Below are 57,533 nucleotides of genomic sequence, written 5' to 3'. Positions count from 1 at the left end.
ATAAGTCCTCCTGCGCGCTCAAGGCGCGTTCTGCAGGCTGTCGATCCGTTCACCTCGGCCAGCCTCTTTTGGGCAAGCTCTTATTTGACCATCCGATCAAAACTTTTGAATACTGTCAAACACTGTTTAGAATGATCTTTATTCGCACGGCCTTGCAAATGTTCGCCGCGCATCTGTGTAGGATACGATTAAACAATGCGAAAAGCACAAGAATTCGGCGGTTGGGTACAATCCTCAGCTGAGCGTGCCCACAGACGGCAATGTGCGCTCCAACCAAGCTCACGCACAGCCTGTGCTTCTTTGGTGAGAGAATACGCAGGACTCAAGGTGGACGAGAGTTCAAGCAGGGCTCGAAGTTCCCAGTGATCCGGGTATGTTCGCTCTGTGGGTGCGCAAAAGAGCGGAGCCGGCACTGTGATGCCGGCTCGGACACGCGCGATCTTGCTTGTCTATCTGTGGGCAGCTTCGAGGCGCGTCAGCGCAGCTGCCGCATGTCGGCCATGACGGCCCGCGCCGCGTTATGGCCGGGCGCCCCTGTCACACCACCACCCGGATGCGTCCCTGCGCCGCACATATAAAGACCTGTGATCGGGGCGCGATAATCGGCGTGGCCCAACATGGGTCGAGCACTGAAGATCTGGTCGAGCGTCAGGGCACCATGGAAGATATCGCCGCCGATCAGGCCGAAGGTGCGCTCGAGATCGAGCGGGCTCATGATCTGCCGCCCGACCACGCTCTCCTTGAAACCGGGAGCATAGCGGTCGACGGTGGCGATCATCAGGTCGGCTACCTCCTCGCGGTGATCGTCCCACGAACGACCATCCGTGAATGTCGGTTGGACATGCTGACAGAACAGGCTCGCCACATGCATGCCCTCGGGCGCAAGGCTGTCATCGAGCGTCGAGGGGATGAGCATCTCGACCACCGGCTCGCGGCTCCATCCGAAATGCTTTGCGTCGTCATAGGCCCGGTCCATATAGGCGAGCGACGGTGCGATGATGATGCCGGCGGTATGATGATCGGCCACCTCCCGTCCGGGAAGAGCCGTAAAGCTCGGCAAGGATGAGAGCGCCACATTCATCCGGAACGTGCCCGAGCCCGACTTCCAGCGCCGCATACGGCTCAGGAAGTCTGCCGGGAGGGCATCTTCCGGGACCAGCTTATCGAAGAGAAGCTTGGGGTGAACGTTGCCAGCCACGGCGCGCGAACGGATCGTACGGCCGTCCTTCAGGGCGACGCCAGCCGCCCTTCCCTTTTCGATAATGACCTCACGGACCGGGGCGCTGGTTTCAATCTCGACGCCGCGTTCGCGAGCCGCCTTTGCCATTGCCTGCGTGATCGCGCCCATGCCACCGATGGCATGCCCCCAAGCGCCCTTCTTTCCATTCACCTCGCCGAAGACATGGTGAAGCAGCACATAGGCCGTGTTCGGCGTATAGGGGCTCGCAAAATTGCCGACGATGGCATCGAAACCGAAGACTGCCTTCACGCAATCCGTCTCGAACCAGCCATCGAGATAATCGCCTGCTGATTTGGCAAAAAGATCGAGCAGAGCTCGTCGATTGGCCATAGAGAGCCCGCGCAGGCGGTTACCGGTCATTAAGGCGCGCCAGCCCTCTGAAAGCGCGACCCGCCAGCCGCTGGCTACGAGATTCGGAGGCTGTTGAAGAACGAGATCGCGCAGGACATCCGCGATGGCGTCGATTTCGCTGGAATAGGCATCGTAGCGCTCGGCATCCCTGGCGCTGAAGCGCGCGATCTCGGATCGGGTCACGCCCTCACCGATCTTCAGGTATTGGTCGTCAGGAAGGGGCAGGAAGTTCGACAGACGACGTTCGACAACCTTCAGGCCGTGGCGAGGCAGGTCCAGATCGCGAATGATCTTGGGGTTGAGCAGACTCACCGTGTACGAGGCCACGGAATTGCGGAAACCAGGATGGAATTCCTCAGTGACAGCCGCACCGCCCACGACGGAACGCTGCTCGAAGACCTTCACCTTGTATCCGGCGGATGCAAGATAAAAGGCGCAGACGAGACCGTTATGCCCTGCCCCGATGATGACGATGTCGCAATCGTGAGCCACGCTTCTTTCCTCTTAACCCAATGATTATAAATGGCTGTCGAGCCTAGATCAGTGAAGGATCTGGCTCAAGAAGGTACGAGCGCGCAGCTCCTTGGGATTCGAGAAGAACTCGGAGGGCGTGCCTTGCTCGACGATCTCGCCACGATCCATGAACACGACCCGGTCGGCCACCTGCCGGGCAAAGCCCATTTCATGGGTGACGACAGCCATGGTCATCCCCTCGCCAGCGAGCTGCGTCATGGTGTCGAGCACCTCCTTGACCATTTCGGGATCAAGCGCGGAGGTCGGCTCGTCGAACAGCATGATGTCGGGCTGCATGGAGAGAGCCCGCGCAATGGCGACACGCTGCTGCTGGCCACCGGAGAGTTGCGAAGCATATTTGTGAGCCTGGTCCGGAATACGTACCTTGCCAAGGTAATGCAGCGCTCTTTCTTCGGCCTCTTTCTGCGAGACGCCGCGCACGAGGCGCAGCGCCAGCGTGCAGTTTTCCAGCACCGTCAGGTGAGGAAACAGATTGAACTGCTGGAATACCATACCGACCCTTTTCCGCACGGCCTCCACGGCTTCGGGCTTTCGGGTCAGCTCGACGCCATCGACGAAGATCTGCCCCTCCTGAAAGCTTTCCAGCGCATTAATGGTGCGGATGAGTGTCGATTTTCCGGAACCTGACGGGCCGCAGATGACGAGTTTTTCCCCACGAGCAATGGTGAGGCTGACGTCCTTCAGGGCTTGAAAGGTGCCGTACCATTTCGACAGGTTCTTGATCTGGACGGAAGGGATTGCTCCCATGGGCTCAGGCGCCGTTTCCACGAGAGAGAGTTTTTTCTTCTGCATCACGAATAAATCTCCTCTCACACGCGCATGGTTTCGATAATGACATGCATTATCGCATCTGAGCCCTGTTGAAGCGCCGCTCGATGCGCACCTGGACGAGCTCCAGAACGATAGACAGTATCCAATAGATCAGCGAGGCGGTGATCATCATCTCCACATGACGGAACTCGGTCTGCCCCTGGGTGCGGGCGAGATACATGAGCTCCCACACGCCCACCACAGACACCAGCGAGCTGTCCTTCAGCATGGCGATGAACTGGTTTCCAGTCGGCGGGATGATGATGCGCATCGCCTGGGGAAGAATGATGCGGGTCAGCGTGTCTCTCGGCTTCAATCCGAGAGCGCGGGAGGCCTCCCATTGGCCTTTCGGAATGCTCTCGATGCCAGCGCGGAAGATCTCGGTCATATAGGCACCGTAGCAGAGCGACAGAGCCAGGATACCGGCGGGAACCGCGTTGATGACATATCCAAGCTGCGGCAGACCAAGATAAATCATATAGATCTGCATGAGCAGCGGCAGACCGCGAAAAAGTGAGGTGTAGAAATTCGCTATTCCTAACGCGATGCCGTTGGAGGACAGCTTTGCGATGGCACCGATCATCGCCAGGATCGATGCGACGACGATCGAGATGGCCGACACATAGAGGGTCGTCACCAGGCCCTGCGTGAGCAGGAAACCGATCTTGCGGCGGATAAACTCGAAGCTGAGATCGAACGAATAGAAGAACAGCAGAACCAGCAGTGCAAGCTCTACCCAGACTGCATACATCTGATGCTTGATGCTCAGACGCATCACGAAGGCGACGTTCAGCGCGACGATACCTGTGATGAGCAACGCGACGAGGAGATTTGCGGCGGAGGGAGAGCCTTCTGCCAGTCCGAAAAGTCCCGCAAGCATTTTGCCGAATGATGTGGCTCCGGCCTGCGCGTAGAGAAGAATGCCGAAGAGAAGCCCAAGACCCGGAATGAAGACGGACGGCCGGGACAGCAGCCTCGGGTAATCGACATTATCGGCGTAATGCATCAGGCCAATCCTCTCTCAAACCCATTTCAATGCAAATTAAGTCTATGCCGACTTCCGCTCCCGGAAGAGATCGGCCGCCTGATAAGCCCAGTATGTGAGCTGAGCGGCTGCGCGGCCTGCAACCCAGCCATTCCAGGCAAGGCCGAAGGGAGCAAACAACTTGTACCGATCCGTCTCGCCGAGGATCGCTTCAGCAATCACGCGCCCGCCGATGGCGGTGGTGTTCATGCCATGTCCGCCGAAGGCCGTGCAGTACCAGACGCCAGGCTGCAACCGTCCGACCTGAGGCATCATGTGACGCGCATAAGACATCAGACCCGACCAGACGATCTCGACATCGAGGTCTTTCAGCTGCGGATAGGTCGAGACCATGGTCTTATGCAGCAGACGACCCAGAAGGCGCGGCTCTGTGGTCCGTGTCGTGATCTTGCCGCCCCAGAGGATGCGCTCGCCGCCATCGACGACGCGATAATAATCACCGGCACGCCGGTCATCGCCGATAGCTGCATCGGTTCGAATCGCGCTCGCAATCAGCTCCCGGTCAGGCTTGGTCAGCATCACATAGGTCGCGATGGGCAGGTAGCTATGCTTGAGCTGCGGAATGAGATTTCCGGTATAGCCTCCCGATGCGATCACCAGATGATCAGCCTCGACAGCGCCATGCGCGGTCTTGGTGATCTTGGCCGCACGATTTAGGGCCACCGCAACGGCAGCCGATCCTTCGTAAATCTTGCCCCCTAACCGCTCGATTTCCGCGGCAACCGCCCGGGCATAGGTGAGAGGATTGAAATGGAAGGCATTCGGATCGTACAGCGCCTGGTAGTAGCGCGGCGAGGCGAGCAGCTGCTTCACCTCGTCGCGGCTCTTGAACTCGATCCTGTAACTGAATTCCTTTTCCAGCCAATCGCGATGTGCCTTGAGACCATCCGTCGCCTCGTAGCGTACAGCGCCCAGAATGCCATGAGTCGGCTTCGCGTCTTGAATGGCAAAGGCGTGGACATTCTTCAGAACATCCTCCATGCCTTCGATGGAAAGGCGGTGCAGCTCCTTGGCATGATCGGCACCGACCATACGCTGGATGTTCTTGTAGCGGGCCGCCCAACCGGGGCTCACGAAGCCACCATTGCGCCCCGAGGCGCCCCAGGCGACTCGGTTGGCTTCCAGCACACAGACCTTCCTGCCTTTCCGCGCCAGTTCGAGAGCGGCCGTCAGACCGGCCAATCCCCCGCCCACGACACAGACGTCAACCTTCACATGCCCTTCGAGCGCCGGTCTCTGGACAGCATCCGGGCCCAGCGCCCGGCGGTAATAGGTTTCGATGTAGGACATGATCGGTCGCGTCGTGTTGCGGGAGGGAGATTCAATCAGGTTACGGCACGCTTACTTGCTGTAGTCGGCGCCGTACCATTTCGTGGTCAGCTTGCTCAGAGTGCCATCATCCTTCATGCTCTGGATGATGCTGCCGAGCTTGGCGGTCCATTCCGGATCACCCTTATCTGTTACCACCACAAGCGGCTCCTTGAAGGCGGCATCGCCGGGCAGGATCTTCACCGGATACTTGTTCTTGATGGCGTTCTGGGCCGTCTGCTCCGGTGCGATCACCGCATGGATGCGCGTGCCGTCGCCTAGACGCAGATCATCGAACGGCAGCATCGAGTCGGCATAGGTCTTCACCTCGCCCGGCGTCAGCGTGTACTGGATCGGTGCAATGCCGGGGGCATCGATCTCGAGACGGCGATTGATGTAATCCTCCGAGGTCGTGCCGGTCTCGACACCAATCTTCTTGCCGTTCAGATCACTGCGCGAGGCGGCCTTGCTGTCTTTGTGCACCACGAAGACATAAGGGCTGTAGTAGTAGATCCCTGCGAAGTCGATCACCTGAGCCCGCGCCTTGGTGGGCGTCACGGAACCGACGGCCACATCGAAACGGCCATGCCAGCGACCGCCGGTCATCACGTTCCATTCGGGCGTCTCGAAGCTTACCTTCACACCGAGGCGCTTGGCGATTTCGTTGGCGACGTCCACGTCGAAACCAACGAGCTTATTGTTGTCATCGAGATAGCTCTGCGGAGGCCACCCGCTGTTGGTCGCGACCTTCATCTCACCGGCCTTCATAACCCGGTCCATGGTCGGGCCGGCCTGAGCCGTTGCATTCATGGCCGAGACGAATCCCAAGGCCGCCATTGTGCCAAGAAAGAGCTTACGCATCCTTCATCTTTCCTCTGGTTGTGGTTGGATAACAAGGCGATAGGTATTCCCTATTTCTTGGAGCCGCAGCTCACGCCCAGTGCGACTGAGCGTCAAAACAGGCTTCCACCACATCGGGAGATGGAAGCTTTGAAAATCTTTGAAGAGAGAAGAACAGACTCGAAACAAGAACACCCGGCAGCACTCTATGCTGACCAGACTTGGCTTCGCGCGGCTGGGCAGCACCCATCAGTGCCTGAAAGGCGGATAGACCACTCTAAGCCACTCCAGCCTGCGAGGCTCCTGTCTCGCAATCTGCTGACAGCGGTCAGCCTTCAGTATACGTGAATTGCCGCACAATCAGCCACTTAGCCATCCGAACTCTCCCTCATGGCGCTTTCGCCGATTTATGTTGTCTGACAGCAGACGACTAATCTTTTCTACTGTCAAGAGTGCTGACGCTGAGGAAGAGAAAGTTTCAACCGCTACAAGCCTGAGCGGTGAGCATGCCCTGCATACTGCCCAAATTGAGAGCCGGAACAAGAAGCCGAGAGAGATTTTATTTGCGGACGAAGCTGAATGAAAAACGGCTGCCGCGATGGTAGTCCTTCGCGAAGACGACAGGAGCTCCTGTAGGCGTGAACGCAGTTTCCGTGATCAAGAAAGCCGGACCGAAATCATGCAGGTCGTTTCTCTCGCTGACATCAGGCGGCAGCATGACAGAGGCGGCAATCGCTACGGACATCCGCGGACGCATGTCATGGCGCTCCAGCAAATCGAGCAAAGATCCACTCCAGTCGATGTCGTAGAGACGATCGGAAATGATGGAACGGGGAATATAGTCCAGGCAGTAGACCAAGACCTCTTCCCCCTGCATTCGCAGCCTCTCCAGCCGAATGACGCGAGAACCAGAAGAAAGATGCAAGGCCTCCTGCACTTCCTCTGATGCGACTTCCTCAGAAATCGACAGCACTTTGTTGGTCGGGCGATATCCCGACTTATGCATCATATCAGTGACGCTCTCGAAGCAGGTGATCGGTCGCTCGACTTGGAGAGCGGCCGCAGCCGAGACAAAGCGTCCCTTGCCATGCTTCACATAAATCGCGCCATCCTGCTCCAGAAGCTTTAATGCCTCTCGCAGAGCCGGCCTTGAGATCTGAAATTTCCGGGTGAGTTCGGCTTCCGTCGGCAACTGATCGCCTGGTTTAAGACCCTGCTCATCGATCAAGGCGCTAATCGCATCGCGCAGCTGCAGAACCAGAGTTCGCTCATCACGGAGCGGGGTAATCAGAGACATATCGGATTCAGCTCACTCGTGAGGCCAGTTGTCAGTCCACTCAGGATTGAACGATCTTTGACTTGGACGCAAGCATCTCAAGCTGCCTCTCCTTTATCGCCTTCATCAAGTCTCTTCCTTGCCAGAATCCCAGGCTCAACCTGCGGATAGCGAAGCTTGCATCAAATCCATCTTGACAGCATATCGCCCCTCGCACAAGTTGTCAGACGACTGTCATTAAGTTGATCTCAGCTCCAACATTCTTCGAGAGCCTACATGCTGAACTTCGATGAAAAGCGCTTCCTGCGTATCCAATCCGGCGCCGTGTCCCATGCCGGGGGTCTCTACCGTGCTGTTCAGGAGTGCCTTGAACAGGGTGCCCAGAACCTGTTCTTTTTAGGAACCGGCGGGGCTGCGATCTTGATGATGCCTGCCGCGCAGATGCTCCAGCGGCAATCCTCCTTTGCCACATTCCTGGAGATGTCGGCAGAACTTGTCCTGACCGGCCATCAGGCACTCGGGCCCAAGTCGATTGTTGTCATCCCTTCTCTCTCCGGAACAACCAGAGAGAGCGTCGCGGCCATGGAATACTGCAAGGCGAAGGGTGCGAAGATCATCAGTCTCATCGGCCACGCGGAGACCCCTCTTGCAAAAGGGGCAGACCATTCGTTCGTGAATTTCGCCGAGGACGACACCTCCTGTGAATCCTTCTATATCCAATCGCTTCTCATCGCTCTCGCTGTCATGCACCTGCGAGGCGAATATGCCAACTTCGACGAGACCGCTCAGGAACTGGCTCACCTGCCGCATGCTTTGCTGAGCGTCAAGAGAGGCTATGAAGCCCAGGCCGAGCGCATTGCCGAAGAGATCAAGAGCGAGCCCTATCACATCATCACGGGGGCCGGCTCGACCTGGCCCGAGGCCTTCTATTACGGCATGTGCATTCTCGAAGAGATGCAGTGGGTCCGGACCCGCCCGGTCCATGCCTCCGACTTCTTTCACGGCACGCTTGAGCTGGTGGAGAAAGGCGTCAGCGTACTCCTCTTCAAAGGTGAGGATGCATCACGTCCACTCGTCGAGCGTGTCGAACGCTTCCTGCCAGCCTATACGGACAAGGTCCGTGTCTTCGACACCGCTGAATTCATGCTTCCGGGAATCTCCGACAAGGTTCGCACCTTGATCTCTCCTGTCGTTCTTGCGACGATCTTCGAACGGATCAGCGCACACCTGGAAGTGAAGCGCAACCATCCGCTGACGACGCGCCGCTATTATAAGCGTGTCACATATTGAGAAGACATGCCTGAGAGAGGTCGCCGATGAGTTCGTTCGAGTTCGCAACCGTCGGCGACAATTGCATTGATCGTTTCATGCCTCCGATAGGCGTGTCGCTGGTCGGAGGCAATGCCGTGAATGTGGCCGTGCAGCTCAGCCAGATCGGTCTCAAGACAGGCTATTTCGGCGCGGTCGGTCCAGATGAAGATGGCCGTCGCCTGCTTGCCTGTTTCAAGGATAACAGTCTTTCAATTGATCACGTGCATATCCTGCCGGGGATTACGGCATACACCAATATCGACGTCGATGAAGCTGGAGAGAGGACGCTCGCTTTCGAGGAATTTGGAGTCTGCAGAGGCTATCGCCCGAATGATTTCGACCTTCAGACTCTGTTGCAGATGAGGCACGTCCATATCGGGTGGCTCGACGATGGAGGCGCATTGCGCCGTACGTTGAGCGCCTCCGGCGTCAGTGTCTCACAGGACATCTCTGTCAACACTGATGCTCATCATCTCGGCATCGAAGGACTCGATATCGCCTTTGCCTCCGCTGGAGAGGATCTGGATCAGGCGGAGCAGGTCCTGAACAACCTTCTCTCGAGAGGCCCGAGGCTCGCGGTCGTCACATGCGGGTCTCGCGGCAGTATGGCTTCCGATGGCACCTGCATCAGACGGACGGGCATCAAACCCGTGAAGGTCGTGGATACGACTGGAGCTGGTGACAGCTTCATTGCAGGCTTCATTGCCGGGTTCTCCACCGGACAGGATCTCCAAAGCTGCCTGGAGTTGGGGCGCGACACAGCGGCCGAGGCATGCTGTCATGTCGGCGGCTTTCCGCAACCGGCGCTCCCTCTCTGAGGCTTGATAGGTGGAAGGCCAATCTTGAACCACCCAACGAAGTTGGGGACATGCACACCGAGCCACTTTTCACTATATTGACGAGAGACATCTCACATGTACTACGTATTGTAGTCATGGGTCTTCGGATTCGCATCCGAAGCTAAGAGGGAATCCGGTGAGCCTAAAAGGCAAATCCGGGGCTGCCCCCGCAACTGTGAGCGACGAGTCTCCTGCCCTTATATGTCACTGGTGAGCAATCACCGGGAAGACCGGCAGAAGGCGATGACCCGCAAGCCAGGAGACCTGCCCAGGACTGACGATCTTGTCCTCGGGCGGGGTGCCCCGAAGGATCGCTCCGCTACCGCGTATGATATGCGCGGCCTGCCTCGCGTTCCTCGGCCCATGCCCCCAACATTTTGGGGTTGCCGAATGTCAAACTCTCTCTCCACAACACAAACCGCCACGGCGGTCCCTTTCGCTTCTTTCGCTGAACCGCCTGCTGGATCTGAATCCGGTTACCACATCATCCGGCGTAACGGCAGTGTCACGCCTTTCGATGATTCGAAGATCGGGTTGGCACTGACCAAGGCTTTTCTCAGTGTCGAGGGATCGACGGCTGCTGCCTCCCGTCGCGTTCATGAAACGGTTTCATCTCTCACCACAGAGATCGTTACCGCCCTCACCCGCCGGGCTGAAGCAGGGCGTATCTTCCATATCGAGGAGGTGCAGGATCAGGTCGAGCTTGCTCTCATGCGTGGTGGGCATCACAAGGTGACGCGCGCCTATGTGCTCTATCGGGAGCAGCGCGCCACCGAGCGGGCCAAGGCTGCGCCAGTGCCCGAGTCTGAAGAGCCGCGCTTGCACATGACACTGACAGACGGCATGAGAACTCCTCTGGATATGACGCGTTTGCAAGCGCTTGTGACGGAATCCTGCCAGGATTTGGCCGACGTTGCAGCAGATGACATCCTGGCTGAAACCCGGCGCAATCTTTACGACGGCATCAGAGAGACCGAGCTGGCGCTCGCACCCGTTCTCGCCGCGCGCACCTTGGTCGAGCAGGAGCCGAATTACTCCTATGTGAGCGCTCGCCTGCTGCTCGACAACCTCCGCAGAGAAGCTCTGAGCACCATCCATGGCGAGCGGCAACAGGCCACGCAGGCCGAGATGGATCAACGCTATGCCGAGTATTTTCTAAAATATGTGAAAAAGGGCGTCGAGGCAGAGTTGCTCGACGCCGAGCTCGGCCGCTTCGACCTTCATCGTCTGGCAGCAGCGCTGAAGCCTGAGCGCGATCTGAACTTCCAGTATCTCGGCCTGCAGACACTCTATGACCGGTACTTCCTGCACATTGCGGGAACCCGGTTTGAATTGCCTCAGGCCTTTTTCATGCGCGTGGCAATGGGCTTGGCCTTGCGTGAGATCAACAGAGAGGAGAAGGCGATCGAGTTCTACGATCTCCTGTCATCCTTCGACTTCATGGCCTCGACGCCGACCTTGTTCAATGCCGGCACGACGCGCCCGCAACTCTCCTCCTGCTTTTTGACGACCGTACCGGACGACCTTGACGGCATCTTCAAGGCCGTGAAGGACAATGCTCTCCTGGCGAAATACTCAGGCGGCCTCGGCAATGACTGGACGCCGGTGCGCGGTCTGGGCGCCCATATCAAGGGCACCAATGGAGAAAGTCAGGGCGTCGTTCCATTTCTGAAGGTTGCCAACGACACGGCCATCGCTGTGAACCAAGGCGGCAAACGCAAGGGCGCCGTCTGTGCCTATCTCGAGACATGGCACATCGATATCGAGGAATTCCTGGATCTCCGGAAAAACACCGGAGACGACCGCCGCCGCACTCATGACATGAATACGGCCAACTGGATCCCGGATCTGTTCATGCAGCGCGTCGCCGAGGACGGTGTGTGGACCCTGTTCTCCCCGGACGAGACGCCGGATCTGCACGATCTCTACGGCCCGGCTTTCAAAGAAGCCTATGAGGCCTATGAGGCCAAGGCTGCACAGGGCGGGATCAAGATCTTTCGTCAGGTTCGGGCGCTGGATCTTTGGCGCCGCATGCTCACCATGCTGTTCGAGACAGGACATCCCTGGCTCACCTTCAAGGACCCTTGCAACATCCGCTCCCCTCAAGGGCATATGGGTGTCGTACATTCATCCAACCTCTGCACGGAAATTACCCTCAATACATCGTTTGATGAAGTCGCCGTCTGCAATCTCGGCTCCATTAATCTCGCCCATCACGTGACGCCACAGGGGATTGACCACGAGCATCTAGCGCGCACGGTAAAGACCGCCATGCGGATGCTCGACAACGTGATCGACATCAATTTCTACACGGTCCCGGAGGCTCGCCGTTCCAACCTGCGTCACCGCCCCGTAGGTCTTGGGCTCATGGGCTACCAGGATGCCCTCCACACTCTTCGCCTGCCGGTCGCATCCGAAGGTGCCGTTGCTTTCGCTGACGAGAGCATGGAAATCATCAGCTTCCATGCCATCTCGGCCTCCTGTGACCTCGCGGCGGAGCGCGGACGTTATCCAAGCTTCGAGGGTTCGCTCTGGTCGAAGGGAATTCTCCCTATCGACTCTCTTGAGCGGCTTGCCGAAGCTCGCGGAGAACTGGAACTCGACCGCTCGGCGGCCCTCGATTGGGCATCCCTGCGCGAGCGCGTCATGCAGGTCGGCATGCGCAACTCCAATGTCATGGCCATCGCACCGACAGCGACCATCTCGAACATCTGCGGGGTTTCGCAATCCATCGAACCGACCTTCCGCAACCTCTATGTGAAGGCCAACATGTCGGGCGATTTCACGGTGGTAAACCCCGCTCTTGTGCATGACCTGAAGGCGCGCGGCCTGTGGGACGAGGTGATGATTGCGGACCTGAAATACTTCGACGGAAGTCTGGCTCCCATTGACCGTGTTCCGGACGACCTCAAAGCACTTTATGCCACGGCCTTCGAGATCGAACCGTTCTGGCTGATCGAAGCGGCGGCGCGCCGTCAGAAGTGGATCGATCAGGCGCAGTCGCTTAATCTCTACATCGCCAATCCGAATGGACGGAAGCTCGACGGCATGTATCGCCTCGCCTGGGAGCGTGGGCTCAAAACGACCTATTATTTACGTGCCACGGCTGCGACCCACGTGGAAAAATCGACCCTCAAGGGAACGGACGGCAAGCTGAATGCCGTGCAGATTGCTCCGGCCGCGGCAAGCCATGCGCCTGAGGTCAGAGCCTGCTCCATCGACGATCCGACCTGCGAAGCGTGCCAATAGGCCGCTTCAGTCACCTCTCTTTCCTGTTTACGGCCACACGGCGCATGCGCGCGGCCGACCTCCATCATTCAAGGACCTTTTCCATGCTCGACTGGGATGCTTCTCACAACGCGGCTCAACGCGCCTCCATTCCTCCTGCCCCTCTCGCCGATACCATGGGCCTTGGCTCCATCGACCGCAGCGGCGGGCGTGTCAGTGTGGATGAGAAGGCCATGATCAATTGTCGTGCCGATGTGAACCAGCTGCTGCCACTCAAATACAAGTGGGCCTGGGAGAAGTACCTCTCCGCATGCAACAATCACTGGATGCCGACTGAAGTCTCCATGCAAGCGGATATCGCGCTCTGGAAATCGCGCGATGGGCTGACAGAAGACGAGCGGCGCATGATCAAGCGCAATCTCGGCTTCTTCGCGGCCTCGGAGAGTCTTGTTGCTAACAACATCGTTCTCGCGATTTATCGGCACCTCACCAATCCGGAATGTCGCCAATATCTGCTCCGCCAGGCGTTTGAGGAGGCGGTTCACACGCACACTTTCCAATACATTGTCGAAAGCCTCGGCCTTGATGAGGGCGAACTGTTCAACATGTACCGCGAGGTTCCTTCGATTACCGACAAGGCCGCCTGGGCGCTCAAGCACACGCATGGAATCGAGAAGCCCTCATTCGCTACGGGAACTCCGGAAGCCGACCAGGCCTTTCTGCGCGATCTCATCGCCTTTTACGTCGTTTTCGAGGGCATGTGGTTCTATACGGGCTTCGCGCAGATCCTGGCGCTGGGCCGCCGCAACAAGATGGTCGGGATAGCGGAACAGTACCAATACATTCTGCGCGACGAGAGCATTCACCTGAATTTTGGGATCGACGTCATCAACCAGATCAGGATTGAGAACCCGCATCTCTGGACGCCGGCCTTCCAGGAAGAGGTTCGCCAGATGCTGCGCGAAGCAGCCGAGCTTGAAACGGCCTATGGCCGGGACACGATGCCCCGCGGCTTCCTTGGTCTGAATGCGGCGCTGTGCGAGCAATACATGCACTTCATCGCCAATCGCCGCTGTGCTCAGCTTGGCTTAGGCTCAGTCTTCGCCGATGTCGACAATCCCTTTCCATGGATGTCCGAGGCGATGGACTTGAAGAAGGAAAAGAACTTCTTCGAGACTCGCGTCATCGACTACCAGAGCGGCGGTGCTCTGGCTTGGGACTAAACGCAAAATAACGCGGGGCGCCCGACAATGCCCCGCATGCCTGACCTTAGTGCCGTAGACCGGGGGCTTCCTGGCCAGTGCGCGCCACATATTCGGTGTAGCCGCCGCCATACTGATGGATGCCGTCTGGCGTGAGCTCAAGAACCCGGTTTGACAGGGCAGCCAGGAAGTGACGATCGTGCGAGACGAAGAGCATGGTGCCCTCGTAGCGCGAGAGCGCCTCGATCAGCATCTCCTTGGTCGCCATGTCCAGGTGGTTCGTGGGTTCGTCGAGCACTAGGAGGTTCGGCGGATCGTAAAGCATCTTGGCCATCACGAGACGCGCCTTCTCGCCGCCTGAGAGCACACGACATTTCTTCTCCGCATCGTCGCCCGAGAAGCCGAAGCATCCGGCAAGCGTGCGCAGCGAACCCTGCCCCGCCTGCGGGAATGAATCCTCCAGGAACTCGAACACCGTGCGGTCGCCGTCGAGCACTTCCATGGCGTGCTGTGCGAAATAGCCCATCTTCACGCTGGCGCCGATGGTGACAGTGCCTTGGTCGGGCTTGGCACCGCCTGCAACCAGCTTCAGCAGTGTGGACTTCCCGGCACCGTTGACGCCCATGACACACCAGCGCTCCTTTCGGCGCACCGCGAAATCGAGCCCCTCATAAATGCTGCGGCTGCCATAGCCCTTATGGACATTCTTGAGGGTAATCACATCATCGCCCGAGCGCGGCGCGGGAAGGAACTCGAATGCCACGGATTGGCGCCGCTTGGGCGGCTCCACGCGTTCGATCTTCTCCAGCTTCTTCACCCGGCTCTGCACCTGCGCGGCGTGCGAGGCGCGCGCCTTGAAGCGCTCGATGAACTTGATTTCCTTGGCGAGCATCGCCTGCTGGCGCTCGAACTGCGCCTGCTGCTGCTTCTCGTTTAGCGCGCGCTGCTGCTCGTAGAACTCGTAATCGCCGGAATAGGTGGTGAGCGATCCGCCATCGATCTCGATGATCTTGTTGACGATACGATTCATGAAGGCGCGGTCGTGCGAGGTCATGAGCAGAGCGCCCTCATAGCCCTTGAGGAATTCCTCAAGCCAGATGAGGCTCTCAAGATCGAGATGGTTGCTCGGCTCGTCGAGGAGCATGGCATCAGGGCGCATGAGAAGGATACGAGCGAGCGCCACGCGCGTCTTCCAACCGCCGGACAAGGCGCCCACGTCACCATCCATCATTTCCTGGCTGAAGCCGAGGCCATCCAGCACCTCGCGGGCGCGGCCTTCGAGGGAATAGCCGTCGAGCTCCTCGTAGCGCGCCTGCACCTCGCCATAGCGCGCGATGATGGCATCGAAATTTCCCGCCTGATCCGGGTCCGCCATCACGGCTTCGAGCCCCTTCAGCTCAGCAGCCACCTCGCTGACGGGGCCAGCCCCGTCCATCACCTCGGCGACTGCGCTGCGACCCGCCATTTCGCCCACATCCTGGCTGAAATAGCCGATGGTCACGCCTCGATCGACGGAGATCTGGCCCTCGTCCGGCTGCTCCTCCTTGGTGATCATCCGAAAGAGCGTCGTCTTGCCCGCGCCGTTGGGGCCCACAAGACCAACCTTTTCGCCCTTCTGGAGGGTCGCAGAGGCTTCAATGAAAAGAATCCGGTGGCTGTTCTGTTTACTGACGTTCTCGACGCGAATCATAATCCTCAAGCCTAAAGCGGTTGCGGCGGCCTTATGGCATGGGTCGCATCTGGGGACGAGGGCCTCCAGGCGGACAAAATGTCAGCCTCTCCCCCTCGCCTCTTCGGTCTCCAGATCTGTCTGCTAAATAGCTTCCCAGGCCGCAGAAGCCTCCGAGCGCCGGAGCGCATCGAGAATCCGCAGATTCTGGATCGCATCGTCCAGTCCATAGGCCAACGGCTCAGCCCCTCGAACAGCTCGGCTGAAGGCCTCGCCCTGGAGCTGGTACTGGTCCACCATACGAAATTCAGTAGCCCGAGCCGACCCTCCACCATGGACGGTACCGTCGTCCACAAAGATCCGAACCGGCTTGTCCGCGGGAGCATTAAAGGGAATTTCGATTTCGATCCGCCCTCTCGTGCCAAGAGCCTGAAGCCGCTGGAAGGGGACCGTCTGGGTTGAAACCGTAAAGGTCAGCTGCCGACCCGCACCGAAATCCATGAGCGCACTCGCCATGCGATCGGTTCCGAACGCAGGATCTCGATCGACCAAAGCGATCACCCGGAGAGGTTCTGCATCGAAAAAGTAGCGTCCCGCCACCACGGCATAACAGCCGATGTCCAGAAGACCGCCACCGCCGATATCGGCCTTGTTGCGAATATTGAGGGGATCGACATTAAAATATGAAAAGGCCACCTGCAGGGCTCGCAGCTCGCCGATCTCATCGCCTCTGATCAAGTTTCTGACATGCTGCCACTGCGGATGGTGCCGCACCATGAAGGCCTCGCCGATCAGCACCTGAGATGAGGCTTCTTTCAGCTTCTCGGCCTCAGCGGAGGTGATGGCGATGGGCTTCTCGCACAGGACATGCTTGCCGGCAGCAGCAGCCGCCAAGGTCATCGGAACATGCAGATGATTGGGAAGCGGATTATAGATCGCCTCGATGTCCGGATCAGCCAGCAAGGCTTCATAGGAACCATAGGCTTTCCTGATTCCAAGCTCGCCAGCCATCTCCCGAGCGGAAGCCTCATTGCGAGAGGAAACCGCCACGATGTCGCATAAAGAGCTCTTCATCATTCCCGGCACGACCTTCGTCCGGCCGATCTTTGCCGTACTCAGAATTCCCCAGCGAACAGGCTGCATAACGTCCTCCCATGGAAAGTGTTATTGAGATAGAACCCGCGTGCGGACCCGGCTCTGCCGGGATACCTTTGTTGAATCCTGCAAGAATGGACCGGTCGTGTCACGTTCCAGCAGTGTCAACGGCAACCGGATGTTCCAATCCTCCGTGCTCATTTCCTGACGGATCATTTTGAGCAGCACATCCGCGCCTCTTCGCCCAAGTTCATGCAGCGGCTGCCGAAATGTGGTCAGTGTCGGCTCGACATAATCGGCAAACTCGATGCCATCAAATCCGATCACGGAAACATCCTCAGGAACGCGAACGCCAGCCGCCCGAACGACCTTGATGAAGCCGATCGCACTCTCGTCGGAAGAGGCGTATATGCCTGTTGGTCTGTTCCTAAGACGCAGGAAGGCTTCTGCAGCAGCGACACCGGCTGAAAAAACAAACCGTCCCTCCCAACACACGAAGTCCTGGCTCGACAATCCTGCCGCAGCGACGCCTTCGAGAAAACCTGCAAGACGCTCAGCCGCAATGACGTTAGGAGGCGGTCCGGCGATGTATCCCAGCCTTCTGTGTCCAAGCCGAACCAGATATTCGACAGCGGCGCGAGATGCCTCTCGATCCTGAACGACGACATTCGGGATCTTTTCCTCATGAATGGCCGCGCACATGGCCACCATGGGAAGCCCGGCCTCCCTCATCGTTCGCTTGTCGCTTTCAGGAATACGACCATTCATGAGAATGATGCCATCGACCTGTCGGGACAAGGCAAGCTCGACATAGCGCGCCTCCCTCTCGGCGCAATTGTCGAGATTGCCGATGACAAGGCCATAGCCCGATTGTGTGAGCTCATCATCGATCCCGCGCAGGATTTGAGCGAAAACGGGGTTCGCAAGGTTGGGCACCACAACCAAGGCTGTCATGGTACGGCGCTTGCGAAGATTTCTTGCCACGCTGTTCGGTGTGTAGCCGCTGCGTCGGACGGCCTCGGTCACGAGATCGCGCGTCTTTGGCCTGACCTTGTTCGGATCGGCCAGAACACGGCTGACCGTGGCCGTCGAGACACCGGCAAGCCGGGCTACATCAGCGATGCGCACTTCCTTTGCAGAACGCCAGCCTTTCCGGCTCATGGAGAATACTCCAGGGACTCCAACAAGATATCATCCCTCTCGTTATAGACCACGTTCACGATTTCCGTAGTGTCTTGACTTCTGGAAAAAGTGCTTACAACTTATCACACAAGATGTAATCGATTACAAAAGTCGATACAACGCTTCTGGGAGGAAGCCATGCGCCTGAAAAAACGCGTTTCCGCGTATACCCTTGCTTTTGCCTTGATCTCAAGCTCTGGAGCACTTGCGCAGCAAAAGGCTGAGGTGATTCATTGGTGGACATCGGCGGGTGAATCTGCCTCTGTCAAAGTCTTTGCCGATCAGTTCACGAAAGCCGGCGGCACCTGGGTCGACAATGCGATTGCAGGTGGCGCGAACGCTCGCACGGCCGGCATCAACCGTATCGTGGGCGGCAATCCTCCGACCATGATGCAGTTCAACACCGGCAAGCAGTTCGACGAGCTGGTCAGCAACGACCTCGTCCGGGATGTCGAAAAGCAGGCGCAGGCTGGAAAATGGCGTGAGATCATGCCAAAGCCGATCGTCGACGCCACAGTTCGTAACGGCAAGTTCTACGCGGTTCCCATCAACATCCATGGTCAAAACTGGATGTTCTACAATACGAAAGTCTTCGCCGATGCCGGGCTCGAGCCGCCGAAAACCTTCCCTGAACTAGTCGAGACCGGAGAGAAGCTGAAGGCGAAGGGTGTCATTCCAATCGCCCTGGGCGGACAGCCGAACTGGGAACACAATCTGTTCCGGGCAGTTCTCGTCGGCCACGGCGGTGCGGACATGTTCCGCAAACTCTATGGGGCGCGGGACCAGAAGATCGCGAAGGATCCGAAGTTCAAGGAGACGGTCGAGCTCTTCGGCAAGATGCGCGCATTGGTCGATCCGGGCAGCCCGGGGCGGAACTGGAACGATGCCACCGCACTCGTGATCACCAACAAGGCCGCCATGCACTTCAATGGCGACTGGGCTAAGGGCGAGTTCATCGCCGCAGGCCAGACCGCCGGCAAGGAATATGGCTGCACCGTCGTCGGCCAGGAGCCGAAGCTCCAGATCGGCGGCGACGTGTTCGTCTTCCCGACAACAAAGGACAAGACGGTTCTTGCAACGCAGGACAAGCTGATCGACATTCTGCTCGATCCGACCACCCAGATTGAGTTCAACAAGAAGAAGGGCTCGATCCCGGTCCGCATGGATGTGGACGTGTCGTCCATGGATGTCTGCGCCCAGAAGTCCCACGCAATCCTGAAAGACCCGGCCAACCAGGTGGAAAGCATGGAGATCATCAGCACGCCGAACTTCTCCGGCGCCATGCAGGACGCGGTCACGCAGTACTGGAACAATCCGAACATGTCGGCCGACGCTTTCATGGAGAAGGTCGTCAGCGCCATGCGCGACGCAAGCTAGTGACCATGCGGCTCGCCCCTGGGGGGCTGGGGCGAGCCGTCCTTCGCTGGATCCGACATCTTCGACAGGGTACTCTCGATGGCGACCATTTCGATCCGCGCCCCTAGCATCAGTTCTTCATCTTCGCCTCCAAAGCGCCGCCTTCTCACTCGTCTTCCCGCAGCCTTTGCGCTTTTGCCGACCGCGCTTATCGTCCTTGTCGTCTACATCGGCTGCATGCTGTGGACGGTGCGACTGTCGTTTACCAGTTCCACGCTCCTTCCAAAGCTCGACTGGGTTGGTCTCGCGCAATATAGCCGCCTGTTCGCCAACGACCGCTTCCTGATATCGGCCGAGAACATCGTCATCTTCGGCGCCCTCTTCATTTCCGGCTGCCTCATCCTCGGCTTTCTTCTTGCTGTCTTCATCGACCAGAACGTTCGCGGCGAGGGTATTTTCCGCACGTTGTTTCTCTATCCCTATGCCATGTCCTTCGTCGTGACCGGCGTAGCCTGGCAATGGTTTCTCAACCCTGGCCTTGGCCTGCAAAAGCTCGTACGCGACATGGGCTTTCCGAGCTTCACCTTCGACTGGATCGTCAATCAGGATATGGCGATCTACACCATCGTCATCGCCGGCCTCTGGCATGGCTCCGGACTGACGATGGCGATTCTCCTTGCAGGCCTTCGCGGTATCGACAACGATCTCTGGAAAGCCGCGCGCGTCGATGGCGTCCCCACATGGCGAGTCTATACCTCGATCATCCTGCCCCTGCTCCGGCCCATGATCGTGACGGCCACCGTGCTGCTCACCACCGGCGTCGTGAAACTCTACGATCTCGTCGTCGCCATGACCCTGGGAGGTCCCGGCATTGCGACTGAGGTTCCGGCCAAGTTCGTGATGGACCACCTCTTCGAGCGCAACAACATCGCGCTTGGAACGGCAGCCGCGACGATCATGCTGATCGCCGTCGTCTCTGTCCTGGCACCGTGGGTCTACGCGAAGTACATCCGCCAGCAAGGGAGGCAGGCATGAGCCATGCGGTTCCTCAGGGCCGCCGCCCGCGGCACCTCACTCCCGGACGCATCGGCGTCTACGTTTTCCTGATCACGGCGGCGCTCTTCTTCCTCCTGCCGCTCTGGATCATGGTCGTGACCTCGCTCAAGCCCATGGATGAGATCCGTCTCGGCAACATTCTGGCTTGGCCCCAGACTCTGACTTTCGAGGCGTGGCTCAAGGCCTGGTCGTCCGCCTGCACTGGCCTTGAATGCAATGGCATCAGCGTGGGTTTCTGGAACTCGGTGCGCATCCTGATTCCGTCGGTGATCTGCTCCATCATCGTCGGCGCGATCAACGGATACGCCCTTTCCTTCTGGCGGGTCAAAGGAGCGAATGTGCTGTTCGGCGTCCTGCTCCTCGGCGCCTTTATTCCATACCAGGTCTTCCTCTATCCCCTGGTGCGCATCTTCTCGATGACGGGCGTCTACAACTCGCTGCTCTGCATCGTGGTGGTGCATGTGATCTTCGGCCTGCCGACCATGACGCTCCTGTTCCGCAACTATTATGCAGGCCTTCCCATCGAACTGTTCAAGGCGGCCCGCATCGACGGCGGTGGATTCTGGGCCATCTTCTTCCGCGTGATGCTGCCCATGTCGACGCCGATGCTGGTCGTCGCCACCATCCTGCAGGTCACAGGCATCTGGAACGATTTCATCTTCGGGCTCACCTTCGCCGGCCGTGAAAACCTGCCGATGACGGTGCAGCTCAATAATATCGTTCACTCGACTCAAGGCGAGCGCGCCTACAACGTCGACATGGCCGCTACCATGCTCGCAGCGTTGGTGCCTCTCGTTGTCTACTTCGTTTCAGGACGCTGGTTCGTTCGCGGCATCGCTGCCGGCGCGGTGAAGGGATAAGGCATGTCTGCTGTTTCGGTTCGTGATGTCACCGTTGCCTTCGAGGCTTTCCGCGTTTTTGACGGCCTTTCGCTCGATATTGAGGAAGGCGAGTTCATCGTCCTCCTCGGCCCGTCCGGTTGTGGCAAGTCGACTCTCCTCAATGCCATCGCCGGCCTTCTCGACGTCGCCTCGGGCCAGATCTGGATCGGCGGCAAGAATGTCACCTGGGAGGAGCCCAAGGACCGCGGCATTGCCATGGTCTTCCAGTCCTACGCCCTCTATCCGCGGATGAGCGTCCGCGAGAACATGTCCTTCGGTCTCAAGATGGCAAAGACGCCGAAGCCTGAGATCGAGCGGCGCGTCAATCAGGCGGCAGAACTCCTGCAGATCACGCACCTTTTGGATCGCAGGCCCGATCAGTTGTCCGGAGGCCAGCGCCAGCGCGTCGCCATCGGTCGCGCCCTGGTACGCGATGCGGCGGTGTTCCTGTTCGACGAGCCGCTTTCCAATCTCGATGCCAAGCTCAGGAACGAGCTGCGCGTGGAAATCAAGCGCCTCCACGCGAGGCTCGGTAAAACCACGATGGTTTATGTGACGCACGATCAGATCGAGGCCATGACCCTGGCCGATCGGATCGTGGTGCTGAAGGAGCAGAAGGTCCAGCAGATCGGAAGCCCGGATGAAATCTATCGCCGTCCCGCCAACCTCTTTGTGGCGGGCTTCGTGGGTTCTCCGCAGATGAACTTCGTCAAAGGCCACATCGAAGGTAACGGCGCCGGCCCGGAGTTCGTCTCCGGCAAGCGTCGCCTGTCGCTTGCAGGATATCAATTCACTGACACGCCGCAGCCTGGACAGGACGTTGTCCTTGGCGTCAGGCCCGAGCACCTCGACATTCTCGAAGCAGGCACCTGGCCGGGTTTCAAGATCGATATCGTCGAGCCTATGGGCGCCGACACGGTGATCTGGTGCAGCGACGGCGAGGGCTCCATCCAGGTCCGCATGAGCGGAAGCAAGCGAGCCGCGCGTGGTGAAGCCCTCTCCATTGGCGTCGACCCCGCACAGATCTCTCTGTTTGCCGCAGATACCGGCGACCGCCTTTAACCCGAAATCTCTCTCAATCCGCGAAACGACACCCCTCGTCTGCTCGCCCTACCGTCGAACCTTGAGGACCCGATGAGCGTCACAGATTTTCTTTCCATTCAGCTCTATACCCTGCGCTCGCTGGAGGACATCGATCGCATTCTCGATACCGTGGCGGAAGCTGGCTATCGCTATGTGGAGACCGTTGGCTCGCATCTCGAGAATGCCGAAAGCATCAAATCGAAGCTCGAAGCGAGAGGACTTAAAGCGTCGTCGAGCCATGTCAGCATGGCAGCCCTGCGCGAGAAGCCCGAGGCGATCGTCGAAGCATGCCGGACGCTCGGCTTCAAGGACCTCTTCATGCCGGCCGTCCCTCCCGAGCAGCGCGACATGGACGCCGAGGGCTGGCGCTCGCTCGGACGCGAGTTGGGCGAGATGGCTCAGCGCTTTCACGAGCAAGGCATCAGGCTCGGCTATCACAACCACCATTGGGAGCTGAAACCGAAGGATGGCAGCAAGACGGCTCTCGAACTGATCTTCGAAGCAGCGGAAGGCAGTCCGCTTGCCTGGCAGGTGGATGTCGCGTGGCTTGCGCGCGGCAATGTCGATCCCAAGGAATGGATCCACCGCTACCGCAGCAAGATCACTGCAGCCCATGTGAAGGACATCGCACCACCCGGGCAGAACGAGGACCAGGACGGCTGGGCCGATGTCGGCTCCGGTATCCTGAATTGGCACGACTTGTGGCGCACCTGCCGGGAGGCAGGCGCTCAATGGATGGTGGTCGAGCACGACAAGCCCGCAGACCCCGCCAAAACCGCCCGCGCCAGCTTCGCCTTTCTGCGCGCCATCGAGGATTGATCATCATGGATACTCTGAACGTCGGCATCATCGGCTGCGGCAACATCTCCGGCATTTACCTGCAGAATATCCCGGCCTATCGCGGTCTCTCGCTGCGGGCCTGCGCGGACATGCGGCCGGAAGTGGCCCAGGCTCAGGCGTCCCGCCATGGCATCGAAGCCATGTCCGTCGATCAGCTTTTGGCCAGCGACGATATCGATCTCGTGGTCAATCTGACGATCCCAAGTGCTCATTTCGGCGTATCGCTTGCAGCGCTAAGCGCAGGCAAGCACGTGTTCTCGGAAAAGCCGCTCGCCGTCGATTTCGAGCAAGGCCGCAAGCTGGTGGATGAGGCGGAAGCCCGCGGTCTCCTTCTTGGCTGCGCGCCCGATACCTTCCTGGGCGCAGGCGGGCGTCTCGCACGCAATCTCATCGATGACGGTTCCGTGGGACATATCCTGTCGGGAACGGCCTTCCTCATGTCGCACGGCATGGAACATTGGCATCCCGATCCGGAATTTTTCTTCAAGCCGGGCGGTGGCCCTATCTTCGATATGGCCCCCTACTATCTCAGCACCCTCGTGAACCTGATCGGCCCGGTCAAGCGCGTCTTCGCGATGTCGAGCATCGGTTTTCCTGAGCGCATCGTGACAACGGAGTCCTCCCCACGCAAGGGTGAGCGCATCACGGTCGAGACACCCACCAATGTCATGGCGCTCCTGGAATTCGCTTCCGGAGCCCAGGTCACCCTGTGCATGAGTTGGGACGTATGGAAGCACGGGCACCCGGCCATCGAGCTCTACGGCACGGAAGGTTCACTTCGAGTTCCGGATCCGAATTTTTTCGGTGGTCATGTGGAGACCACGGAGCGCGGTAGCGATTGGCGTGTGCTGGACTCAAGCGCGATGCCTCTCGGCGCTCCCAACTGGCGCTCACCGAACTGGGCACCCGATGTACCGGCACGTGCCAATTATCGTGCCCTCGGTCTGGCCGATCTCGCCAGTGCCGCCCTGCGCGGCACGCCGCACCGCTCCAGCGGACGCCTCGGGCTTCATGTGCTCGAGGTCATGCATTCCATCCTGGAAGGTGCTGCCACGGGTCAGCCGAAGGCGATCACGACCATGCCGGAACGCCCGGCTGTTCTCGGCGACGAGGATGCGACCGAACTCTGGAAAGGCCTTCCTCAAACCGCATCTGCAGCCTGAGGGAGCAACCTGAATGCGCGAGGCACTGATCGTCTGGGGTGGCTGGAGCGGGCATGAACCGGAGCAATGCGCCGGCATCATCGCCAGTATGCTGGAAGAGGACGGGTTCAAGGTCCGTATGGAAACATCGACCAGAGCATTCGCCGATCCGAACCTCGCGCAACTTAGCCTCATCGTCCCGATCTACACCATGTCGAAGATCGAGAAAGATGAGGTGGCCAATCTCTCCCGGGCGGTGCGTGAAGGCGTGGGCCTGGCGGGCTATCATGGCGGGATGGGAGACGCCTTTCGCGAAGCCGTCGAATACCAGTTCATGTGCGGTGGACAATGGGTGGCTCACCCCGGCAACATCATCGATTATCGGGTCAACGTGACCCGTCCCGATGATCCTATCATGCAGGGCATCCAGGACTTCGACTATCACTCCGAGCAGTATTACATGCATGTCGATCCGTCGAACGAAGTGCTGGCAACCACGACATTCTCCGGAGAACACGCGCCATGGATCGAAGGCGTCGTCATGCCGGTCGTCTGGAAACGCCGGCACGGCCAGGGGCGCGTCTTCTACAGCTCCCTCGGGCATGTGGCGAAGGAGTTCGAGGTGCCGGCAATGCGCACGATCCTGAGGCGCGGCATGCTCTGGGCTGCGCGGTGAGCGTGTCATAAAACTGTCATGCAAACTTCATTAGGCGGCACAGTACCGGCCTGATATCCCTCCCCTGTCATTCAATGGGGAAGCCAGATGGCGAAGACCAATAAAGATCCACTCCAGAAATTGTCCACTCTTACGGCAAAGGCCGTGCAGCGCGGAGAAAAGCTCGAACGCACCCTCACCAAGCTCGCGGCCCAGTCAGAGCCCGGCTCAACAGCAGAAGATTTCCTCAAAGCCGTTCAAGGGGGCCTCAAAGCCATCCGCAAGAACATCAAGTTGATGGAGCGTTCGGTCTCGGCTGATGTGAAGATGGCTTCGAAGGAAAAGGCTGGGAACAGCGCCAAGAAGCCCGAAAAGCGTAAGGCCGCTCCCAAGAAGCCTGCTCCTGCCGACATCAATCCGCCTGTCGAAGTGAGCGGCAAGGAGTGAGACGACCTCACCCCTTGACCAAAGAGCATACTCTGGAGGGCCTGCCCTTGGGTCCTTCATCTCTGGATAAAACCACGCAAACCTCGGCCATGCTGATCAAGATCTTCGCGATCTGACAAACCTGGATCGAAATGAGCTGCAGACCGGGATTATCGAGGCGGGTGTGTCAGCGTTCGAGAGACGGCATTACGCCAGCCGTTCACTTTCTCGACCCGCAAGGTCTCCGGCAGGGATGGCAGAAAGCGCGTCTCCAAGCGCCACATGTCGGCAAAAGCCACCGGGTCCGGGAAGATTCCGGCGTGCAGACCTGCGAGATAGGCTGCTCCTAGAGCGGTTGTCTCCTTCACCTCAGGTCGATCGACAGGAGCCCCGAGGATGTCGGCGAGGCGCTGCATCGCCCAATCGGAGGCAACCATGCCGCCATCCACACGCAGGACGGTTCCCTCTCCGTCGCGGGCAGACCAATCATCGTGCATGGCATCCAGGAGGTCGAGCGTCTGGTAGCAAACGCTTTCCAGAGCCGCGTGAGCGATCTCCCGAGGGCCGGTCGCCCGGGTGAGACCGAACAGAGCGCCTCGGCAGTCCGGGTCCCAATAGGGCGCTCCGAGCCCAACGAAGGCCGGTACCAGGTATACGGATTGAGCAGGATCCGCTTTGCGGGCCAACTCACCGGATTCGGCGGCGCTCTTGATGATGCCGAGCCCATCGCGCAGCCATTGCACGGCAGCACCTGCGATGAAGATCGAGCCCTCGAGGGCATAGGTGGGCTTGCCGCCGAACTGGTAGGCAATGGTTGTCAGGAGACGATTGCGGGAGGCGACAGGCGTCCCTCCGGTATTCAACAGGGCGAAGCATCCGGTGCCGTAGGTCGATTTGGCCATGCCAGGCGTGAAGCAGGCTTGCCCAACTGTCGCTGCCTGCTGGTCACCGGCAACGCCGCAGATCGGGATAGCGGCCCCAAAATGCTCCGGCAGGCTCATGCCATAGGAGGCAGAACAGTCACGCACCTCCGGAAGCATGGAGCGTGGGATACCAAAGAGCTTCAGAAGATCGTCGTCCCAAACGCCGCGATGAATGTCGTAAAGAAGCGTGCGGCTCGCATTCGTGGCATCGGTTGCATGGACCTCGCCTCCGGTCAGACGCCACACCAGAAATGTATCCACCGTTCCAAATGCGAGTTCGCCCCGCTCCGCTCGGACGCGCGCACCTGGAACATTGTCGAGTATCCAGGCGATCTTGGTACCGGAAAAGTAAGGGTCCAGGAGCAATCCGGTACGCTCCCGGATAAGATCTTCATACCCTTCGCTCTTGAACCGCGCACACGATTCCGCCGTTCTGCGATCCTGCCAGACGATCGCTCGATGGATCGGCTGGCCCGTGCGACGATCCCAGATAAGCACCGTCTCGCGCTGGTTGGTGATGCCAATGGCTGCCACATCCGCAGGCTGGGCATCTGCCTTGCGGAGCGCCTCGCGGCCCATCTCCACGACGGTCTCCCACAGATCCTCCGGTTCATGCTCGACCCAGCCGGATGCGGGATAATGCTGAGGAAACTCCCGTTGTGCGACGGCAACGATGGACATGTCCGCCGAGAACAGGATGGCGCGGGACGACGTGGTCCCCTGGTCGATCGCGAGAACAAGGCTCATGATTTTCCCGGAACATTGTGTCTGAAGGATATTTCAGAGCACTGGGATTCTGAAAGGCCCCGCCCCAATGAGGGCGGGGCCGGACTTGATTAGCTGCGCTTTGGCGGATTGGCCGGCCAGCTCTTGATGAGCGTGTCGTAATCGACCGTCTCACCCTTCGGCTTTTCGTTCGCCAGCTTGCGCTGAGGAGCGATGTTACCTGAGGCTTCGGCCTTCTTAAACCACTCCTCTGCCGAAGTCTTCGGGTTCAGCTTCGGTCCGCACTCGCCCTGCACGTTGGCGCGCTCGAGACGGCCGAGCACCTCGTCCTGGGCCGCGGCGAGCGAGTCCATCGCCTGCTGCGGGGTCTTAGCGCCGGAAGCCGCGTCACCGATGTTCTGCCACCAGAGCTGAGCGAGCTTCGGATAATCCGGCACGTTGTTGCCGGTGGGCGTCCACTGCACGCGCGCGGGCGAGCGGTAGAACTCGATCAGGCCGCCGAGCTTCGGCGCACGCTCGGTGAAGCTCTTGTCCCAGATGTCGCTCTCGCGGATGAAGGTGAGACCCACATGGCTCTTCTTCAGGGAGACCGTCTTCGAGGTCACGAACTGGGCATAGAGCCAGGCCGCCTTGCGGCGCTCGACCGGGGTGGACTTCAGAAGCGTCCAGGAGCCCGCATCCTGATAGCCGAGCTTCATGCCTTCCTTCCAATAGGAGCCATGCGGCGAAGGAGCCATACGCCACTTGGGCGTACCGTCCTCATTCATCACCGGCAGGCCAGGCTTCACCATGTCGGCGGTGAAGGCAGTGTACCAGAAGATCTGTTGCGCGATGTTGCCCTGGGCCGGAACGGGACCGGATTCCGAGAAGTTCATGCCGTTCGCCTGAGGCGGGGCATATTTCTTCAGCCACTCGATATACTTGGCGATGGAGTAGACGGCCGCGGGGCCGTTGGTGTCGCCGCCGCGCTCGACGGAGGAGCCGACCGGACGGCAGCCTTCCATGCGGATGCCCCACTCGTCCACCGGCAAGCCGTTCGGAATGCCCTTGTCGCCGTTGCCGGCCATGGAGAGCCACGCATCGGTGAAGCGCCAGCCGAGCGACGGGTCCTTCTTGCCGTAATCCATGTGGCCATAGACCTTGACGCCATCGATCTCCTTCACGTCGTTGGTGAAGAATTCGGCGATGTCCTCATAGGCCGACCAGTTCACCGGCACGCCTAGATCGTAGCCGTACTTGGCCTTGAACTTCTCCTTCAGGTCGGGGCGCTGGAACCAGTCGTAGCGGAACCAGTACACATTCGCGAACTGCTGGTCCGGCAACTGGTACATCTTGCCGTCGGGCGCTGTGGTGAAGGACTTGCCGATGAAGTCGTTGACGTCGAGGGTCGGCGAGGTCACGTCCTTGCCTTCGCCCGCCATCCAGTCGTCGAGCGCAACCGCCTGCTTGTAGCGGAAATGCGTGCCGATGAGGTCGGAATCGTTAACCCAGGCATCGTAGATGTTGCGACCAGACTGCATCTGAGTCTGAATCTTCTCGACCACGTCGCCTTCCTGAATAAGGTCGTGGTTGAGCTTGATGCCGGTGATCTCCGTGAAGGCCTTGGCGAGAACTTTAGCCTCGTATTCATGGGTCGTGATGGTCTCTGAAACCACGTTGATTTCCATGCCGGCGAAGGGCTTCGCCGCATTCACGAACCATTCCATCTCCTTGAGTTGTTCGTCCTTGGGGAGAGTCGAAGGCTGGAACTCGGAATCGATCCAGCGACGGGCTTCTTCCATGCCCGCGAGAGCAGCGCTGGTGCCGAGTGCCATGGCGATGACGCTCGTCGAGACGAAGAGCCTCAAGCGCCGGTGAGATTGGGTCAGTTTCATTTATTCCTCCCAAACGATGCCCTGTCCGGCTTTCTCGCCGTTGTCTCCTTCGGCACGGGCAATCCGAAGAAATTTTTGGAGCCTGCCTCCTCTCACACCATGCGGAACACCAGCACGGCATAAAGGAGCGACAGGCCCGAGGCCCACCAGAGGTCAGGCCCGACGAGCCCAAGCCACGCAAGGTGGATGAAGGCAGAGCCCAACAGAGAAATGAAAAGGCGGTCGCCGCGCGTGGTCGGAATGCGTAAGGCTCCGACTCGTTCGGTTTCAGGCCGATAGATCGCCAACAGCGTCATGATGACGAGCAGGCTCGCGATGCCGGCGAAGAAAAGCCCTGTCTGCCACGTCCAGGCCATCCAGCTTAAATCTGGCATACGAACACCTCCTCAGACCCGGCCCAGGGCGAAGCCCTTGGCGATGTAGTTGCGGACGAACCAGATCACGAGCGCACCGGGAATGATGGTGAGAACGCCCGCTGCGGCGAGTAGACCCCAGTCCATGCCGGAAGCCGATACGGTACGTGTCATGGTCGCCGCGATAGGTTTGGCGGTCACCGAGGTCAGCGTGCGCGCGAGCAGAAGCTCGACCCAGGAGAACATGAAGCAGAAGAATGCCGCGACACCGACGCCCGAGGCGATCAGAGGCATGAAGATCTTCACGAAGAACCGCGGGAAGGAATAACCGTCGATGGCGGCCGTCTCGTCGATCTCGCGCGGCACGCCGGACATGAAACCTTCGAGGATCCAGACCGCAAGAGGCACATTGAACAGGCAATGCGCCAATGCAACGGCCCATGGCGTGTCGAACAGGCCGATCGCCGAATAGAGATTGAAGAACGGCAAAGCAAAGACCGCTGGCGGCGCCATGCGGTTGGTGAGCAGCCAGAAGAACAGGTGCTTGTCGCCGAGAAAGCGGTAGCGTGAGAACGCGTATGCCGCAGGAAGTGCGAAGGCGATCGACAGAACCGTGTTGATCAGCACATAGGACAGCGAATTGATGTAGCCCGAGTACCAGCTCTGATCGGTGAAGATGGTGATGTAGTTATCGAAAGTGAGATTGCGCGGCCAAAGCGTGAGGCCGGAGGTGATCTCCGTGTTGGTCTTGAGGCTCATGTTCACGAGCCAGTAGATCGGCAGCATCAGGAACAGGATATAGAGCGTCATCACCACCACGCGCCCGTTCACGCGCGGTCCGGCAAGGGCCTTGTTCGCCGCGAGCGGCGCTGCGGAGGCTTTAACGTCGGATGGCCGGATAGCAACGGAGTCTGTCATGCCTCAGCCCTCTCCTTCTGCGCATCCACATTGGTCATGATGGTGTAGAAGACCCAGCAGATCGCAAGGATGATCAGGTTGTAGACCAGCGACATGGCAGCCGCCTTGCCGAGGTCGAATTGTCCGAGCGCCAGCTTCACCAGGTCGATGGACAGGAAGGTCGTGGCGTTGCCCGGGCCGCCGCCGGTGAGCACGAAGGGCTCCGTGTAGATCATGAACGAGTCCATGAAGCGCAGGAGAACGGCAATCAGCAGCACGCGGCGCATCTTCGGCAGCTGGATCGTGCGGAACACGGCCCAGCGAGAGGCGCCATCGATGCGGGCCGCCTGATAATAGGCATCCGGAATCGATTTCAGGCCCGCATAGCACAGGAGCGCGACGAGGCTCGTCCAGTGCCATACGTCCATGACGACGATGGTGATCCATGCATCCAGCGGGTCACCCGTGTAGTTGTAGTCGATCCCGAGATGGTTCACGACCCAGCCGAGAAGGCCGATGTCGCCACGGGCGAAAACCTGCCAGATCGTGCCGACCACGTTCCATGGGATCAGCAGCGGCAGCGCCATGAGCACGAGGCTGAGCGCCACGGTCCAGCCTTCGCGCGGCATCGAGAGAGCGACTGCAATGCCGAGAGGAACCTCGATCAGCAGAATGATCGCGGAGAACAAGAGCGTGCGCCAAAGCGAATCGAAGAATCGTCCGCCAAGATCCGTCGTGGGATCGAGCAGCTCCTGAAACCAGCCGACGCCGTTCCAGAAGAACTGGTTGTTCCCGAAGGTGTCCTGCACGGAATAGTTCACGACGGTCATCAGCGGCAAAACCGCCGAAAAGGCCACGATGAGGAAGACGGGTAAAACCAGGAACCAGGCCTTGTTGTTGAGGGTCTTCGTCATGCCGCATGCCCTCCCAGTGCTTCACCGAGAACCAGATGCCCATCGGCATAGATGTGAATATGGTGCGGATCGAAATGGAGCGAAGCCTCGTCACCGCTGACGGAGAGATTTTCAGGAACACTCGCGGCGAGCACGCGACCATTCATCTCCACGCGGGCGATGCGGGCACGCCCGATATCGTCGATACGCCGGATCCGCACAGGCAGCCCTGTGCCTTTCGGCTGGAGCTGGACGAACTCGGGCCGGATGCCGAGCTCGATCCGCTGAGCTCCCGGCAGGCTGCGATAACCACGCTGGAGAGCCACGGGTTCGTTGCCGAGATAGGCGGTTGCCCCCTCCACGCGGCAGGGCAGGATGTTCATGCCCGGAGAGCCGATGAAGTGACCCACGAACGTATGAGCCGGACGCTCGAACAATTCATCGGGCGTGCCGGTCTGCACCACCGCGCCGTCATGCATCACCACGACCTTGTCGGCGAATGTCAGCGCCTCGGTCTGGTCATGCGTGACGTAGATCATGGTGATGTCGAGCGCGCGGTGAATTTCCTTGAGGGTGGAGCGCAGCTGCCACTTGAGATGCGGATCGATCACCGTCAGCGGCTCGTCGAAGAGGATCGCCGCCACGTCCGGACGCACGAGGCCGCGCCCAAGCGAGATCTTCTGCTTCATGTCGGCCGTGAGGTTGCTGGCCTTGCGGTTGAGCACGGAGGTCAGCTCCAGCAGGCGCGCGATCTCCTCCACCCGCTGTGCCGTCCTGTCTCGCGGAACATGGCGGTTCTTCAGCGGAAAAGCGAGGTTCTCGCGCACCGTCATCGTGTCGTAAACGACAGGAAACTGGAACACCTGCGCAATATTGCGCGCCTCCGTGGGCAGGTCCGTCACGTCGCGATCATCGAACAGGATGCGGCCACGCGTGGGACGCACCAGCCCTGAGATGATGTTGAGAAGAGTGGTCTTGCCGCAGCCGGAGGGGCCCAGCAGCGCATAGGCGCCGCCCTGACTCCACACGTGATTGATCTCCTTCAGGGCATAGTCCTGCGGGGTCTGCGGGTTCGGCTTGTAGGCATGGGCGAGATGATCGAGTGTGATACGGGCCATGGATCTCTCCTCACGCGGCTTTCTGTGCCGTGCTGGCGGCGGCAAGCCGGCCGGTCGGATCGAACAGGAAGAGGTGGCGCGGGTCGAGGTAAGCGGTGATGGAGGCTCCCGGCTCCAGGCGTCTCACACCCGGCACAAGGGAGACGAACCGATGCTCCCCGGCATCGAGATGCACATAGCTTTCGGATCCCGTGATCTCGGCAACGGACACGGAGGCGGGAATGGTGATCTCATCACCGCCTGTGGATTCCAGGCTCAAGTGGTGAGCCCTGAAGCCCACCGTGTAATCCCCGTCAGGAACACTCGCGAGAACATCGGTGGCACGGACCTGTCCACCGGTGCTCAACGTCGCGGACCCGCCCGATTTGCGGATCGTCAGCGTGTTGAGCGGCGGATCGGAGAACACGCGCGCCGTGACGAGATCCTGCGGCTTGCGATAGACCTGTGGCGTCGGACCGAATTGGGTCACGCGGCCCTCGAACAGCGTCGCCGTATTGCCGCCGAGGAGCAGCGCCTCGGAAGGCTCGGTAGTCGCGTAGACGAAGATGGCACCGGACGCGGAAAACACGCGCGGCAGTTCCTCGCGCAGCTCCTCACGAAGCTTGTAATCGAGATTGGCCAAAGGCTCGTCGAGCAGAACGAGGTCGGCTCGTTTCACCAGAGCACGCGCGATGGCTGTGCGTTGCTGCTGGCCTCCGGAGAGGTTCAGGGGCTTGCGGTCAAGATAGGGTTCGAGCTGCAAAAGCCTGGCCGCATCCCGCACACGTGTCTCGATTTCGGAGGTCGGCAAACCTGCGACGCGCAGCGGAGAGGCGATGTTTTCGTAGACGCTCAGCGACGGATAATTGATGAATTGCTGGTAGACCATGGCGACGCTGCGACGCTGCACGGGCCACCCCGTCACGTCCTTGCCATCGACGAGAATGCGACCGCTCGAAGGCGCATCCAGACCCGCCATGAGTCGCATGAGAGAGGTCTTGCCGGCCAGCGTCGCGCCCAGGAGAACATTGAGGGAGCCTCGCTCCAGAATCATGGAGACGTCATCGATATGCACCGATGCTCCAACCTTCTTCGATACTCCTTCCAGGACAAGGGTCATTGGCAATTCCTTCAAGCCGCACTGGAAGTAGCGGCATTGCGCATGAACATGTCGAGAGCCTCGGCCTGGGCTGCTGACAGCCTCAAGCCCAGTTTGCTGCGCCGCCAGAGCACGTCATCGGCGGTGAGCGCCCATTCCTGATCGATCAGATAATGAACTTCACGCTCCGTGAGACCTGCACCGAAATCCTGTCCCATGTCGCTCATGGAGCGAGCATTCCCCACGACGTCTCGGGTGCGGGTGCCATAGGCGCGCACGAGGCGTGCAACGAGGGCTCGGTCCAGGAACGGATACGCGGCACTCAACTCGGCCACTAAAGCCTCGTAACCCGTCTGCGGGAAATCACCTCCCGGAAGCGGTTCTTCACCCGTCCAAGCGGACTTTCGTGCCGCGGGAAGATGGCCTTTCAGCTTGTCGAGAGCGGCCTCGGCAAGGCGCCGATACGTGGTGATCTTACCCCCGAAGATCGACAGCATCGGCGGCTGGCTGCCCGGAGCATCGAGCACCAATACATAATCGCGCGTGGCTTCCTGCGCTTTGGATGCGCCGTCATTGTAAAGCGGGCGGACACCTGAATAAGTCCAGACCACATCCTCCCGGCGGACAGGCTGCTTGAAATACTTGCTGGCCGAGGCACAGAGATAGGCGATCTCCTCTTCGGTGGCTTTCACCTGGGCCGGATCGCCATTGTAATCCCTGTCGGTTGTGCCGATCAGTGTGAAATCGCCCTGGTAGGGAATCGCGAAGATGATGCGGTTGTCGTTATTCTGGAAGATGTAGGCGCGGTCGTGCTGGAACATCTTCTTCACGACGATGTGGCTGCCCTGGACAAGCCGCACGGACGCGGAGCTGTTGGCTCGCGCCACACCGTTCAGCACCGTCTCCACCCATGGCCCCGCCGCATTGATCAGCACCTTTGCTCGAATGCGCCCCTGGCGGCCGGCTCGCAGGTCTTCGGATGTGACGACCCAGTGACCATCGGAGCGCTCGGCGCCGACAACGCGGGTGCGGGTTCGAATCTGTGCGCCACGCTCGGCTGCATCGCGAGCATTCAGCGCGACGAGGCGTGAATCGTCCACCCAGCAATCGGAATATTCAAACCCCTTGACCAGATCCGGCTTGAGAGGAGCTCCGGCAGGATCCACTTTCAGGTCGAGCGTCCGGGTCGGCGGCAGGAGCTTCCGGCCGCCAATATTGTCGTAGAGCGCCAGTCCCAGGCGCAGCAGCCATTGCGGCCGCAAGCCCTTGTGGTGAGGCAGGACGAAGCGGAGCGGCCAGACGATGTGAGGCGCGATGCGCCAGAGCACCTCACGCTCCATCAGCGCTTCACGCACGAGGCGGAACTCGTAATATTCCAGATAACGCAACCCGCCATGGATGAGCTTGGTCGAGGCGGAGGAAGTGCCGCTGGCGAGATCGTTCTGTTCAAAAAGAATGACGGACGCCCCTCGTCCGGTCGCGTCCCGGGCGATCCCGCATCCATTCACGCCACCACCAATGATGGCAACGTCGAAGGTCGCGTCCTCAAGCGAGTCCACCGGCGTCCCTCCCAAGCCCCAGCCTGGATTTTCGTTTTTATATTCGTTTGAGGCTACTCAGTCCCCAAAACGAAAGCAAGACCCGCGAAATGAAATTAACCGAAAGAGACGAAAGCATAAGACTATAATCTCACGCAACTCTGCCCAGAGGCATCCGTAGCAGCGGCTACTCGCCGAAACTTCCTACCTCCACGACCTCCACCTGCGAGGCTTCACAGACCTCTCGCAGCTGCGGTGACGACAATGTGTCCGTTACGAACAAATCGACTTCTCGAAGGTGTCCGATCCGGACAGGCGCAGAGCGCTCCGTCTTGAGGTGATCGGCCACAAGAACAACCTTTCGGGCATTGTCGATGATCGCCCGGGACACCCGCACTTCACGCACATCAAAGTCCAAGAGCGAACCATCCTCGTCGATAGCCGAGGTGCCGATCACCGCATAATCCACCTTGAACTGCCGCACGAATTCAACTGCGGCTGAACCGATGACAGCGCCATCGGCGCGCCGCACAGGCCCGCCGGTCATGATGACCTCCATCTTGGGGTGGCGGTACAGGATATTGGCAACGTTGAGATTATTGGTGATGACGAGCAGTCCCTCGTGATCCTGGAGCGCCCTCGCCACTTCCTCCGTGGTCGTCCCGATATTGATGAAGAGAGAGCTGTTGTTCGGAATAAGACGGGCGGTCGCCGCGCCGATGGCCTGTTTCTCGGCTTGGGCGATGAGACGCCGGGCCTCGTAGGCGACGTTCTCGACACCTGAGGCGATGATGGCGCCTCCGTGAACCCTGGTCATCAATCGCCGCTCGCAGAGTTCGTTCAAATCCTTACGAATGGTTTGCTGGGTGACCTCGAGGCGGGCAGCCAGATCATCCACGTTCACTCGTCCCTGGAGGCGTGCAATCCCGATGATTTCCTGCTGGCGATGAGAAAGCACCTGATCCATGGCCGAACTTTCGTTTTGGCGCCATTTTCAGAGAAGAAGCGAACCTCAAGCGAAGCATAGCACTCTCGTCCGGTCAACCCAGCCAAGAGATCAGCCTCAGTGATGGCTCGCTCACGCCGCCGACGCGGCCAGACGAATGAGGTTCCCCTGGCACCCAAAGATCGTACCGCGCATCGCCAAGCTGAGGATCTTTAAAGATGGTTCAGGGGGAGAAGAGCAAGTCGGAATTGAAGGTACATGACACAGCCGCTGTATTACCGAGAATGGTCACAAGCGGGATGGCAACAAAGCTGCACAATCAACCCTGGACCATAGATCATTTGCTAGGTTGAACCGGAGGACTGGAAGCTCTTACAGCGCTGGACTCAAAACATTAGAGTGTCCGCCGACGCCAGCGAATCCCGGGATCTTTCCTTTGCCATTTCTGGAGAATCTGGTGGTGCAGGCAGTCGAGTACGAACCCGTCTCCACTACGCTTTTCACTGCTCTGAGGAAATCTGCAGGGGAAATCTCGGTTCCCTTCCATCTGATGTGTCCGTCCCGTAGCGGCTCTCCCCGACAAGCCTCGGACACTCTCTTTGCCAGGAAAATCTATTCATATTCAGTCGCTTGACGCATCCGTGAAGCTCGTACAGAGCACCATCTGTCTAGCGGTAATTCCCTCGGGAGCAATTCGCGGACAGCCCTCGGCCGATGTCAGGTCGAACCACTTCCCGAGATCGTCCGATCTCACGGTGATCGTTGCCGAAGTGTCTCGGCAGCAGGGTTGGCCCCTATTGTCCAAAGGAACCTCGCTATGAGCGAACCAACCGCTAATTCCGTCTCGGCTCTGAACTCGGGAGTCGCCGCCTCCCCTGCCAGCCACAAGGTGAAGGCTCTCTATCGTGACCTGAGGCTCGCGGTCGAGTACGCACCGATTGAGAGCCTCAAGGCTTACAAGCGTGCCATGCGCACCCATTCTCCCGCTCACATCGAGCAAGTCGAGGCATCGATCCAAGCCTTTGGATTCGTGCAGCCGGTCCCGGTCGATGCCCACAGTGAGATCGGTGGCGGGGACGGGATCTTCGAGGCGTCCCGCAAGGCAGGCTATCGCTCTATCCCGGTCGCCCGCCTCAGGATGAGATGCCACCTCCTGTTCCCATTTAGCGATAATCTCCTTAGCTTTGGCTGCACATGTGGCATTGCCAGAACAGGCTGAAGCAGCCGCTTCGACATCGGTGTCGATTTCATCGATGACCATGGGAAGCCCCATGGCTCGGGCCTCGTTCTCAGCGCTTATCACGATGGCATGCGCCTGGTGTGAGGTCAGTTGCATGATGCAGTTTCCGTCTTGGGACGCAGTTGGCCGACAGGCCGCATTACGCAGTCACAGCAACAGGTATGGATACTGGAGACGGTGAGCAGAATTCTTCGGGCCACGCTTGTCCGCAAGCATTGAGGGTGCTGCGTTTTGCATGAAAGTGCCTTTTTCGCTTGGTCTGCGGTGTCATAATCTTGCTGTAAAGCCACGCTTCCATTCAGTTGCCGAATCGTTCCGAGGAGCGGGTTATGGCCAACACATCCGGGCGGCGCCTGGGTAAGTTCGCGGGGCTCGATCAGCCGCCCACCCTCATTGCCCGAGCCTTGCCCCTAGCCGAACTCACGGCCATGCGGGTCCTCTGGCGCGATACCGGATCCGGCAATCCAACTCGGCTCGACCGCAACAACGGCTATCTCGTGTGTTTGCAGCGGCGCGATCTGCCGGCCGGCCCGTATTGGGTGGATGACCGGCCTATACAACGGCTGCCGATTAACGGCGGGCAGTTCCTGCTGCTCGATCTCAACGAGGAACACTCGTCCCTGCAATATGGGTCCGTCGATTGCATTTCCATCTACTCCTCGCGGGATGCCCTGAACCGTTTTGGGGAGGAGCATGAGCTCTCCCCTATCGGACAGCTTCGGTCCCCGCGCGGCATCGCCTTCGAGGACGATGTCATCCGCAATCTGGGAGAGTGCCTGCTGCCGGCGTTCGAGCGCCCCGAGACCGCAAACCAGCTCTTCGATCATGTCGCGCTGGCCCTGCTCGCGCATCTCACCGCATTCTACGGCGAGCAGCCTGCCGTCCTGCGTCCCTTCAGGGGAGGATTGTCTCCCTGGCAGGAGCGCCGGGCCAAGGACATCCTGCTGACCCACATCGACGGAAAGGTCGGCCTCGCCGAACTCGCTCGAGAGTGCGGCCTCTCCCGCAGCCACTTCGCACGGGCGTTCCGGACAGCGACGGGGCTGCCGCCGCACAAGTGGCTGCTGGCGCGGCGCATCGAACTTGCGCAGGAACTGCTCCGGAACCCGAAGCTGTCCCTCAAGGAGATCGCAATCCGCTGCGGCTTCACCGACCAGAGCCACTTCACCCGCGTGTTCTCGAAGGCCATGCACGCGTCGCCCGGCGACTGGCGACGCCTTCGATCATAGTGCGGACATGAGGGACCTATCCCGACGGAGGACTACCGCCCGGTGAATTCGGTCAAGCACCGATCCCACTCGGGTATGCCTCCGAAACGCTCGACAAGGCTGTCGATCAGGACCCGGACCTTGCCCGGGACATGGGAGCCCGGCGGTCGCACGACATGGATGCCGTATTCAGGTCTCGGATAGTTCAGCAGAAGGGGTTCGAGGGCACCGCTCTCAACAGCGTCGGAGACTAGGAACGACGGAGCGTCCGCGATCCCTAGGCCCGCGACCGCCCATTGGAGAATGGCTTCCCCGCTGTCCGACCTCAGTCGCCCCTCGGGTCGGATCGAGATCCGGCGCTTGCCCGACTGGAATTGCCACTCGGGCACAAGGCTGCCCGTGTAGATCAAGCATTCGTGGCCAACGAGATCCTGCGGTGTCCTTGGCCGCCCATGACGGGCCAGGTAGTCAGGACTTGCGACCAGTACCGCGTGAACGGGCGCTATTCTGCGAACGACGAGGCTGGAGTCCCTGAGGGAACCGATGCGAACCGCGGCGTCGAGCCGCTCGCCGATCAGGTCGACCACACGGTCGGTATAGGACACATCAATCTCAAGATCCGGGTGGAGCTGGGCGAGGTCAGCCAGGACCGGCACAAGGTACCGCACGCCGAACGACAGCGGTGCGGACAGGCGCAAGCGCCCACGCACGGATCGCCCCTGCTGCGTGACGGCATCACGCGCTTCTTCGATCTCGCTCAGGATCCGATCGCACCGTGACTTGAACTCGGAACCGGCCTCCGTCGGGCTGATGCCGCGCGTGGTCCGGGTGAGGAGACGCGTGCCGAGCTCCGCCTCCAGGCGCGTGATCCGCCGGCTGACGATCGACTTGGAGACCCCCAGGCGGGCCGCGGCGCGGTTGAGGCCGCTACTGTCGACGACCTCCACGAAGCTCTTCAGGTCTTCCAGTTCGATCACGGCGGTGTTCCTCTACAGGCAACAGCGTGGTGCGGAATATGCGTCTTATGCAGCATGTCATGAACCACTAAATCGAGCGCACCGCAATGACCAAAACCCCTGGAGGGATCGTCATATGTCCACAGCTCTCGTGATCACCAGCAGCGCACTCGGCGAGGCCTCCGTGTCCAGCCAGCTCGTCGAGGAAACCGTCGCCCGCCTGAGGTCCCATGATCCCGCCCTGCGGGTCATCACGCGGGATCTCGGCCACGAACCCGTTCCGCACCTGACCATTGACTCCGCCACGGCGCTGCGCGGAGGGGAGCCCGTCAACGAGGCCCAGGCAGCCGCCCAATCCCTCTCGGACGGGCTGATCGCCGAACTCAAGGCCGCCGATACCCTCATCATCGGGGCGCCCATGTACAACTTCGGCATGCCGTCGACGTTGAAGGCTTGGTTCGACCATGTGCTGCGGGCCGGCATCACGTTCAGCTACAGCGAAAGCGGCCCCGAGGGCCTTCTCAAGGGCAAGCGCGCCCTTGTCATCGAGAGCCGCGGCGGCCTCTACAGCGAGGGACCGGCGCAGGTGATGGACTCGCAGGAGCCCCACCTCCGCAATCTTCTCGGCTTCATGGGCATCACTGACGTGACCTTCCTCCGGGCGGAGAAGCTGGCCTTCGGACCCGAGGCGCGCGATCAGGCCATCGCGGCCGTACGCCAGCAGATTACGGAAACGATCGGCGAGGCCTGCCGCAAGGCGGCCTAGCGGCCGTTCGGCTTTACGGCCATTCTCCGTTGCTCGAAGGCCCCGCCATGTCCCCCCTCTCGATGACACCGCCACGCGACAAACAGACCCTCACAGCGGGTCTGGGATGTCGCCAAGGGGCGAAGCTCCCCTTCTAACGGGGTCTTCGAGAATCCTTCACACCGGCGCGCCTGCCGTTCTCCATGCGGGATCGCGCCACGACCTCGATTGGGCATGCATCTCGGGCGGACAACCTCGACCGCAGGTGCAGAACACGAGACCGTCCTCGGTAGCATGCTCAGCAGCACGGCCTTATCCGGAGCCCTCATCCGCACGGGGGCCGTGCTGCCCTTTCGACATGCCGAGGGCGAAACCGTGAAGCATCCGCTACGTCATGACCGTTGCCCGCCGATAGCCATCAGCCACCTGCGCGATTGCCGAGAGCGCCATCGTGACGGGATCGCGCGCCGAAGGGATCAGGCCGAGCGGCGCAACGATGCGCGCGAGCGCCTCTTCCGGCAACCCGCGTTCGCGCAGTGTCGCTACCCGATTGGCGTGCGTCCGTCGGCTTCCCATCGCACCGATGAAGAACCAGGGCTGGGTCAGCGCCTGCTCCAGAAGCGACGTCTCCCAGGCATGATCGTGGAACAGGAACACGAGGGCGCTCCAGGGATCTGCTTGCAGATCCGGCGGAGGGCGGGAGTTCGCGAGGGGGTTCGCGCGGGCGCCCAATGCCGTAGCCAGCGCCAGCAGCCGCTCGTCGGGCGACAAGAGCGTCGGCGCGGTGCCGCAGGTCAGAGCGAGCCGAACCAGCGCGAGGCTCTCCGCTCCGTGCCCGACGATGACAAGCCCTAATGGCGGCGCATACGAGGAGATGAACGTCTCTCCCTGCCATCTCGGCATCTGCCAGCCAAGCCCCTGCCGCCCCAAGCCAGGAAGAATGCATAAGCCGCCCGCCCTGCCCTGCGCGAGAACCAGCGACTCCCGCCTCTCAAGGCAGGCAACGGCCTCACGGATCTCGCCCGGATCGGGATTGGGTTGGAACAGCAGATCCACTCCGCCGCCGCACGGGAGCCTGATGTCAATGTAAGGGGAACCGGCACCGTAGCGCACCTGCCGGGGCTGCCCCGCCCGGATCGCCTCCCGTGCCTCGGCAACGACGGCTGCCTCGATGCAGCCGCCCGAGAACGAGCCGGCGAAGCTGCCATCCGCCGTTACGCCCATCAGTGCCCCGATCGGGCGGGATGACGAACCGGTCAGCCCGGTGATCGTCACCAGGGCAACCTGCTGACTGCGCTGTGCTGCTTCCATGACGAACCGCAGGACATCGAGCGGGGTCGTGGCGTCGGCAGTCGCAAAGCCGCCATCGAGGCTATCTGGCTGGTCATCGACTTGAATGACAGGAGCGCATTGAAGCATTGTCCGTCCAATCCCATGATCAGGCTGGCTGTACCCCGAACCCTTCGCGAACCCATCGCGGCTTCCCGCCTCAAGCGGTCAGGACGTCCTCGATGCGGATCGGCAGGTGGCGCACACGCTTGCCCGTCGCATGGTAGATCGCATTGCCGATCGCAGGGGCCATTCCGACGAGGGCGATCTCGCCGAGGCCCTTCACCCCGAGCGTGTTGACGTGCGGATCGTCCTCGTCGACGAACAGCGCCTCGAGCTGCCCGATGTCGAGGTTCACTGGCATGAGGTAATCGGCCATGTGGGCATTGACCGGACGTCCGTCGCGCGCGTCGAGGGCCGTCTGCTCCATCAGGGCCATCCCGATGCCGCCGATCATGCCGCCGGTGCACTGGCTCGAGGCCAGCAGCGGGTTGACGATGCGGCCCGCTCCATATGCGCCGAGGGCCCGCCTCACCCGGATCGTGCCGACGTCCGGGTCGATCGCCACCTCCGCGAACACGGCTCCGAACGAATGCATGGAGTAGCGCTGGGCGGCCTCGGGATCGCGGTGGTTCGAGGCATGCGCCTCGATCGGCTGCCCGCTGCCCGCGAGGATGTCGCGATAGGACTGCCCCGCGGAGGCGTCCCCAAGCCGGCGTACGCTTCCGCTGATCCATTCGACGCCGTCCAGGGATGCACCGAAGACCGGGGAACGCTGGTCCGCGAGTGCGCGCCGGGTCACCTCATCCCGCGCTGCGAGGCAGGCGGCGCGAACCGCCGAGCCGACGGAGGCCATCGTCATCGAGCCGCCATGCGGGGGCGCGGGCGGGAAGTCCGAGCGTCCGATGCTGACGCGGACCTGTTCGACCGGGATGCCGAGCGTCTCGGCCGCCACCTGCGTCATCGAGGTGTAGGTGCCTGGCCCCATGTCGCTTGCCGCGACCTCGACCGCGGCGGTGCCGTCCGCATATAGCCGGACGCGTGCGCTCGTGGGCAGATACCATACCGGATAGGTGGCGGAGGCAACACCCATGCCGACCAGGAGCCGACCATCCCGCATCGAACGCGGTGTCGGCGTGCGCTCGGACCAGCCGAAGCGTTCGGCACCGCGTTCGTAGCACTGCACCAGGGAGCGGCTGGAGAAGGGCTTGTTCTCGCCCTCGTCCATGGTCGGCTCGTTGCGGCGGCGCAGCTCGATCGGGTCGATGCCCAGCGCGTAGGAGAGTTCGTCAAGCGCGGATTCGAGAGCAAACATCCCGCTCGACTCACCCGGGCCTCGCATGTGATTGGGCGTCCCGATATCGAGCGGCGTCAACCGATAGCTCGTGCGCACGTTGGGGCACGAGTACATGTAGCTCGTGGCGGAGAGCAGCGCCTCGGTGAACTCCTCGTAGCGGCTCGTCTCGCCGTTACCCTCGTGGATGATGCCCGTGATCCGCCCGTCTCGGCTCGCGCCGATGGCGACGCGTTGCAGGGTCCGCGGCCGATGGCCTGTGGTGAAGAACATCTGCCTGCGGGTCAGGACGAGCTTGACGGGGCGCCCGACCTGCCGGGCCGCCATGGCCGCGAGGGTCACGTGCGGCCATGTCCGCAGGGATGTTCCGAAGGCTCCGCCGATGAACGGGCAGATCACCTGCACGTTCTGGGTCGGCATGCCGAAGATCGCCGCGATCTCGGCCTGCTCGTTCACCACGAACTGGCTCTTGCTCCACAAGGTCAGCCTGTCGCCATCCCACGCGGCGACGACCGCGTGCGGCTCCATCGGGTTGTGGTTCTCGCGTGCCATGTCGTAGGTCACATCCACCTTCACGGGGGCATCTGCCAGCGCCCGATCCGCATCCCCACGGGCTGCGTGGGAATGGCTCCCGGAACCGGATGGTTCGACCGCCTGCGCCTTCGGATCGCGCGGGTCGACGATGGGACGCTCGGCCGCATAGCTGATGCGCAGCGCGTTGGCGGCCCGCTCCGCGTGGTCGAGCGTGTCGGCCACGACGATTGCGACGGGCTGGCCGTAGAACCGCACCTGATCGTCCTGAAGGACATGCAGCCGCTCCCCGACCTCCGGATCGATGAACGACTTGTGAGGGCCATAGGCCAGGCGCGGGGCGTTGAGGTGACTGACGATCTCGACGACCCCCGGCATGGCCCGCACGGCGGCTTCTTCCAACGCCGTCACCCGGCCGAGGCCGGCGGTGGCACTGACGATCACGGCATGGAGCTGGGCGCGCTGGTTGAAGTCGGCCGCATAGCGGGCGGCGCCCGTGACCTTGGCCCGCCCATCGACGCGGGTGACCGGTTTTCCAATCAAGGTAGTGGTCATGCCGTTCCTCCCGCCATCTCGAGCGCGCGGACGATGGTCCGCGGCAGCAGCTCGACCTTGTAGTGGTTGTGCGAAAGCGGCCGGGCTCCCTCCAGCGCAAGGTGAGCCGCCGCCTCGAAGGCATCGCGGCCTGTGGCCTTGCCCCTGAGCGCCTCCTCGACCGCCCGCATGCGCCAGGGACGGGTGCCGACACCGCCCACCGCGACGCGGGCCTGGCGGATGGTGTCGCCTTCCGTCTCCAAGGCCACGGCCGCGGAAACGAGCGCGAACTCGTAGGAAGCACGGTCGCGCACCTTGAGATAGCGGGCCTGCCGGGCGTACGGCCCGCCCGGCACCCGGATCTCGACGATCAGCTCGCCGGGACGCAGGGTGTGCTCGAGATGCGGCGTGTCGCCGGGAAGCCGGAAGAGTTCCTCGACCGGGAAGCTGCGCTCGCCGCCCGGCCCTCGCACCCGCATCGTGGCGCCGAGCGCGACCAGAGCGACGGCAACGTCGGATGGGTGGGTGGCAACGCAGTGGTCGCTGGTTCCGAGGATCGCATGACCGGCGTTGAGGCCATCGATGGCCGAACAGCCCGAGCCGGGATCGCGCTTGTTGCAGGCCGCGTCCAGCATCCTGAAGTACGGGCAGCGCACGCGCTGCAATAGGTTGCCGCCCATCGAGGCCATGTTGCGCAGCTGCGGCGAGGCCCCCTCGATCAGGGACTCGGCGATCAGGGGCTGGAGGCGTTTCGTCTCCGGATGGGCCGCGACATCGCTCATGCGGGCAAGCGCTCCGATCACGAGGTCGGACCCATCCGCGCGGATGTCGGCCATCGGCAAGGCATTGATGTCGACCAGACGCTCGGGCCGTTCGACCTCGTCACGCATGAGATCGATGAGCGTGGTACCGCCTGCGATGTAACGGGCGCCCGCCGCGGCTGCGCGGATCGCGTCCTGCTCGGTCTGCACCTTCTCGAAGCTGAAGGGAAGCATCGTCAGGTCCTCCCTGCTGCGTCGGCGACTGCTGCGACGATCCCGGGATAGGCGGCGCAGCGGCAGATATTGCCGCTCATCCAGAACTGGATCTCCTCGGGCGAGGTGGCATGGCCCTCGGCGATGCACGCAACACCCGACATGATCTGGCCAGGCGTGCAGAAGCCGCACTGGAATCCGTCGTGCTCGATAAAGGCGGCTTGGAGCGGATGCAGTTCATCACCCCTCGCCAGCCCCTCGATCGTGGTGATCTCGGCGCCGTCGTACATGACGGCCAGCGTCAGGCACGAGGTCACCCGCCGCCCATTGATGAGCACGGTGCAGGCACCGCACGCACCCTGGTTGCAGCCCTTCTTCGTCCCGGTGAGGTCGAGCCTCTCCCGCAGGACGTCGAGGACCGATTGCCGGGGATCGATCTCGAGCTCCCGTGCGCTGCCGTTGACGACCAGACGGACACGCGCTGTCGGTGCGGTCGATGGACTGTCCGATGACGCGGGTTGCGCGATCGCTGCGGGGGCGGCGGCAAGGGAAGCCGCTCCTCCGGCCATTTGCAGGATCGAGCGGCGGGAGGGTCCGCGCTGGGACGCGTCGTCTCCCGACAATGATCGTTCCTGGCCCGAGGGGGCATCATGGTTGGATTTGGTCATGGTGGCTCCTGGTCGGGATGGCAGCCGTGCTTGGCCGACGCTGTGTCGACACGTGGGGAACTACACGCTAATTTTCCGCGACCCTGATCGAGCTCGCTAGTGCTGCGAGTGCTGCGTTTTGTACGTTAGTGCTCGATTTCGGGCCTCACTCATGACCCGCAGCATCAGCCCTCACGGGCATGTGATGTGAATGGAGCTCACGAATGGCGACCGGAGCCTATGGCCAGCGCTTGGGCAAGTCCGTTGGGGCCGACGACCCTCCGACCACGACGGTGCAAGTCCTCCAACGGGCGACCTTCGCAGCGACCCGCATTCAATGGGACGACAGGGGTGATGGGGTTGCGGCGGAGATCCTGCGGGAGGATGCGCATCTCGTGTGCTTGCAGCGCCGCGACATCCCGACCAATCCGTACTGGGTGGACGGTCGCTCGGTGCCGATGAGTCCGGTCAGAGGTGGGCAGTTCACGTTGCTTGACCTGAACCTCGGGCATGCCTCGTTCCTGCGCGATCCCATGGACTGCGTGGCGATGTATCTGCCGCGCCAGGCCCTCGATGGGATTACGGATGAGCACGGGCTGCCGCGTTTCGGGTCGATCGGTACGCCGCTCGGCGTTCCCGTCGACGATGCACGCGTCCAGGGCCTGGGAGAATGCCTGCTGCCCGCGCTGGAGCGACCTGAGCAAGCCAACTCCCTGTTCGTGGAATACGTTGCGTTGGCCCTGCTCTCGCACCTCGCCGGCACGTACGGCAACGCGCCAATCCGGATCCAGCTCAAGCGCGGCGGACTCGCGCCTTGGCAGGAGCGCCGTGCCAAAGAAATCCTGACGGCACATTTGGACGGCAACGTCGCGCTTGATCGGCTCGCCAGCGAGTGCGGCCTCTCCCGCAGCCATTTCGCCCGTGCTTTCCGCATAACGACCGGCATGCCGCCGCACAAGTGGCTCTTGCAGCGGCGCATCGAGGTCGCACAGGGTCTGCTCAGGAGCACGACGCTTCCCCTCGAGGAGGTCGCGAGCCAATGCGGGTTCGCCGACCAGAGCCACTTCAACCGCGTCTTCGCGCGGATGGTGCAGGCATCGCCAAGCGAATGGCGGCGATCGCACTCTGCCCTGGTTGTGCAGCCTGAGCGATAGCTTCTGAGCGACACACTTCTACTCGCTGTTGGATTAATGCCGGATGGGCCCTCACACGTCAGAAGGTCAGTTTCGGAAGTGCAGCCGTGGCATCAGACAGTCAGCTTGCACACGATAAGCTGACCGTGAGCACTAAGTCCGGGACAAGACAAGTCTCAGTCGCGGTTCGAACCGGTCTTTGTTGAGCCACTCCCAGAGCCCGGAAAATGCGCTTTTCGAGGAGGAGAAAACGCCGGCGAAAGAAGCGGACAGAAAGCGCTCAACTGCCGAGAACCGGGGCAGAGAGACGGCCCGCATCCAGCTAAACCATTGAGAAATGCCACTGTCTCTGGCCATTTGGAAATTCAGTGATTTTCGGAGGACTGCTTGGTGGGTGTGCAAGGATTCGAACTTACTAACCGTGTCTCTGCCATCGAAGGTCCGACCTGGATGGAAAACTCAGACCGCTCGTGAATGCCGAAAGAACCATCCCTCTCCTGCCCTGCCCCATGGGTCAGCTTTCATCGTGACGTAAAGCCCCTGGTTCAGTCAGATGCGCAGGTGCCGCTTCTAATCTCCTGGTTCGGCCAGGACTGAGCCAGGTCAGAAGGTCCGCTTATCGCCACAACGCGGAATTTCGGCGAAGGTCAGCCTCGTGCCAAATCCGGGCGTTTGGGATTCATGATTCGGTTAGTACGCCAAGAGGCGTGCGGTGATGATCAAGCCCATCCACGAATACGTCACCACTAATCATTGATATTTTATCCCAATCGTAAGATGAAAAACAATATATTGGACCTGAATAGCGTTTGTGGCGAAGTTTGCTTTACATCCGAATGAGGTCGATGCCCAGCGCTTCCCGCACCTCCTAATGCCAGTCCATCTTCACTGAGGGACAAGAAATGAGAAAGGGGCGCAACGTTCGCGCAGCAAGAGCAACGCCTGTTGCTTCGCCGGGCGTTGCTCTCAGCGTAGGAGTTCTGAGCCGAATGCTCATTCATTCGTGTTAGGGCTCAATCTCAAAGCCAAGCAATTTTTTCTCTAGGGGTAACCGTTTAGCCCATTGCCGGGATCAATCCATGCGCTGTTATTTCCATCTTGTAAATGACCGGAAATTCTTGGCCGATCCATACGGCATCGAGGTAACAGACCTCGCGATGGCTCATACTGAAGCTCTCAGAGCGATTGAAGAACTACTGCAGGAAGGTCCAGAGCAGGAGCAAGACTTGATCAGCTGGAGCTTGGTTGTTGCAGGCGATGCTGGAAAGTTCCTCCTCTCACTTCCTCTCGCGGAATTGGGCCTGTCGAACGCGCCGAGCAGACAAACCTCGTGCTCAAATTAAGAAATGCCCGCGTGGCTTGATTAGTCGAAATAGCAGCTAATGAAACTGACTCTCAAGACATTAGGGCCGCCCAAACAGCCTCGTACCCTGAATCAAGCGATGCACCTCGTCGCTGTTTTTTCCCTCTGCATGGGTGTGTTGGGATGTGCGGGCCTGCCCAAAGGAGTTTTAACGCCGGTTCAAGCAATCGTTCCAGGCTCCTCGCGGGTGAACCTTCTCGTCGCCACCACACGGGCCCCGACATCGGACCCGGGCGTCTTATTCTCAGGAGAGCGCGGTCAAGGACTGCAGACGACCGAAATCACGGTCTCTATCCCGCCGGAGGAGAACCGGCAGGTCGGACAGGTGCAGTGGCCGAAGCGCCTGCCTCCGGATCCTTCGACAGAGTTCGCGACGACAAAGGTCAAAACCTTGTCCGACCTCAGTGAGATTCGCGGATGGTTGAATCAGCATCTTCCACACAGCCGCCGCGTCCTGATCTTCGTGCATGGATTCAACAACCGCTATGAAGAGGCGGTGTACCGCTTCGCTCAGATCGTGCACGATTCTCACGCTGATGTCGCGCCGATCCTGTTCACCTGGCCTTCGCGGGCTAATGTCCTGGATTATGCCTATGACAGGGAAAGCACGAACTACTCCCGGACGCAGCTCGAGGAAGTTTTGCGGCGAGCTGCTCAGGATCCTTCCGTCGGCGATGTCACGGTTATGGCTCACTCGATGGGAAGCTGGCTCGTGACTGAGGCCCTGCGTCAGATGGCGATCCGCGATGGTCGTGTTGCGCCAAAGATCAGGAACGTCATTCTGGCGTCGCCGGATCTCGACATTGATGTCTTTCGCCGGCAGTCGCAGGAACTGGGCCTGCCCCGTCCGAAGCTTACGCTGTTCGTCTCGCAGGACGATCAAGCCCTTAGCGTGTCGCGCCTTATCGGCGGCGATGTCGACCGGCTGGGCCAGATCAATCCAGCTGTCGAGCCCTATCGAGCCGAACTGGAGAGAGCCGGGGTGACGGTCCTCGACCTGACGGCGCTCAAGAGCGGCGACCCGCTCAATCATGGCAAGTTCGCGGAAAGCCCTGAGGTCGTCAGGCTGCTCGGCGAGCGACTCGTGGCAGGGCAGACGATTTCGGGGGATAAAACCAGCGTTGGCAACCGTTTGGAAGCCGTGGCGGCGGGAGCGGCGCAAACCGTAGGAAGTGCTGCGAGCCTCCTTATTCAGCCCCGATGACCGTTCTCTCTCGCCACGAACAGCGCAGATAGCTTCAGGGGGCCGGCTTAGTCCCAAAAGTGAAACGCATTCTTGTTCGATGCCCTAGTGGCGTGTACGCAGTTCCATGATGGCGGCAGCCAGACCCGATCGATACTTCTCGAGCAGCAGTGCCATCACGTTGCCCGCTCCTGTTCTCCCTACTCTCGTAACCAGGAAACTGCTAAGCCCATCCTCGCGCGCCTTGCATCGCTCTAATGCCTCTTTTGCAAGGATCTCTGGATACTGTCGCGAATGGATCTTTTCCCGTACGAAAGAGGCGGCGCAAGCCTGCCATTGGTCGTTCAAAGCTCTTGCTTCCTCATAGGCGAGAAGCGGATCGAACTCGTTGGCAAAGACAGGAGACCCTGCGACCAGCAAAGTGATCGCAGGGCAGACCAGAAGGGCAACGCGCCAGCCTGTCTTGGAAGGACGGATGTATGAACCAGCATCCCTGCGATGCCGCCGAATGAACAACTGTATTCCATTAGCCCCAACCGTTCTCCTCCCGGCCATACGGTGAGTGAGCGATGATGAATAATCCATTGCCGCATCGTCGGCATGCTCCAAGGGTCCCTGCTGCTGACCGGACTTGCGGTGAAAGCAACCCGCGGCCATGCCGTTACTCGCCCCGTTTGACCCGAGCCCACTCGTGCTTGAGGATTCCTTGCAAGACTTGGGTAATGTCGCGGCTGATGGCCTCGATGCGGTCCTCAACACCATCCTCCAGCAAAGGAGAGCGAAGCTGGTCAATCGCTTCCTTCATCAGGACATTGAGCTGCTGATGATCCTGCTCAAGCGGGTTGAGCATGAGCTCAATTTTGGAGACGGTCCGCAGCAGGTTCTCCACGCGCTTGGAAAGCTCAGGATCCCTAGCGATGAGGACGCCCGATGGTTCGGTCATGGTCTGACGGAGCGCTGCCGCGATCAAGAGTTGGGAGTTGAGGCTCGCCACGAGATCGCGCATCGTGTCGATCCATTTCTGACGATTGACCGACAGCACGTTCGCCTTGAACTCGAACCTGGCGATCCGCGTGTTGACGAACGGCCCGGCAATCGACGCGATCATCGCGGTGGAGGCCGAGATGAGAGTGATCCACTGTGGATTGAGGTCCATCATACTGATCCGGGTCTGAGCATCCAATCGGCCTGTCAGCCGAGATTTCAGCGTTTGGCTATCGGAACAATGCGACGTAAAGGGTGCCGCATGAGATCGACACAGTGAGGATGAGCGAGAACCACCTGAACATCATGCTTTCCAGTCATCGGAGGGGACGACAGGCGCCCCCGTTATGCGGGACGGCATCCCGCCACCGGATGTCGCAGTTGCGGAGAATATCCTCGACCATGGCTGTGCATTCCGCTTCTGTCAGGCAAGGTTGATGGGGCACCAGAACACGCTCCATCACGTGCGCCAGGCACCGCCTGGCGAACTCCTCCGCCGCGGCCCGGCTGTTGCCGATCTGAAGAGTGCCCGCAGTCGCTTGGACGTCGAGATAGGCTGCGATCCCATTCACTGTTGGGCCGAGGCTGTTCCGAAGAAACTCCTCTCCGAGCCCGGGAAACCGGCCAAGCGCTCCCATGATCAGGCGCAGAGTAGCGGTGGTGACCGGATTGTTCAGGGTTTCGAGAACGGCCATCCCGATCTGCTGCAAGGCGGAGCACGGGTCGGAGTCATCCTGCTCGATAGAGGGCAATGCCCGCGCGATTCTCTCCGCTTCCGCGGCAACCAGCGAATTGAACAGGACATCCTTGCTGTCGAAGTAGTGGTAGATCGACCCTTTCGAGACACCAGCTTGGTTGATGATCTGGTCGATGCTGGTGCCGGCATAGCCGTTCAGAAGGAAGACCTGACGGGCGCCCTCCAGGATCTTACTCTTCGTGAGCGTGCTCCTGAGATCATGAGGGCGCCTGTCGCTGAGAGGCGGATTGTTGCTGGGCATGGGATTCGCTCCTCTTTTGCATGCAGGGGGTGTAGCCCCGGCGGATTGCGGCCGCTGGGGCTTGGGCCGACGTTCGCGCGGACCAAGGCACAGGGGCACAGGGCCACGGTCCGGAATGCCAGCCAATCGGGTTATCGTGCTCTATGCCGGCTCATGCACCGCCTCGGGGACTGGCAATTCCACCTTGGATTGGGAGGGTGCCTTGATGCGGAACCAGGCCACGTATAGCGCCGGCAGGAACAGAAGAGTCAGCACCGTGCCCACGATGATGCCGCCCATCATGGCGTAGGCCATCGGTCCCCAGAACACCTCGCGCGAGATCGGGATCAGCGCCAGGCTCGCCGCCGCCGCCGTCAGCAGGATCGGCCGCGTGCGGTGCATGGTAGCTTCGACCACTGCCTCCCATGGTGCCCAGCCCTCGCGCCGCAGGTCCTCGATCTGCACGACCAAGATCACCGAGTTGCGGATCAGGATGCCGACCAGTGCCAGCACGCCCAGGATGGCCACGAAGCCCAAGGGAGCACCGCTGGGCAGCATCGCCGCCACCACGCCGATCAGCCCGAGCGGGGCCACCGCCACCACCAGGAACAACCGCGAGAAGCTCTGCAACTGAACCATTAGGATCGTCGCCATGATGAACAGCATGAGCGGGACCACCGCTGTGATCGGGCCCTGCGACTTGGCGCTCTCCTCCACGGGGCCGGCCACCGCCACCCGGTAGCCCGCCGGGAGCGTGCGGATGAACTCCTGCACCTTCGGCTCGAGTTGCTGGACGACCGTCGCCGGCTGGGCCGCATCGACGATGCTGCCCCGGATCGTGATCGTCGGCACGCGGCTGCGACGCCAAATCACCGGCTGCTCGAGCTCGTAATGGAAGGTCGCGACCGCCGCCAGCGGCACCGACTGGCCATTTTTGCCCGGCAGCTGCAGGTTCTGGAGCGTCTCGATCGACTGCCGTTCGGTGGCGCGCGCCCGGCCGACCACGTCGACCAGATAGATCGAGTCGCGCACCTGGGTGATGCTCGTGCCGCCCACGACGCCATTGAGGGCACCTGCGATGTCCTGCGAGCTCACGCCGAGCTGGCGGACCTTGTCCTGGAGCACGTCAACCTTCACGACCCGGGCGGGCTCGTTCCAGTTGAAGGTGATGTTGTTCACCCGGGGATGCTCGCCCACGAGAGCCGCGAGGTGCTGCGCCAGGTCCCGTACCTTCTGCACGTCCGGTCCGCTGACCCGGTACTGCACCGGTCGTCCGGCCGGCGGACCCAGCGCCAGCAGGTCCACGTACACGTCCAGGCCGGCAAACTCCTCCCGAGCCCAAGTCTTGATCTTGGCCCTGAGGCGCTCACGGGCCTCGATACTTTTGGTCACGATGACCATCTGGCCGTAAAATGCATTCGACGGCTGCGGATCGAAGGAGAGAATGAACCGCACCGCGCTCTGGCCGACATAGGACGACCAGTGTTCGATGTCGGGATCACCCATGAGCTTGGCCTCAAAGCGGTCCATCTGCGCCCTCGTGTCGGTGATCGACGCGTTCTGCGGCAGGTTGAAGTCGACCAGGAGCTCGTTGCGGTCCGAGGACGGGAAGAACTGTTGCTCGACGAACTTCATGCCGTAGAGCGAGAGGCCGAACATCGCCACTGTCACACCGATGGTCAGCCAGCGCCAGCGCATAGCGCCGGCAAGGAGGTGCGAGAACGCCGTCATCAGGCGGCTCGGCTTGTCGTGATGCTTCTTCATCGTCTTCGGCAGCAGCGTTACGCCGATCAAGGGCGCAAACAGCACTGCGACGATCCACGACAGCAGCAGCGAGGCCGCGATCACCACGAATAGCGTGAAGGTGTACTCGCCCGCGTTGCTGGTGTTGAGCCCAACCGGGATGAAGCTCGCAACGGTGACGAGTGTGCCGGTGAGCATCGGGAACGCCGTAGAGGTGTAGACGGCAGTGGCAGCCTTGCGCAACGTGTCGCCGGCCTCCAGCCGCGCCACCATCATCTCGACGGCAATCATCGCGTCGTCAACGAGAAGACCGAGCGCGATGATGAGAGCGCCAAGCGAGATGCGCTGCAACGAGATGCCGGTATACTGCATAACCACGAAGGTCATGGCGAGCACGAGCGGGATCGACAGCGCGACCACCAACCCAGCCCGCATGCCGAGACTGACGAAGCTGACCACCAGCACGATCACCACCGCCTCGAACAGGGCTTTGGTGAAGCCGCCGACCGCCTCCTCGACCACGATGGGCTGATCGGCCACGAGATGGACCCCGACGCCGATGGGCAATTCGTCGGTGATCTTGTCCATCTGCTTGTGCAGCGCCTCGCCGAACTGCAGCAGGTTGGCGCCGGTCTTCATGCCGACGGCAAGCCCGATGGCGGGCTGGCCGCTGAACCGGAACAGCGCCTGCGGTGGGTCGACGTAACCGCGGCTGATGGTGGCGATGTCGCTGAGGCGGAAGAAGCGATCATTGATGCGCAGGTTGAGGTTGCGCAGGCTCTCCTCCGAGGTGAACTGTCCGGTCACGCGGACGCTGATGCGCTCAGGACCAGCCTGGATGACGCCGGAAGGCGTGATCGCGTTCTGGGCCTGGAGCGTCTGCATGACGTCCTGCTGATTAATGCCGAGGGCGGCCATCTCACGCGTCGAGAACTCCAGGAAGATCACCTCGTCCTGGGCGCCGATCAGGTTGACCTTGCCGACGTTCGGCACCGTCAGAACCTTGGTCCGCACGTCCTCGACGTAATCGCGCAACTGCCGCTGCGTCAGACCGTCCGCAGTGAAGGCATAGACGTTGCCGTACACGTCGCCGAAGTCGTCGTTGAAGAACGGCCCCACAACGCCTTGGGGAAGTTCCCGTTTGACGTCGTTGACCATGTTCCGGACCTTCACCCAGACGCCCGGCACGTCGCGGCTTTTGACCGTGTCCTTCAGGTTGACATAGATCACGGTCTGGCCCGGCGTGGTCTGGCTGCGGGTGTAGTCGAGCGAGTCGAGTTCTTCGAGCTTCTTCTCGATCCGGTCGGTGACCTGCCGGGCCGTATCCTCGACGGTCGCGCCGGGCCACTGGGCGGCGACCACCATCGTCTTGATGGTGAAGGAAGGATCCTCCTCGCGCCCCAGGTTGATGTAGGCGAAGATGCCGGCAATGCCGAACACGATCATGAAGTACCAGACGAGCGAGCGGTGCTCGAGCGCCCAGTCGGACAGGTTGAAGCGGCTGTTCATTGCGAGGCCTCGTCTGCGATCTTGACTGTTTGGTTGGGCGTCAGGCTGTTCACGCCGGCGGTGACCACGCGCGTACCGCGGGTGAGCCCGTTCAGAACCCGGACGGAGGATCCGTCCCGGGCGACAATCGTCACGTCCCGGGCCGACACCGTCTGGGTGATCGGGTCGACGACCCAGACCATCGTCTTGCCGTCGCGCTCCAGCAGAGCCGAGACGGGCAGCTCGATCCCCGCGACCGCCTCTGTCGTGACCGTGGCGGTGATCGTCGTGCCGAGACGAAAGCTCGCGGGTGGGTTGTCGAGGGTGATCCTCACCCGCCGCGTGCGGGTGGCGGGATCCGCCTGCGGCGCGATCTCCCGCACCGACCCGGCCGCCCGCACCGAGGGATCGAGCTGCAGAGCGACATCGAAGCGGGCCTCCGGCCTGAGATCCCGCCCGATGCTCTCGGGCAGGTCGACGACCGCCTCACGGATGTCCGGGCGAGCCACCGAGACGACCGTTTGTCCCGGCTGGATCACCTGCCCGAGTTCCGCCGCGGTGGCGGTGACCACACCGGCGAAGTCGGTGCGAAGCTCAGTGTAGCTGAGCTGCTCCTCGGCCTTGTCGAGATTTGCCCTGGCGCTCGTGACACCGGCCTCCGCGGTCTCGCGGGCCTGCCGGGCGGCATCATACTGCGCCTGGTTGGCGATGTTCTGCTGCAACAGCGTGCGCTGACGGGTCTCCGTCGCGGCGGCATTCTCAAGACGGGCGGTCGCGCTGGCAAGGTCAGCCTGCGCCGATCTCACCGCCAGCTGGTAGGCGAGTGGGTCGAGCGTGGCCAGGCGCTGCCCCTTCTTGACCACGTCGCCCACATTGACATCTCGGCTGATGATGCGCCCGAGCACCCGAAAGCCCAAGTCGGACTTGTACCGGGGCTCGACGGTTCCGGCGAAGCCCACGGTCCGCGCTGTTTGCGGGGCCACAACGACGGTGAGAACGGGTCGGGGTGCCGGCGCCTCGGCATGGTGCTCCTCCTGGCAGGCGGCGAGCAGGGCCATCATTCCCAGGGTAGCCAAGGATAAAGGTTTAGGCTTCATGAGGCCGCTCCTTCGGTGAACGCAACAACCTGGTTGGGCCGCAGGAACTGCGCTCCACCGGTCACGATGATCTCTCCGGGTTGTAGCCCCCCACGCACGACCACCTTTCCGGTCTCGTAGCCTTCAACGGTGATTGGCCTCAGCGATACTGTCTTGCTCCGGGGATCGACGGTCCACACGGCCGGCTGGCCGTTCCCGCTGGACAGGGCGCTCCACGGGATCACGACGAGCTTGCGGGTCTGGAACCGGCCCTCGCCGACGACGGCGGCGCCGAGTGTCATCGCTGCGGGCGGATGCTCGATAGCGACCTTGGCCCTGACGGTCCCGGTGGCCCGGTCCACGGTCGGGGAGATCTCACGCACGCTGCCCGTCGCTTTCACAGACGGATCGGACACCAGCGTCAGCGCGATGGCAGGATTAGCGAGCTCGTGGGTGAAGATCGACTCGTAGACGTTGAACACCGCATCGCGTGGTCCATCCTGGGCGATCGAGAAGACGGTCTGCGCCACCTGCACGACCTGCCCGGTCTCGGCCTTGTGGGCCGTGATGACGCCAGGGGCGCCTGCTCGCAGTACCGTGTCGGACAGATGATCGCGGGCGGTGCCGAGCTGAGCCCGTGCAGTGTCGAGGGCGGCCTGGGCCGTGCGATAAGCTTCCTGTGCCTGATCGTGCTCCCGCTTAGTCGTGAAGCCCTGAGCGAGCAGCGCCTTCTGGCGTTCGTAGGCGGAGGTCGCCTGCCGGAGGACAGCCTCGGCAGATTGGACTGCGGCCTCGGCGGCGGTCACCGTCGCCTGTTGCTGCTGCGGATCGAGCCGGGCCAGTACCTGGTCGGCGGTCACGTGGTCGCCGACGTCGACCAGGCGCTCGGTGATGCGACCGCCCACCCGAAACGACAGGTCGCTCTCGACCTGTGCACGGACTTCGCCGGTCAGCCGCACCATTGGCGCATAGTCGGTCAGCCTGGCCGTCTCGACCTGAACCGCAATTGGAGGGTTCTCCGGTCGGCTGGTCTGTTGCTGGCAGCCGGCCAGGCCTGTTACGGCAAACATTGCCAAGCAACAGACTGATTTATGCCATTGACGACTAAATGCCATGGCGTGCTCTTTCCCTGATGTCCTCGGGGACCATTGCCCATGAGGATGGGATAGGCGTATTACATGTGCCGGTCCAATATATTATTATTAGGTCTACGATTGGAAAAATATATTAATTGGCTTCGTTCGTGCGAAGGCCTGGGTGGGGATTAGTTGCCCGCATGGCCCAGATCTAATATATTGTTTTTTGCATTGCGATTAGAGAAACATATCAATGGATCTGCGTCAGCTCCGATACTTCGTCGCGACCGCCGAGGAACTGCATTTTGGTCGGGCTGCGGAGCGGGTTCACATCGCGCAGCCGGCTCTGAGCATCCAGATCAAGGCCCTGGAGGACACGCTGGGTGTCCAGCTCCTCAGCCGGACCAACCGGGTAGTAACCCTGACGGAGGCAGGACGCCTGTTTCTCAAGGAGGCCCGCCGCACCCTTGAACAGGCGCAGCATGCCGCCGTCGTGGCTCGCCGGGCCGGACGCGGCGAGATCGGTCGCATCGAGATCGGCTACTCCGCAGACACGTCTTATTCCGGGGTTCTGTCAGGAGTCCTGCGGCAGTATAAGCGACAGATTCCCGACGTCGAACTCGGGCTTCACGAACTCCATCCGAGCACGCAGATCGCACAGCTCCTGGAAGGTCGTATCCATATCGGGTTCATCGCCAGCTTTGTTGACAGTCCTACCGGGAAGCTGCCGCCAGAACTGGATGCGATCCGCTTGGCAGAATGGCCTCTGAGGGTGGCGCTTCCAGCTGACCATCCCCTTGCGAAGCGGAGCCGGATTCCGCGAGAAGCGCTCGCGGATGAATCATTTATTATCTACGTCGGATCCGACATTGAACAGGACCGCTCGTTGATCCAATTGGTGATCGGGTTCGTGCCACGCGTTGCATATGAAGTACGCAGCGGGTTTTCTCTCGTGAGCCTTGTCGGAGCCGGATTGGGAGTGGCCATTGTTCCCTCGTCCGTCAGCTCGGTCAGCATCGGCGAGCACGTCGTCTACAGGCCCATCTCTGGCAGTACGATGCAGGTCGGAACCGACGTCGTGTTCCGCCGAGACGCTGACGATCCAGCCGTGATCAACTTCCTGAAGATCGTCCGGCCGGATCAGCACGATGTCAAAGGTAAGCGACACCGAGGCACGTGATCCATCCGGGAAACTAAAGATATATCAAGGTTCGCTGGCGGAGCGCTCTCTTTCAGGCTTGGATCATCCGAGATGCAGGCCTCCGTTGCGTGTTTGGTCGATCAATGTACGCTGGGACGTCATGGCAACCTTTAACCTGCCGTCGGCCGCCAGGATC

General features: G+C 60.9%; 49 protein-coding genes and 1 riboswitch (1 of these 50 only partly in view). Of the genes, 19 read left to right on the top strand and 30 right to left on the bottom strand.

Features of this window, described 5'->3' with window-relative positions; translation table 11 throughout:
* The 7 genes from ACUXUR_RS14675 to ACUXUR_RS14645 form a co-directional block, all read right to left on the bottom strand.
* A protein-coding gene (locus tag ACUXUR_RS14675; RefSeq protein ID WP_445503099.1) for an NAD(P)-dependent oxidoreductase crosses the window boundary here: on the bottom strand, positions 1–2 show a 2-nt sliver of it. Its footprint begins 1,363 nt before the window's first position; a 2-nt sliver of its 1,365-nt coding sequence is all that appears in the window; the start codon is cut by the window's left edge — 2 of its three bases fall inside, at positions 1–2; its stop codon lies beyond the left edge, outside the window.
* A gap of 473 nt (positions 3–475) precedes the next feature.
* A complete protein-coding gene (locus tag ACUXUR_RS14670; RefSeq protein ID WP_445503098.1) occupies positions 476–2,083 on the bottom strand; it encodes a phytoene desaturase family protein in 1,608 nt (535 codons plus the stop codon).
* Positions 2,084–2,131: 48 nt separating this feature from the next.
* Entirely contained in the window at positions 2,132–2,917 is a 786-nt protein-coding gene (locus ACUXUR_RS14665; protein WP_445503129.1) for an amino acid ABC transporter ATP-binding protein, read from the bottom strand.
* A 49-nt stretch (positions 2,918–2,966) separates the two neighbouring features.
* The gene (locus tag ACUXUR_RS14660) at positions 2,967–3,941 is read right to left on the bottom strand and encodes an amino acid ABC transporter permease (protein ID WP_445503097.1); all 975 of its coding nucleotides are present in this window, start codon (positions 3,939–3,941) and stop codon (positions 2,967–2,969) included.
* A gap of 42 nt (positions 3,942–3,983) precedes the next feature.
* Positions 3,984–5,270, bottom strand: a complete 1,287-nt coding sequence (locus tag ACUXUR_RS14655) for an NAD(P)/FAD-dependent oxidoreductase (protein ID WP_445503096.1) — start codon at positions 5,268–5,270, stop codon at positions 3,984–3,986.
* Positions 5,271–5,321: 51 nt separating this feature from the next.
* A complete protein-coding gene (locus tag ACUXUR_RS14650) occupies positions 5,322–6,149 on the bottom strand; it encodes a transporter substrate-binding domain-containing protein (RefSeq protein WP_445503095.1) in 828 nt (275 codons plus the stop codon).
* A 538-nt stretch (positions 6,150–6,687) separates the two neighbouring features.
* Positions 6,688–7,419, bottom strand: coding sequence for a GntR family transcriptional regulator (locus ACUXUR_RS14645; protein ID WP_445503128.1), 732 nt, complete (start codon positions 7,417–7,419; stop codon positions 6,688–6,690).
* Positions 7,420–7,680: 261 nt separating this feature from the next.
* Here ACUXUR_RS14645 and ACUXUR_RS14640 point away from each other — a divergent pair, with 261 nt between their 5' ends.
* From ACUXUR_RS14640 to ACUXUR_RS14625, 4 genes are all read left to right on the top strand, one after another.
* Positions 7,681–8,694, top strand: a complete 1,014-nt coding sequence (locus tag ACUXUR_RS14640; protein WP_445503094.1) for an SIS domain-containing protein — start codon at positions 7,681–7,683, stop codon at positions 8,692–8,694.
* A 26-nt stretch (positions 8,695–8,720) separates the two neighbouring features.
* The gene (locus ACUXUR_RS14635; RefSeq protein WP_445503093.1) at positions 8,721–9,533 is read left to right on the top strand and encodes a PfkB family carbohydrate kinase; all 813 of its coding nucleotides are present in this window, start codon (positions 8,721–8,723) and stop codon (positions 9,531–9,533) included.
* Positions 9,534–9,634: 101 nt separating this feature from the next.
* Positions 9,635–9,840: riboswitch (cobalamin riboswitch) on the top strand.
* A gap of 104 nt (positions 9,841–9,944) precedes the next feature.
* On the top strand, positions 9,945–12,803 hold the full coding sequence (locus tag ACUXUR_RS14630) for a ribonucleoside-diphosphate reductase subunit alpha (protein WP_445503092.1): 2,859 nt from the start codon (positions 9,945–9,947) through the stop codon (positions 12,801–12,803).
* A gap of 83 nt (positions 12,804–12,886) precedes the next feature.
* The gene (locus ACUXUR_RS14625; protein ID WP_445503091.1) at positions 12,887–14,005 is read left to right on the top strand and encodes a ribonucleotide-diphosphate reductase subunit beta; all 1,119 of its coding nucleotides are present in this window, start codon (positions 12,887–12,889) and stop codon (positions 14,003–14,005) included.
* Positions 14,006–14,051: 46 nt separating this feature from the next.
* On the opposite strand, the gene ACUXUR_RS14620 is transcribed toward ACUXUR_RS14625, so the two are convergent.
* From ACUXUR_RS14620 to ACUXUR_RS14610, 3 genes are all read right to left on the bottom strand, one after another.
* Positions 14,052–15,674: an ABC-F family ATP-binding cassette domain-containing protein gene (locus ACUXUR_RS14620; protein WP_445503090.1), complete on the bottom strand. Its 1,623-nt coding sequence runs from the start codon at positions 15,672–15,674 to the stop codon at positions 14,052–14,054.
* Between the two features lie 123 nt (positions 15,675–15,797).
* Complete coding sequence (locus ACUXUR_RS14615) at positions 15,798–16,796, bottom strand: Gfo/Idh/MocA family protein (protein WP_445503089.1); 999 nt, start codon at positions 16,794–16,796, stop codon at positions 15,798–15,800.
* Between the two features lie 21 nt (positions 16,797–16,817).
* Entirely contained in the window at positions 16,818–17,909 is a 1,092-nt protein-coding gene (locus ACUXUR_RS14610) for a LacI family DNA-binding transcriptional regulator (protein ID WP_445503088.1), read from the bottom strand.
* 159 nt (positions 17,910–18,068) lie between these two features.
* Here ACUXUR_RS14610 and ACUXUR_RS14605 point away from each other — a divergent pair, with 159 nt between their 5' ends.
* From ACUXUR_RS14605 to ACUXUR_RS14570, 8 genes are all read left to right on the top strand, one after another.
* Positions 18,069–19,307: an ABC transporter substrate-binding protein gene (locus ACUXUR_RS14605; protein WP_445503087.1), complete on the top strand. Its 1,239-nt coding sequence runs from the start codon at positions 18,069–18,071 to the stop codon at positions 19,305–19,307.
* Positions 19,308–19,385: 78 nt separating this feature from the next.
* The gene (locus tag ACUXUR_RS14600) at positions 19,386–20,321 is read left to right on the top strand and encodes a carbohydrate ABC transporter permease (protein ID WP_445503086.1); all 936 of its coding nucleotides are present in this window, start codon (positions 19,386–19,388) and stop codon (positions 20,319–20,321) included.
* Positions 20,318–21,202 (top strand): carbohydrate ABC transporter permease, encoded by an 885-nt coding sequence (locus tag ACUXUR_RS14595; RefSeq protein ID WP_445503085.1) that lies wholly within the window; start codon positions 20,318–20,320, stop codon positions 21,200–21,202. The genes ACUXUR_RS14600 and ACUXUR_RS14595 overlap by 4 nt, the downstream gene beginning before the upstream one ends.
* A gap of 3 nt (positions 21,203–21,205) precedes the next feature.
* Entirely contained in the window at positions 21,206–22,285 is a 1,080-nt protein-coding gene (locus tag ACUXUR_RS14590; protein ID WP_445503084.1) for an ABC transporter ATP-binding protein, read from the top strand.
* Between the two features lie 72 nt (positions 22,286–22,357).
* Positions 22,358–23,125 (top strand): sugar phosphate isomerase/epimerase family protein, encoded by a 768-nt coding sequence (locus ACUXUR_RS14585; protein ID WP_445503083.1) that lies wholly within the window; start codon positions 22,358–22,360, stop codon positions 23,123–23,125.
* Between the two features lie 5 nt (positions 23,126–23,130).
* A complete protein-coding gene (locus ACUXUR_RS14580) occupies positions 23,131–24,309 on the top strand; it encodes a Gfo/Idh/MocA family protein (protein WP_445503082.1) in 1,179 nt (392 codons plus the stop codon).
* 13 nt (positions 24,310–24,322) lie between these two features.
* Positions 24,323–24,964: a ThuA domain-containing protein gene (locus ACUXUR_RS14575; protein WP_445503081.1), complete on the top strand. Its 642-nt coding sequence runs from the start codon at positions 24,323–24,325 to the stop codon at positions 24,962–24,964.
* Positions 24,965–25,051: 87 nt separating this feature from the next.
* Entirely contained in the window at positions 25,052–25,390 is a 339-nt protein-coding gene (locus ACUXUR_RS14570) for a hypothetical protein (protein ID WP_445503080.1), read from the top strand.
* Between the two features lie 149 nt (positions 25,391–25,539).
* On the opposite strand, the gene glpK is transcribed toward ACUXUR_RS14570, so the two are convergent.
* The 9 genes from glpK to ACUXUR_RS14525 all read right to left on the bottom strand — a co-directional run bounded on the left by glpK (position 25,540) and on the right by ACUXUR_RS14525 (position 35,736).
* Positions 25,540–27,039: a glycerol kinase GlpK gene (gene glpK, locus ACUXUR_RS14565; protein WP_445503079.1), complete on the bottom strand. Its 1,500-nt coding sequence runs from the start codon at positions 27,037–27,039 to the stop codon at positions 25,540–25,542.
* Positions 27,040–27,128: 89 nt separating this feature from the next.
* Entirely contained in the window at positions 27,129–28,832 is a 1,704-nt protein-coding gene (locus tag ACUXUR_RS14560; RefSeq protein WP_445503127.1) for an ABC transporter substrate-binding protein, read from the bottom strand.
* Positions 28,833–28,984: 152 nt separating this feature from the next.
* Complete coding sequence (locus ACUXUR_RS14555) at positions 28,985–29,266, bottom strand: DUF2160 domain-containing protein (RefSeq protein ID WP_445503078.1); 282 nt, start codon at positions 29,264–29,266, stop codon at positions 28,985–28,987.
* Positions 29,267–29,278: 12 nt separating this feature from the next.
* A complete protein-coding gene (locus ACUXUR_RS14550; protein ID WP_047188740.1) occupies positions 29,279–30,055 on the bottom strand; it encodes a carbohydrate ABC transporter permease in 777 nt (258 codons plus the stop codon).
* Positions 30,056–30,159: 104 nt separating this feature from the next.
* Complete coding sequence (locus ACUXUR_RS14545) at positions 30,160–31,056, bottom strand: carbohydrate ABC transporter permease (protein ID WP_445503077.1); 897 nt, start codon at positions 31,054–31,056, stop codon at positions 30,160–30,162.
* Complete coding sequence (locus tag ACUXUR_RS14540) at positions 31,053–32,153, bottom strand: ABC transporter ATP-binding protein (protein WP_445503076.1); 1,101 nt, start codon at positions 32,151–32,153, stop codon at positions 31,053–31,055. Before ACUXUR_RS14540 ends, ACUXUR_RS14545 begins: the two co-directional genes overlap by 4 nt.
* 10 nt (positions 32,154–32,163) lie before the next feature.
* Positions 32,164–33,252 carry an ABC transporter ATP-binding protein gene (locus ACUXUR_RS14535; RefSeq protein ID WP_445503075.1) on the bottom strand — a complete coding sequence of 363 codons (1,089 nt, stop codon included), beginning with the start codon at positions 33,250–33,252 and terminating at the stop codon, positions 32,164–32,166.
* A gap of 11 nt (positions 33,253–33,263) precedes the next feature.
* The gene (gene glpD / locus ACUXUR_RS14530; protein ID WP_445503074.1) at positions 33,264–34,790 is read right to left on the bottom strand and encodes a glycerol-3-phosphate dehydrogenase; all 1,527 of its coding nucleotides are present in this window, start codon (positions 34,788–34,790) and stop codon (positions 33,264–33,266) included.
* A gap of 166 nt (positions 34,791–34,956) precedes the next feature.
* Complete coding sequence (locus ACUXUR_RS14525) at positions 34,957–35,736, bottom strand: DeoR/GlpR family DNA-binding transcription regulator (RefSeq protein WP_445503073.1); 780 nt, start codon at positions 35,734–35,736, stop codon at positions 34,957–34,959.
* 796 nt (positions 35,737–36,532) lie between these two features.
* Between ACUXUR_RS14525 and ACUXUR_RS14520 the strand changes: the two genes are divergently transcribed.
* Positions 36,533–36,934 carry a ParB N-terminal domain-containing protein gene (locus tag ACUXUR_RS14520; protein WP_445503072.1) on the top strand — a complete coding sequence of 134 codons (402 nt, stop codon included), beginning with the start codon at positions 36,533–36,535 and terminating at the stop codon, positions 36,932–36,934.
* Between the two features lie 350 nt (positions 36,935–37,284).
* Positions 37,285–38,184, top strand: a complete 900-nt coding sequence (locus ACUXUR_RS14515; RefSeq protein WP_445503071.1) for a helix-turn-helix domain-containing protein — start codon at positions 37,285–37,287, stop codon at positions 38,182–38,184.
* 32 nt (positions 38,185–38,216) lie between these two features.
* On the opposite strand, the gene ACUXUR_RS14510 is transcribed toward ACUXUR_RS14515, so the two are convergent.
* A complete protein-coding gene (locus tag ACUXUR_RS14510; protein WP_445503070.1) occupies positions 38,217–39,140 on the bottom strand; it encodes a LysR family transcriptional regulator in 924 nt (307 codons plus the stop codon).
* Between the two features lie 115 nt (positions 39,141–39,255).
* Here ACUXUR_RS14510 and ACUXUR_RS14505 point away from each other — a divergent pair, with 115 nt between their 5' ends.
* Positions 39,256–39,885, top strand: a complete 630-nt coding sequence (locus ACUXUR_RS14505; RefSeq protein WP_445503069.1) for an FMN-dependent NADH-azoreductase — start codon at positions 39,256–39,258, stop codon at positions 39,883–39,885.
* Between the two features lie 366 nt (positions 39,886–40,251).
* Here the strand turns inward: ACUXUR_RS14505 and ACUXUR_RS14500 are convergent, their stop codons facing one another.
* The 4 genes from ACUXUR_RS14500 to ACUXUR_RS14485 all read right to left on the bottom strand — a co-directional run bounded on the left by ACUXUR_RS14500 (position 40,252) and on the right by ACUXUR_RS14485 (position 45,095).
* Entirely contained in the window at positions 40,252–41,283 is a 1,032-nt protein-coding gene (locus ACUXUR_RS14500) for an XdhC family protein (RefSeq protein ID WP_445503068.1), read from the bottom strand.
* A 70-nt stretch (positions 41,284–41,353) separates the two neighbouring features.
* On the bottom strand, positions 41,354–43,573 hold the full coding sequence (locus ACUXUR_RS14495) for a xanthine dehydrogenase family protein molybdopterin-binding subunit (protein ID WP_445503067.1): 2,220 nt from the start codon (positions 43,571–43,573) through the stop codon (positions 41,354–41,356).
* Complete coding sequence (locus tag ACUXUR_RS14490) at positions 43,570–44,547, bottom strand: FAD binding domain-containing protein (protein WP_445503066.1); 978 nt, start codon at positions 44,545–44,547, stop codon at positions 43,570–43,572. The genes ACUXUR_RS14495 and ACUXUR_RS14490 overlap by 4 nt, the downstream gene beginning before the upstream one ends.
* 2 nt (positions 44,548–44,549) lie before the next feature.
* On the bottom strand, positions 44,550–45,095 hold the full coding sequence (locus ACUXUR_RS14485; RefSeq protein ID WP_445503126.1) for a (2Fe-2S)-binding protein: 546 nt from the start codon (positions 45,093–45,095) through the stop codon (positions 44,550–44,552).
* A 302-nt stretch (positions 45,096–45,397) separates the two neighbouring features.
* On the opposite strand from ACUXUR_RS14485, the gene ACUXUR_RS14480 reads away from it, so the two are divergent.
* From ACUXUR_RS14480 to ACUXUR_RS14470, 3 genes are all read left to right on the top strand, one after another.
* Entirely contained in the window at positions 45,398–46,327 is a 930-nt protein-coding gene (locus ACUXUR_RS14480) for a helix-turn-helix domain-containing protein (RefSeq protein WP_445503065.1), read from the top strand.
* A gap of 1,058 nt (positions 46,328–47,385) precedes the next feature.
* Positions 47,386–47,649 carry a DUF6894 family protein gene (locus ACUXUR_RS14475; protein ID WP_445503064.1) on the top strand — a complete coding sequence of 88 codons (264 nt, stop codon included), beginning with the start codon at positions 47,386–47,388 and terminating at the stop codon, positions 47,647–47,649.
* 99 nt (positions 47,650–47,748) lie between these two features.
* Complete coding sequence (locus ACUXUR_RS14470) at positions 47,749–48,873, top strand: alpha/beta hydrolase (RefSeq protein WP_445503063.1); 1,125 nt, start codon at positions 47,749–47,751, stop codon at positions 48,871–48,873.
* Between the two features lie 84 nt (positions 48,874–48,957).
* Here the strand turns inward: ACUXUR_RS14470 and ACUXUR_RS14465 are convergent, their stop codons facing one another.
* The 6 genes from ACUXUR_RS14465 to ACUXUR_RS14440 form a co-directional block, all read right to left on the bottom strand.
* Positions 48,958–49,509, bottom strand: a complete 552-nt coding sequence (locus ACUXUR_RS14465) for a hypothetical protein (protein WP_445503062.1) — start codon at positions 49,507–49,509, stop codon at positions 48,958–48,960.
* A gap of 4 nt (positions 49,510–49,513) precedes the next feature.
* Entirely contained in the window at positions 49,514–50,011 is a 498-nt protein-coding gene (locus ACUXUR_RS14460; RefSeq protein ID WP_445503061.1) for a hypothetical protein, read from the bottom strand.
* A gap of 142 nt (positions 50,012–50,153) precedes the next feature.
* Positions 50,154–50,834, bottom strand: coding sequence for a TetR/AcrR family transcriptional regulator (locus ACUXUR_RS14455; RefSeq protein WP_445503060.1), 681 nt, complete (start codon positions 50,832–50,834; stop codon positions 50,154–50,156).
* 141 nt (positions 50,835–50,975) lie between these two features.
* Positions 50,976–54,065, bottom strand: coding sequence for an efflux RND transporter permease subunit (locus ACUXUR_RS14450; protein WP_445503059.1), 3,090 nt, complete (start codon positions 54,063–54,065; stop codon positions 50,976–50,978).
* Complete coding sequence (locus ACUXUR_RS14445; RefSeq protein ID WP_445503058.1) at positions 54,062–55,141, bottom strand: efflux RND transporter periplasmic adaptor subunit; 1,080 nt, start codon at positions 55,139–55,141, stop codon at positions 54,062–54,064. The genes ACUXUR_RS14450 and ACUXUR_RS14445 overlap by 4 nt, the downstream gene beginning before the upstream one ends.
* Positions 55,138–56,190: an efflux RND transporter periplasmic adaptor subunit gene (locus ACUXUR_RS14440; protein WP_445503057.1), complete on the bottom strand. Its 1,053-nt coding sequence runs from the start codon at positions 56,188–56,190 to the stop codon at positions 55,138–55,140. The genes ACUXUR_RS14445 and ACUXUR_RS14440 overlap by 4 nt, the downstream gene beginning before the upstream one ends.
* A gap of 259 nt (positions 56,191–56,449) precedes the next feature.
* On the opposite strand from ACUXUR_RS14440, the gene ACUXUR_RS14435 reads away from it, so the two are divergent.
* Positions 56,450–57,376 (top strand): LysR substrate-binding domain-containing protein, encoded by a 927-nt coding sequence (locus ACUXUR_RS14435; RefSeq protein ID WP_445503056.1) that lies wholly within the window; start codon positions 56,450–56,452, stop codon positions 57,374–57,376.
* Positions 57,377–57,533: the final 157 nt, after the last annotated feature.

It is taken from the genome of Microvirga medicaginis (assembly GCF_052658925.1).
This window is presented reverse-complemented; position numbering and strand designations above follow the sequence as displayed.

What these genes read in the sequence shown, in the direction of transcription:
- ACUXUR_RS14665 (WP_445503129.1), bottom strand. Translation starts at nt 2,917, where the DNA reads ATGCAGAAGAAAAAACTCTCTCTCGTGGAAACGGCGCCTGAGCCCATG.
- ACUXUR_RS14660 (WP_445503097.1), bottom strand. Translation starts at nt 3,941, where the DNA reads ATGCATTACGCCGATAATGTCGATTACCCGAGGCTGCTGTCCCGGCCG.
- ACUXUR_RS14655 (WP_445503096.1), bottom strand. Translation starts at nt 5,270, where the DNA reads ATGTCCTACATCGAAACCTATTACCGCCGGGCGCTGGGCCCGGATGCT.
- ACUXUR_RS14650 (WP_445503095.1), bottom strand. Translation starts at nt 6,149, where the DNA reads ATGCGTAAGCTCTTTCTTGGCACAATGGCGGCCTTGGGATTCGTCTCG.
- ACUXUR_RS14640 (WP_445503094.1), top strand. Translation starts at nt 7,681, where the DNA reads ATGCTGAACTTCGATGAAAAGCGCTTCCTGCGTATCCAATCCGGCGCC.
- ACUXUR_RS14635 (WP_445503093.1), top strand. Translation starts at nt 8,721, where the DNA reads ATGAGTTCGTTCGAGTTCGCAACCGTCGGCGACAATTGCATTGATCGT.
- ACUXUR_RS14630 (WP_445503092.1), top strand. Translation starts at nt 9,945, where the DNA reads ATGTCAAACTCTCTCTCCACAACACAAACCGCCACGGCGGTCCCTTTC.
- ACUXUR_RS14625 (WP_445503091.1), top strand. Translation starts at nt 12,887, where the DNA reads ATGCTCGACTGGGATGCTTCTCACAACGCGGCTCAACGCGCCTCCATT.
- ACUXUR_RS14620 (WP_445503090.1), bottom strand. Translation starts at nt 15,674, where the DNA reads ATGATTCGCGTCGAGAACGTCAGTAAACAGAACAGCCACCGGATTCTT.
- ACUXUR_RS14615 (WP_445503089.1), bottom strand. Translation starts at nt 16,796, where the DNA reads ATGCAGCCTGTTCGCTGGGGAATTCTGAGTACGGCAAAGATCGGCCGG.
- ACUXUR_RS14610 (WP_445503088.1), bottom strand. Translation starts at nt 17,909, where the DNA reads ATGAGCCGGAAAGGCTGGCGTTCTGCAAAGGAAGTGCGCATCGCTGAT.
- ACUXUR_RS14605 (WP_445503087.1), top strand. Translation starts at nt 18,069, where the DNA reads ATGCGCCTGAAAAAACGCGTTTCCGCGTATACCCTTGCTTTTGCCTTG.
- ACUXUR_RS14600 (WP_445503086.1), top strand. Translation starts at nt 19,386, where the DNA reads ATGGCGACCATTTCGATCCGCGCCCCTAGCATCAGTTCTTCATCTTCG.
- ACUXUR_RS14595 (WP_445503085.1), top strand. Translation starts at nt 20,318, where the DNA reads ATGAGCCATGCGGTTCCTCAGGGCCGCCGCCCGCGGCACCTCACTCCC.
- ACUXUR_RS14590 (WP_445503084.1), top strand. Translation starts at nt 21,206, where the DNA reads ATGTCTGCTGTTTCGGTTCGTGATGTCACCGTTGCCTTCGAGGCTTTC.
- ACUXUR_RS14585 (WP_445503083.1), top strand. Translation starts at nt 22,358, where the DNA reads ATGAGCGTCACAGATTTTCTTTCCATTCAGCTCTATACCCTGCGCTCG.
- ACUXUR_RS14580 (WP_445503082.1), top strand. Translation starts at nt 23,131, where the DNA reads ATGGATACTCTGAACGTCGGCATCATCGGCTGCGGCAACATCTCCGGC.
- ACUXUR_RS14575 (WP_445503081.1), top strand. Translation starts at nt 24,323, where the DNA reads ATGCGCGAGGCACTGATCGTCTGGGGTGGCTGGAGCGGGCATGAACCG.
- ACUXUR_RS14570 (WP_445503080.1), top strand. Translation starts at nt 25,052, where the DNA reads ATGGCGAAGACCAATAAAGATCCACTCCAGAAATTGTCCACTCTTACG.
- glpK (WP_445503079.1), bottom strand. Translation starts at nt 27,039, where the DNA reads ATGAGCCTTGTTCTCGCGATCGACCAGGGGACCACGTCGTCCCGCGCC.
- ACUXUR_RS14560 (WP_445503127.1), bottom strand. Translation starts at nt 28,832, where the DNA reads ATGGCACTCGGCACCAGCGCTGCTCTCGCGGGCATGGAAGAAGCCCGT.
- ACUXUR_RS14555 (WP_445503078.1), bottom strand. Translation starts at nt 29,266, where the DNA reads ATGCCAGATTTAAGCTGGATGGCCTGGACGTGGCAGACAGGGCTTTTC.
- ACUXUR_RS14550 (WP_047188740.1), bottom strand. Translation starts at nt 30,055, where the DNA reads ATGACGCTCTATATCCTGTTCCTGATGCTGCCGATCTACTGGCTCGTG.
- ACUXUR_RS14545 (WP_445503077.1), bottom strand. Translation starts at nt 31,056, where the DNA reads ATGACGAAGACCCTCAACAACAAGGCCTGGTTCCTGGTTTTACCCGTC.
- ACUXUR_RS14540 (WP_445503076.1), bottom strand. Translation starts at nt 32,153, where the DNA reads ATGGCCCGTATCACACTCGATCATCTCGCCCATGCCTACAAGCCGAAC.
- ACUXUR_RS14535 (WP_445503075.1), bottom strand. Translation starts at nt 33,252, where the DNA reads ATGACCCTTGTCCTGGAAGGAGTATCGAAGAAGGTTGGAGCATCGGTG.
- ACUXUR_RS14525 (WP_445503073.1), bottom strand. Translation starts at nt 35,736, where the DNA reads ATGGATCAGGTGCTTTCTCATCGCCAGCAGGAAATCATCGGGATTGCA.
- ACUXUR_RS14520 (WP_445503072.1), top strand. Translation starts at nt 36,533, where the DNA reads ATGAGCGAACCAACCGCTAATTCCGTCTCGGCTCTGAACTCGGGAGTC.
- ACUXUR_RS14515 (WP_445503071.1), top strand. Translation starts at nt 37,285, where the DNA reads ATGGCCAACACATCCGGGCGGCGCCTGGGTAAGTTCGCGGGGCTCGAT.
- ACUXUR_RS14505 (WP_445503069.1), top strand. Translation starts at nt 39,256, where the DNA reads ATGTCCACAGCTCTCGTGATCACCAGCAGCGCACTCGGCGAGGCCTCC.
- ACUXUR_RS14500 (WP_445503068.1), bottom strand. Translation starts at nt 41,283, where the DNA reads ATGCTTCAATGCGCTCCTGTCATTCAAGTCGATGACCAGCCAGATAGC.
- ACUXUR_RS14495 (WP_445503067.1), bottom strand. Translation starts at nt 43,573, where the DNA reads ATGACCACTACCTTGATTGGAAAACCGGTCACCCGCGTCGATGGGCGG.
- ACUXUR_RS14490 (WP_445503066.1), bottom strand. Translation starts at nt 44,547, where the DNA reads ATGCTTCCCTTCAGCTTCGAGAAGGTGCAGACCGAGCAGGACGCGATC.
- ACUXUR_RS14485 (WP_445503126.1), bottom strand. Translation starts at nt 45,095, where the DNA reads ATGGCCGGAGGAGCGGCTTCCCTTGCCGCCGCCCCCGCAGCGATCGCG.
- ACUXUR_RS14480 (WP_445503065.1), top strand. Translation starts at nt 45,398, where the DNA reads ATGGCGACCGGAGCCTATGGCCAGCGCTTGGGCAAGTCCGTTGGGGCC.
- ACUXUR_RS14475 (WP_445503064.1), top strand. Translation starts at nt 47,386, where the DNA reads ATGCGCTGTTATTTCCATCTTGTAAATGACCGGAAATTCTTGGCCGAT.
- ACUXUR_RS14470 (WP_445503063.1), top strand. Translation starts at nt 47,749, where the DNA reads ATGCACCTCGTCGCTGTTTTTTCCCTCTGCATGGGTGTGTTGGGATGT.
- ACUXUR_RS14465 (WP_445503062.1), bottom strand. Translation starts at nt 49,509, where the DNA reads ATGGCCGCGGGTTGCTTTCACCGCAAGTCCGGTCAGCAGCAGGGACCC.
- ACUXUR_RS14460 (WP_445503061.1), bottom strand. Translation starts at nt 50,011, where the DNA reads ATGATGGACCTCAATCCACAGTGGATCACTCTCATCTCGGCCTCCACC.
- ACUXUR_RS14455 (WP_445503060.1), bottom strand. Translation starts at nt 50,834, where the DNA reads ATGCCCAGCAACAATCCGCCTCTCAGCGACAGGCGCCCTCATGATCTC.
- ACUXUR_RS14450 (WP_445503059.1), bottom strand. Translation starts at nt 54,065, where the DNA reads ATGAACAGCCGCTTCAACCTGTCCGACTGGGCGCTCGAGCACCGCTCG.
- ACUXUR_RS14445 (WP_445503058.1), bottom strand. Translation starts at nt 55,141, where the DNA reads ATGAAGCCTAAACCTTTATCCTTGGCTACCCTGGGAATGATGGCCCTG.
- ACUXUR_RS14440 (WP_445503057.1), bottom strand. Translation starts at nt 56,190, where the DNA reads ATGTTTGCCGTAACAGGCCTGGCCGGCTGCCAGCAACAGACCAGCCGA.
- ACUXUR_RS14435 (WP_445503056.1), top strand. Translation starts at nt 56,450, where the DNA reads ATGGATCTGCGTCAGCTCCGATACTTCGTCGCGACCGCCGAGGAACTG.